Source organism: Aureispira sp. CCB-QB1 (genome assembly GCF_000724545.1).
GTDB lineage: Bacteria > Bacteroidota > Bacteroidia > Chitinophagales > Saprospiraceae > Aureispira.
On record NZ_JHBV01000027.1, the window covers coordinates 115,343 to 173,013 of the forward strand.

A 57,671-nucleotide genomic window follows, 5' to 3' on the forward strand; every position below is an offset into this window, starting at 1 on the left:
TATCGGGTATACAGGAGGACTCGATGGGGCGAATTTGGGTGCAAAATTTTAAGGATCAAATTTTTTATGTAGAAAATGATAGCTTACACTATTTTGAAATACCTTCCAAAATTACAGTTAAAGATTTTTTAGTAGGTACCACAGGCGAAATTTGGGTTACGGATAAGAAACAAGATAGTCTGTACTGTTATAAACAAGATGGTCGATGGAAAAGTTGGCGTGTCTTTGCTGCTGATACTACGCTAGATAATGGATCCAAAGGAATCGTAAGCATAATAGAAGGTGCTAATAATATTATTTACCTTACTTCAAATTATGGTTTGTTTAAATGTGAGGATGATAAGGTGCATTTTATTACCAATAAAAACTTTGCAAGGTCCTATGCCAATAGTCGAAAGATTCTTCCTGTTTATTTATTTAAGGACAATGAAAATTCTTTGTTTTTTCTTCAAAGCGAGAAAGGCAATGCCTACCAAATCAGTCAGTTGATAGGCGAAGATCAAGTCGGAATTGTTTGGAACTCTTTTAGAAGCGATTTTTATGACGCTAGAAACCATACTTTAAGAGTGGACAATGAAAATACAATTTGGCAACTTACTTTAGATGCAGGTTTAGGACCTATTTTTAATTCAAGTGCAACCAGCAAAGCAGATTCTACTTTGTTGCTATTTCCAAATGAAGGTATTTCAGACTTTGTGATAGATCGAGAGGGAAATTACTGGATCAGTAGTTTATCTAGAGGGGTGCATATTATTCCTAGTTTACAAATATATCAGTATACAACTCAAAACTCTATACTTGAATATGATGGTGTTGGAAAAATTGAAAAAAAGGATGATGAAACAATATTTATTGAAACGGGAAAAGAAAAAATAGTATCGCTTAATGTAAAAGAGAATGTCATTGAGAATGAAATTATAATTCCTAAAGGAAGTTGCAATCAACTGCACTGGAGTCGAGGTATGTTGTTGGTCAATGGAAATATCTATCAAGAGATACATGTACCATCTGCCATACCTAGTAAAAAATATGAATTTACGCCTTTGGTTATCGCTATGCGAAATAGCTTTTTCTACAAAAAAAATAACATTGTTAACTTAACAGCAATAGGTAGTGCTATTAGTTCTTTGTCTCCCAATATAGGCTCCCGAAAGCTTGACGAGGACTTATTTTCTTATATCAAGACACAAGAAGTAGCTAATTTCGATGTTATCAAATACAACAAATTATTGACCAAATTATCTAGTTTTTGTGGTATTCCAGATGCTGTAAATAATCGAATTTTGATTGCTAGAGACGATAGCTTGATGTGTTATACTGAAGGTAGTCATCCTTTTGCTATTTTGGATGTAGAGGGAAATGCTATTAGAGGAATTTATATGGAAAGAGATCAGAAGAAAGGCATTATTTGGGTGTGTACGATTAATAGTGGAATTTATGGTTTGAATAAAGACTTAAAAATTCAGTATCATTTTTCTAGTAAAGATAATTTGATTAGTAATAAAATTAAAAAACTAAAAATAGACGGAGAGCATTTATGGTTGTTGTCTAATCAAGGGATTCAACGATTTACTCCTAAAAATGAAGAGAGCCGTATTTATACTGTCGCAGATGGTATTCCTACTCACGATATTCAAGACATAGCTGTTGTGGGAGACCATGTGTGGTTGAGCACAGCCAAAGGTCTAGTCTCTTTTGATAAAAAATTACCAAGTCAAAACCTAGTCCCTCCCTCCATTTATCTTAAGCGAATTGCTATTCATGATAAAGACACTGCTTTAGCGTCTCATTATCATTTGAATTACAAACAAAATAGTTTGACAATTTACTTAGAAGGAATCTCATATAAAAGTAGGGGAAACTTTAAGTATACCTATCGAATGTTAGGGATTGATAGTAGCTGGATTTCTCAACCTAGTACAATCAATGTGATGCGTTTTCCTCAATTAAATCCAGGCAATTATCTCTTCCAAGTAAAGGCAATCAATGAAGATGGAATCGCCAGTAATCGAACAATTGATGTGCAATTTGTGATCGATAAACCGTATTGGCAAATTTGGTGGGTGCAAGGGCTTTTTGGGTTGTCTATTGTCCTTGTAATTGTGGCTATTGTGTTGACTCGTTTTCGAAATAAGCAGCGGGAAGAACAGCAACAAAATAAGATGAATTTGCTTCAAATGCAGGCTTTGCAATCACAAATGAACCCTCATTTTATTTTTAATATTTTAACTGCTGTTCAGAATTTATGGCTTCAGCATAAAAATGAACTCGCAATGGATTTGCAATCTAATTTTGCAAAATTATTGCGTAAGATCTTTCAATATTCAAGCAAGAATGTTATTTCTATGGATCAAATCAAAGATTTCTTAGAAAATTACTTAAACCTTGAACAGATTCGTTTTGAGAATCAAGTGCAAATTGATTTCAAGATAGAAGAGGATTTGTTAGATGGCTATTTTATTCCTCCATTATTAATACAGCCTATAATAGAGAACAGCTTCAAGCATGGTCTATTTCACAAACCGACCGATAAACAGTTAAAAATATCCATTCAAAAAGAAGGAGCCTATGTTTACTGTTGTGTAGAAGACAATGGCATCGGTCGACCAGCAAAGACAGACATGGAAAATGTTAAACGTTCTTCTGGATTAAAAACGACTCAAAAACGCTTGCTTATTCTCCAACAAGATGTCTTGAAGGTTCCTCATCCTTATAATAATTTGAAAATAACAGACTTAAAAACTGTAGATGGCAGTTCTAGAGGAACAAGAGTAGAGTTTTGGATTCCTTTTATTACATCTGATTTATGAGATATTTACTTTGCATACTTATTACTTTTGCAAGCCTCTCTTTATTGGCACAACACCCTTATTTTTGGACGTTAACAACAGAAGATGGTTTGCCTAGTTTAGAAATATATGATTTATATGAAGGTAGTAAGGGGTATATATGGATGGGAACAGATAAAGGATTATGCAAGTATAATGGCAAAACTTTTTCTTATTACAAAAACAAAGACCAAAAAGGAGAGGCTTTATCAGGGATACAAGAAGATAAGAAGGGGAGAATATGGGTGCGTAACTTTAAGGAACAGGTGTTTTATGTCGAAAATGATAGCTTGCATCGTTTAAATAAAATAGACGAACTGCAACTGAATAACTTAGGAGAGTTTATTATTAATCAAGATGCGGTCATTTATATTATGGATAAGAGTAAAAACTTAATCCATAAAATATGGGAATCCGAAAAAGATTGGCAAACTCAAACCTTTGATCTGAAAGACCCTAAATTAGGAGAAGATTTGTTATTACATCATATAGTAGAAGTCAATGGTGTTTTATACGTGCTTACCTTGTCGGGAATGTATTACTTGAGCGGAACAGAGTTAATTTTTATAGATGATAATAATCTACGTAAATACGATTTTTATAAGAGACCAGCGATTGAATATGGAGAATTGATAAAAAGAGATTCGTCTTTAGTTATTTTACAAAGCGAATATAGAACGCTTAAATTCAATGAGCTTGTGTCGAATAAAATAAAAGAGATACAAGGCTGTAAAAATCAAAATTATCTAAAGGACAAGGAGATTATTTCTGCAAGATACCTTGCGGATAGTTCTTGCTGGATGTTGACTAAAAATGCAGGAGTTGTGGAGGTGTTGACTGCTCAAAACAATATGAAAAAAGAAGGAGCAATCCTATTTCCTAATGAAGGAATTTCTGACATTTTGATTGATCGAGAAGGGAATTATTGGGTGAGTAGTTTGGAAAATGGAGTACATATTATCCCAAAGCTAATGGTGTCTCAAACTCCGTCTAAGAAGTGGAATGTGATGGATGGAAAATTGGGCGTTATGGCAGTTAAAGATACTACGCATTTTTTTTTAGCGACAAATGATAAACAAATATTGTTGTTGAATCATCAGCAAGAACTGGAACATACGTATCATATTTCTAGTATTGGATGCAGTAATTTATACTGGAATCAAAAAGAACTATGTGTTTCTGGGAATAGAATTCTTTATTTTTTTCAAGCATCAAGTGCTGATTACCATCGTATCTATCCCAAAATTCCTACCATTAAAAATACTTACATATACAATGAAAATATTCTAATTATTGCAACAGGAACGGCAGGATTGACGATGGTAATGAATACTAGGGATACGGCAAGTTTAGATACTTTTCCCAACAATATATTCCCTTCCATTCCTACCAATCATTATTATAGATCTGGAATTATTAATAATGTATATATCAAAGGTGTCGGAGGAAGACGTTGCAATTGGGTGATTGGAGATGAAGCACATCGCCGATTTATCACGGCATATTTTGACACATTGATGTGTTATCCAGAGCAAGGGGAACAGTTTCCAATTCTAGACCAAGCAGGAAAAAGCATAAAAGGAACATTCTTAGAAAAAGGCAATAATAATTTAATTTGGATTTGTACTGTGGAGGAAGGTATTTATGCAATAGACGAAGATTTACAGGCTGTCTATCATTTTACAACCAAAGATGGATTAATCAATAATATGATTAAGAAATTAAGAGTGGCTAGAGATGGTACATTGTGGTTGTTGGGAAATGAAGGAGTGCAGTCGTTTCATCCAGAAACAAAAGAAAGTCATTGGTATACGCTTCAAGATGGATTGCCAACACATGAGATACGAGATATACTTTTATTAGATGAAAAAGTATGGTTAAGTACTGCCAAAGGCTTGGTGACTTTTGATCAGAATATGCCTAGTAAAAATAGGGTAGAACCATTAATTTATATAAAAGGGGTGGCGATTCATGATAAAGATACTACTGTTCAAGAGCAATATAATTTGACTTATAATCAAGATAACATTACGATTCAAGTGGAAGGATTAGCTTATCGGAGTAGAGGTGCTTTTCAATACAAATATAGAATGTTGGGAATTGATACTTTGTGGCGTTATCAAAATGGTCAAATAAATTTTATGCGTTTTCCGCAGTTACAGCCAGGTGCTTATCAATTTGAAGTTAAAGCAGTTAATGAGGATGGAATAGAGAGTGAAAAAATAGCAAGTATAGTATTTAATATAGCGCCTCCTTACTGGAAAACGTGGTGGTTTTTCTTGTTATTTATTTTTGGAATAGGTTTGATTCTCTTTAGTATTATTTGGAATTATTGGAGTCGACTAAAGTTAGAAAATCAGAATAGCAATTTGAAGATGGAGGCATTGCAGTCTCAAATGAATCCGCATTTTATATTTAATGTGTTGACAGCCGTACAAAATCTATGGATGCAGCACAAGAATGAACTAGCAATGGATTTGCAGTCTAACTTTGCAAAGTTGCTGCGCAAGATTTTTCAATACTCAAGTAAGCGAGCTATTACGATTGAGCAAGTAGAAGAGTTTTTAGAAAACTATTTGAATTTGGAACAAATTCGCTTTGAAAATAAGGTAGATATTGATTTTAGAATAGAGGAGATACTGCTAGAAGATGACTACTATATTCCGCCTCTATTAATACAGCCAGTGATAGAGAATAGCTTCAAGCATGGTTTGTTCCACAAAAAGACGAATCGCCACCTAACTATTGTATTAAAAGAAGCATTTCCATACCTTTATTGTTGTGTAGAAGATAATGGGGTCGGTCGTAAATTGCCTTTAAAGAGAAAGAAAGAAAGACGATCTTCAGGCTTAAGTACTACTCGCGAGCGATTGCTTATTTTGCAACAAAATATTATCAAGAAACCACACCCTCATCATAACTTAAAAATAACTGATTTGAAAAACCCTGATGGTAGCCCCAAAGGAACTAGGGTAGAACTTTGGATTCCTTTTATTACCTCTAAAAACTAAAATTATAAGAGATGCAGAAAATTAGAGCTATTATTATTGAAGATGAACCACAAGCACGAGAAATGCTAACAACACTGTTGGAAGATTATTGTCAAGATGTCCATATTATTGGTACTGCAAGCAATGTACAAGATGGTGTTGCTGCTATCAAAAAATTAGTACCTGATTTGATCTTTTTAGATATAGAAATGCCCAATGAAAAAGGACTGGAATTGTTTAAATATTTTCCGAAAGTAGATTTTGATGTTATTTTTACAACAGCATATGATCAATATGCTATCAATGCTTTGCGCTTGTCGGCTTTAGATTACTTGTTGAAACCCATTGATTTAAAGGATTTGAGAACCGCACTAAACGCTTTTAGAGAAAAGAAACATCAAACCTATATCAATCAAGCACTACGTTACCAATTTGCTGCTGAACAGCAGTCTTCTCAGTCCAAAAGAATTATTTTACCCAATGGAGAGGGCTATATATTTATTGATGTAGAGGATATTATGTACTGCCAAGCAGAAAAAAGTTATACTTCTTTTATAATGAAAGATGGCAACAAACATTGGGTTTCTAAAACAATAAAAGAATACTCTGATTTGTTGGAGGGATTTGGTTTTTTAAGGGTACATCGATCTTCTTTAATTAACCCTAAATTTGTAACAAAATTAATTAAGACACGCCCAAGTTCTGTTATAATGAAAGATGGCGAGAGTATTACTATCTCTAAAAATAGACGAGATGAATTACTAGAAGATTTGTTGAATATTTAAAGCTATATATATAATTTTGCTTATTATTTTGATAATTACTTGGATATGGGGTTAAAGAGGTAAGGCATATTGATAACCAGTTTTAATAACTTGAATGGAGTTTTTCTGATGATCAATATGCTGTACTTTTATTAGATGGATAAGAAGCCAAATAGTTATCTCTTTTCTACAATAGGAATCCGTCGAAAATACTTCTTATTGTCTCTAAAGTAGAGATCAAAATTATTCTCCTCTTTAATATAATCTAATGTTATGTTGTTAAAATTGCGGGTAGAAAGGGTTACCTCTAGCTCTTTCCCATTTAATTTTTCTACTCGCATCAAAGTATATATCAAATCTGTGTTGGATTCAATAGTGAGCCCTGTAGGAGGTTGTTTGTAATAATAAAAAATCTTATCGTTAATCCACTTATAATTGTACCCTGCATTAGGTTTGATAGCTGTTGGTGTTTTTGAAGCACTTTTGGGGACTTTTAGAAACCCAAATTCTCCTTTTTGTACAAAAAATTGGAGGGACAGGGAGTCATTAGAGTTTTTATCCTCCCACAAGCCATACAAACGAGCTGTTTGGCGTTCTTTGTTTAAATCTAAACGACGGTATCGAGCTTTTCTTTGTCCTATGTAGGGTTTGAAATTTGCTTTGTTTTTTACCAAAGAATCCAGTTTACTTTTTTCTATGTCAATATCGGATAAATGGACGAATAGTAAATCTTTAGAAATAGAATCTATTTGAAGAAATGTATAAGTGGGGGGATATAAGGCAGCTTGCATTTTATTTTCAGAAGGAAATTTAGCATAAGCAAGGATATTATCATCCACCCACTGATAATTGTAGAGCTTGTCTCTAGTCAATTCTAGTGGTGCTAATAATTTAGATTGAGGAATTTTTAAAAATGCGAGTAGCTTATTCTCAAAGATGAATTGATAAGAAGTACTATTATTAGAGGCATCATCTTCCCAACGTCCCAAAAGCTCTGTTTGATACGATTGAGTCATACCCGTATTGATATACAAAAAAAATAACCCGAACAAAATGGAAGTTTTCAACATGGTAGTGATTTATATGTATTAAAAATGTGCTTTTTTTTCTTTTAGTAAAAAAGCAACGAACTGCTAAGTAGTTAATATAAGACCAATTTTTTTAACTGCCATTTTCCTGTATGTTTAATTGATAAAAAGTGAGCCGCTTTAGCAAAATAGAGGTAATTTAATGTTCGGTTTATTGAAGTATGCGTATTGAGAATAGTTTTATTCTAAATAAAGAGTTCGTTATGAAAATGCTATTTTATTTTATTTTTTTCTTGTTATCTTTACTCAATAGATGCTAAAAAATTGTTGATTTTTTGCTCACTTTCTTTATGCTTATGAAGTTTTGGTTACTTGATTGTATTATCACAAAAAAGAAATGCATTGATTCAGCAAATAATAAATAGCAGAAGAGTATTCTACAATAGTTCGTTGGAAAACTTTATTAGTTTGATAATCAATAAGTTGTGAATTTGTTATATTTTTAGATAAAGTATTGATTGTCAAATTAATATAGATGTTGTTTTTTATCTTTTTGGTAAAAAAGTAAACAACTAAGCGATAGCGATCTCACGACCGCAGGGAGCTAATCAACGAACTACTAATTCTAATAATACTGATATAGATTTTTTAACAATTAATAAAACTGAAAATTATGTTACGCATATTGTATTTGGTCCTTTTGGCTTACACATTTGCTGCTTGTGGAGGAAATGAATCGTCAACTACAGCAGAAAACCATGAAGGACATGAGCACCACGATCACGATCATGCTGGTCACGATCATGACCACGACCATGCAGGGCATGACCACAACCATGACCACGATCAGCCAGAGGGTGATGGCATCCATTATGGTGCTGAAATTACACCTGAAGGAGGTGTGGCTTTGTCTGAAGTGTTGTCAAAGGTGAAAAATGAAGAAGGAGCTACAGAATTAGATTTGGGAGAAGGAAATACTGTAAAAGCGGTTGCTACAAAAGTAGAGGGGGTCGTATCTGAAGTTTGCAAAAAAGCTGGATGTTGGCTAAAATTGGCGACAGAGGACGGTCAAGAGATTTTTATTACCACCAACCATGAGTTTTTAGTACCTGTTGATATTGTGGGCAAAACAGTGGTGGTTGATGGACAAGCTTACAAGTCTGTAACGACAGTAGATGAGTTGCGTCACTATGCTGAAGACGAAGGTCAATCGGCAGAAGAAATTGCAAAAATTACAGAGCCAATTACAGAATATAAATTGTTGGCAAAAGGCTTGGTAATTAAGTCTTAGGAAATGTTAAAATACTAAGAAGCACTAACATGATGCGTGTTAGTGCTCTGTTTTTTGAGGATGGGAAAGTTAGATTGTAGGCATAGCTTCCAATTGTTTTTTTAGTAAAGTAGGTGCTATTTTTTTCTGTCAAAGAAAGATTCTTGGAATGGTTGGAGGAGGCTTGATAAAAGTAATTTTAGATTTTTTTTAAAATAAATCTGAAAAAATTTGCAACTTTTCAAATTATACGTATATTTGCAACCGCTTTAAGGGAATAACATTCAAGCAAAAGGTAGATTCTGTAGCTCAGTTGGTAGAGCATTTGACTTTTAATCAAAGGGTCCTGGGTTCGAATCCCAGCAGGATCACAACTTACTGAAAATAAATTTTTTGCTTGATATACGCTTAACGCAGGTAGATTCTGTAGCTCAGTTGGTAGAGCATTTGACTTTTAATCAAAGGGTCCTGGGTTCGAATCCCAGCAGGATCACACATTAGCTTCTTTTGAACTTCAAAAGAAGCTTTTTTTATGCCCCAAAAGAAGCAGGTTAGTTCTAAAAAACCGTTAGAAGAATATTAATAATTGGTTAAAAAACTGGGACTTAGAGCATTGTCAGAAGCCAAACTTTACTTCAAATTATTTCTTGTTTGAGGGGCAGTTTAGAAATAAAAACACAAGAGTTATATAACTTCGGTTGTTCTCAAAAACCTTGAAATTCTTTGTTTTAGCGCCTGTTTTTAGGGATAAATAAATATTTTACAGTCTAAACATCAATGAGAGAGGATTTTATTATCTTTAGATTGTTATTTCAGAATAAAACAAACTATCTTTGTCAAACTTGAACAAATCTTGTTGATTTAAGGTATAATACTTGCTCATTCCTAGTTAGTTTTGTATTCTTATTGCAAAACTATCTTTTATATAATTTTCAAACAACCAATAATAATAAAGCCAATATCGATGAAATTACATTCACATATTGTCATGCTTTTGATACTTTGTATGTCAGTTGCTCAGTTATCTGCCCAATCAGCAGATGCACTGATCAATAAGGCAAATAAAAAATACAAAGATTTAGAGTTTCAAGAAGCTATTGAACTCTATGAACAAGCATTAAAAAAAGAAACCAAACCCGCTGCGCTCTTTGCTCTTCCTGACTGTTATCGAAAAGTAGGGAACCACCTCAAAGCTGGGCAATGGTACGCAAAAGCTGCTGAACACCCCGAAGCACCTTCTGAAATTTTCTATTACTATGGATTGTCTTTGATGTCTAATGATAAGTTTGAAGAAGCTGAAGCCCAATTTGCAAAATTTAGAGAAAAAGAAAGTGCTCAGTTAAGAGGGCATAATATGATGATCGCTGTTAAACCAGAGGTACATAAAGATTTGCTAAATGCAGGAGCTTTGTATGATGTAGAAGTAGTGCCAAATTTGAATACTCCTTATGATGATTTTGGGGCTGTTTTTTATGATGATGGTGTTGTCTTCAGTTCGGATCGCGATACTACTAAGGTGACGAGTCACAGAGGTTCTTGGTTGTACAAGCCTTACATTCAATCGTATTACATCGATGCTTTTATGAAAGATAAGGATACCAAAGAGTTTGAATATGGTAAACCAAGGCTTTTTAGCTCAGACGTGAATATGAATTACCATGATGGTCCTGTGCGATTTGATGGTCTTCAACAAACAGCCTACTTTACAGTTTACGGCACCAATGATAAAAAATCAAATCGTAGAGCAAATGTCCTAAACACTCAAATTGCATCTAGCAAACGTGTTGGAGAACAGTGGACCAAACCCAATCAAAAACTAAAACTAAACAGTAGAGAATATTCTGTTGCACATCCAACTGTAACTCCTGATGGAGATAAAATGTTTTTTGCTTCTGATATTCCTGGTGGGTTTGGAGGCTTTGATATTTATGTAAGTTACAACGAAGCGGGAGAGTGGTCTAAGCCTATTAATTTGGGACCAGAGATTAATACAGAAGGAGATGAGGTATATCCATTTTGGGGACTAGATGAAAATCTATACTTCTCTTCAGATGGACAAGCAGGATTGGGAGGCTTCGATATTTACTACTCTAATTCTACTGCTGGTAGATGGGCTCCTGTAACCAATTTGGGAGCGCCATTGAACTCTGAAAAAGATGAAATTTCTTATATCATGGATTCTACAGGAACGTATGGTTACTTTTCATCGAATAGAGTAGCGAAACGAAATATGGATATCTATTATTTTAAGCGGGTTGCCTTGGAGTCTCAAATCTTGGTGTTTGATAAAGCAACAGGTCAAGGGGTAGCTGGTGTTGAAGTAACTAGCGAATGCTTGCCTAAAAACCAAAAATGGGTCACGAATATAGATGGTCGCATTTATGCACCACTACCTTTGGAACGCAATTGTAAATTAATGTTGACTTCAGAGTTGTTTACAGATACGGAAAAAGATGTTTCAACAGTAGGTTATGTTCCTGGTTCAGAATTGTTTATTAATGTTCCGTTGCAATTAAAAGAAGCCGAGTTTATCGTAGAAGGAACGGTAAAAAGTGCTGCTACCAATGAACCAATTATTGATGCTACTGTCACTTTGATTAATGGTTGTGGAGAGGAACAAGTGAATATTCCAGTTTCTCATGAAGGAAAGTACTCTATGAAATTGTCTAAAAATTGTTCCTATGTCTTGAAAGTAGAACGAGAAGGATATTTTACCAATACACAGACATTTTCTACCAAAGGCTTGCGTTTGTCAAAAACATTTACAAAAAATATAGCCATGCCAAAATCTGCTGGTTCTTTTTAAGAATTAAGCTTTACGAATATAAAATGCAAAGTCATCCCGAATTTGTTTCGAGGATGGCTTTTGTATTCAATATAAATTATTGAGTTACACTGATAGAATAGACCGCTTAGACTTTATTGATCCATTTAGATAAAGGTAAAAAATGCAAGTTGTCGAAAGCTTGTCTGCTATTGTTGAAGATTTAAGTTGATGTTGTGATGTGTAATAGATGAGACGCACAAAGGAACTGGCTTAATGTACAGGCAGAAAATTTAGCCAAGTCGATCAATTGTTGTTTTAGATTTATATTACTTCATGAGGAAATTAGAAAGGGGGATTACTATTTTAATCACCAAAGTAGTATAGGTTATTTTTTGTAAAAGAAAACGAAATTCGTATCCTCATAAACACAGAAAATATCATGCAGTAATAGCATAGGCAGCTAAGCCATTTCAAAAAAATACCACGCAATAGCAATTTACTAAATACTCAAACAGTTATAGTTATAATGTTAAAAAAACGTCTCATTTCTCACAATCCTATGATGAATTACCAATCTTTTTTGATTTTCTTTTTTGTCCTTACAAGTATATTTGCTCAAGCACAAAATAATGAATTGGCGCAGGCCAATACCCTTTTTAAAGCATTTCTATTCAAGGAAGCAATTCCTTTGTATGAAACCGCCCTAGAAAAAGACCCTTATTTGGGGGATGCCATGGTGAATTTAGCAAAATGTTATTATTACACTAATAACGCAACGAAAGCAGAGACTTGGTATGCTAGAATATTGCGATATGATGGTTACAAACAATATGCTTTTGATTATGGACAGGTATTAAAAATGAACGGAAAATATGCGGAAGCAAAACGTTGGTTCAATACCTCAACCAAGGATGATCATACGCGTGGTATGCATTATGCAAAATCATGTGATTTTGCCACAGGAACAACTCTATTAAGTAATATATACAAAGTAAAAGCACTACCAAAATTGAATTCAAAAAGCGCGGACTTTGCTCCTACTTTATATGATTCCGACTTGATTTTTAGTTCTTCTCGATCGGTAGCGGTAGAAAAACAAGGGCAAGTAGCTTGGACTAATGATGCATTTAACCAACATTATATGGCAGAAAAAGATGCGCAAGGTTTTATTAGTACAGGAAAAGCCCTGCGTTCTTTTATTGGGAATGATATTAATGATGCCCCAATGAGTTACCTTCCTTCTGTTGACATGGTAGCCATTACATCGAATAACTTCATGGATGGTATTCGTCATATTAATGGAAGTGGATTGATGATGGACATTTATTTGTACAATAGCAAATCAAAAAAAGAATGGGATCATAATAGTGAGCAATTTTTTCCCTTTAATGCTAATGTAGATACCAAAACGCCTTTTTCTACGGGGCATCCTTGCTTGAGAGATAATGGAACAACTCTTTATTTTTGTTCTAATAAGGCAGGTGGTTATGGAGGATATGATATTTACGTCAGTCGTCGCACGGCAACTGGTTGGAGTATGCCAGAGAACTTAGGACATCCGATTAACACACCAGGAAATGAAATGAGTCCTTTTGTAGATGATAATGGTCGTTTGTACTTTTCTTCGGATTGGCATTTGGGTTATGGTGGTATGGATGTATTTACAGCAAATCGCTATGCTTATGGATGGGGAAATGTCGAAAATATGGGGAATCAAGTAAATTCTCCAAGTGATGATATGTACTTTGTTTTTGATACAGAGAGAAAGATAGGATACTTATCTTCTAATCGACCTGGTGGAAGAGGAAATGAAGATATTTATCAAGTAATACAGACACAAGATTTGCCTAGGCGCCAATCATTAGCGCTGAATATTGGGGATAAATTTGTTTTGGATGATCGTTATTTTAGACCAGGAGATGGTACCATTCAAAACACAAGTAGTCAGCAACTTTTTGATATCTTGCAACGGTTGATCGACAATCCAACGGCTGTAATTCAGATTAATGGGTACACAGATGCGGCAGGAACAGCTAGTAATAATTTGACACTTTCAAAAGATCGAGCCAATTCACTCCTGCGATTTTTTACATCTAAAGGAATTGATGCCAAGCGTATTAGAAGTACAGGCTATGGAGAGAGTTTTTTAGTCAATCGTTGTAGTGATGACGTGCCTTGTTCTGCTGAAGAGCGAGCTGCTAACCGACGCATTGAAATTTTTGTTGTAGGTATTGTGGATGTAAATGGCGTTGTTAGTATTTCTTACGATGCAGCACCTGCTCCGAATGCTGAAAAAATTGTTGAAGATGCTGTAACACGTGCCGTAGCAAGCAAAAAGGCAGTATCACGTTCTTCTTCTACTAGCCGTTCTTCTAAGCCTCAACGAAAAGCACACTACGCTATTGGGGATGTTATAGAAGTGGCTAGTGTCTTTTATGAGTTGAGCAAGTCAAAAATTGATGAGCGCAAATCTCCAGGATTAAAGCAATTGTTAGAGATTCTGAAAGAACATGAGCATGTAGTAATTGAGATCGGTGCGCATACGGATGCATCTGGTTCTTCCAAGTACAACCAAGAATTATCAGAAAAGAGAGCCAAAGAAGTGAAAAAGTATCTAGAGAAAAAAGGAATTGCTTCTTCTAGATTGGTTGCCAAAGGATATGGAGAATCAAAATTATTAAATAAGTGCAAAGATGGTGTCAAGTGCTCAGATAGCGAACATGCCCAAAATCGACGAACAGAATTTAAAGTAATTGGTCAAAAAGGGTTTGCAGTGGGCGATATTATTAAAGTAGATAATATCAATTATGAACTCAATAAGGATAAGTTAGATATGAAAGATTCTAGAGGTCTAACAGAAATTATAGAGTTGCTTAAAAATAATAAAATTAGTGTTGAAATTAGATCGCACACCGATTCTAGAGGTTCTTCTAAATACAATCAAGAATTATCAGAAAAGAGAGCTAAGGCAGTTTACAATTATTTGGTAAAAAATGGGATTAGCAAATATCGTTTGAAATATAAAGGATATGGAGAGTCCAAATTGCTAAATAAATGCAAAGATGGAGTACGGTGTTCAGATAGTGACCATGCAAAAAATCGACGGACTGATTTTAAAGTAATCGGTTTGCGTTAGGAATTTTTTATCAAAGTGTGGATAGAGCGTTGAAGGTTTACTCAGGAACCCTCAACGCTTTTTTATTTTTGTACTTTTTCTGGTACTCGAATTTGATCCACGACATTTAAGATTTTTCCAGACTGGTCTAATATCTTAAATTCGACACGTCTATTCAGTTGGCGACCTAAGGTGGTGTCCTCCCCGTTTGGAAGCTGATTTAATGCTATTGGGCTAGATTCGCCAAAAGGTTTTTTTATAATTTTGGTTCTTTTTACACCTCGTTTTGCCAAATATTCTTGTGTCGAAACAGCACGACGCATCGACAATGCATTGTTGTATGTTTTGGTGCCGCGAGCATCTGTGTGTGCTAAAATTTCTACTTGATAGGTTGGATTTTTTTCCATTAATTTGATCAAACGATTCAACTCTATTTTAGCATCTTCTCGAATATATGATTTGTCAAAATCAAAGAAGATACAATGGAATTTTTCAGGAGAGTTGGAAGAGCTAGAAGAAGGATATGGAAATAATATATTTTGATTTGTAGCTCTTTCTATATCATTTGTAGCATTATAAGACGCAGGAGTATTATAGGGGCTTTTACCGTTAGGAGCGAAGCCTAGATTACTCTTATTGTTGTGGCTAGGAGTATTGCTTTCTAAAGGATTGAAGGGACGAATTTTCTTGCCTGTCTTTTGAGGAGGATTATATTGGCAAAGAGCATCACAGTCTTTTTTTAGTTGAACAAAATCGATGATACGAGCATTGATAAATCCTGCAGCTTTGACTTCCTTTTTCTTGGTTTCAGCGGTTTCCAAGGTAGGCACATATATGTAATAACGGTAAATATAATTGACATCTAAGGTTTCGTAAACCTCTTCGATCTCCCCAAAATAACCATTGGGGACAGGTTCTGCAAAAGCGGCAACTTCTACAGCAAAAGGCATTTTACTTTGTGCGTTAATGGTTGCAACAATTAGAAAAAAATAAAAAGTGTAGATAAATCTATACATAGAAGACTTCATTTTAGTGTATTATAAGAAAGGGGCAAAACAAGATAATGAAATCTATTCTATCTATTGCAACTAATGATAAGCTAATTTTTATGAAAGTAATTAAAAATTTGGCGTCTTATACTAGTATTTCGTGAATTAGCTTGCTATGCTCATGAAATTGTAAGTACAATTGCTTCTTTTTCATAAAAAACAAAAAAAAATCTTTCTAGCAACTTCTTTTGATGATCAAAAAAGAAGTTGTTTGAAATTGCATCTTTTTTAACAACTTCAATAAAGCAGTGCTGTGCCTAACCAAATTTTTCTTCGTACAGTTTTTTGAGTGCTAGCATATCATCTCTATGTTCTGCTGCGGTTAAGAAATCCATATCTTTGGAGGCGCTTTGCATTTTTTTCTTAGCCTGTTCGATTGCTTTTTGTAGTTGGTCAGGTCCCATGTATTGTACGACAGGATCCGCAGCAATATTATTAGCAGCATCGTCCGCATCCAAGTAACTCTTTGTTCCGCCAACTACTGTCTGTTGCAAGATTTCTTCTTTAGATTTTTTAATTGTTGTTGGTGTAATACCATGCTTTTCATTGTAAGCAATTTGCAACGAACGCCTACGAGCAGTTTCGTCAATAGTAGCCTTCATAGATCGTGTAATTTTATCAGCATACATAATAACACGACCATTTGAATTACGAGCTGCACGCCCAGCAGTTTGTGTCAATGATTTTTCATTTCTCAAAAAACCTTCTTTGTCAGCATCCAAAATGGCTACTAAAGCAACTTCAGGTAAATCCAGTCCCTCTCTTAATAAGTTAATTCCAATCAAAACATCAAACACCCCCAAACGTAGGTCTCTCAATATTTCAACTCGTTCCAAGGTATCTATTTCGGAGTGAATATAGCGACATTTAATGTTTAACCTAGTCAAATATTTAGAAAGTTCTTCAGAGCTTCGTTTGGTAATAGTCGTTACTAAAACTCGTTGATCTTGCTGAATGCAGTTGTCGATTTCTTCCAACAGGTCATCTATTTGATTAATACTTGGGCGCACATCAATAGGAGGGTCAAGCAGTCCAGTTGGACGAATAATTTGCTCAACAACCGTTCCATCTGTTTGTTGCAATTCATAATCTGAAGGCGTTGCACTAACAAAGAGGATTTGGTTGATTTGATCCTCAAACTCATTGAAACTTAGCGGACGGTTGTCATAGGCAGAAGGCAAACGGAAACCGTGGTCAACCAAGGTCGTTGTTCTTGCTCTATCTCCGCCATACATTGCTCGGAACTGTGGCAAGGTAACATGACTTTCATCAATAATCATGAGATAATCATCAGGAAAATAGTCTAAGAGGCAAAAGGGGCGAGCGCCAGGCTTTCTACCATCAAAAAATCTAGAATAATTTTCAATGCCCGAACAATAGCCTAATTGACGCATCATTTCAAGATCTAGAGTGACCCGTTCTTGAATCCGCTGACTTTCTTCGTATTTGTGTTCGTCGTTAAAATATTCAATTTGCTCATGCAGTTCGTCCTCTATATCTCGAATGATTTCTTTCATCCGATCTTTTTGCGCGACATATAAATTGGCAGGGAAGATAGCAATCGTATCCAGTGTTTCAATGCTCTTGCCTGATTCCAGTTCAATTCGTTCTATCTCTTCTATTTCATCGCCCCAAAAGGTAACTCTAAAACCATCTTCTGTATAAGGAAGGTTGATGTCAACAGAATCTCCACGAACTCTAAACGTTCCTCTAGTAAATTCTATTTCTGTTCTGGAATAGAGACTATCTACCAGCATATACAAAAACTTATTACGACTTAAAACTTGTCCAGTTTGTAGGCGAATAACACTATCTTTATAATCCTCTGGATTGCCCAAACCATAAATACAGGAAACCGAAGCAACGACGATAATATCACGACGTCCAGACAGCAGTTGAGCACTCGTTCTTAGGCGAAGTTTGTCAATTTCTTCGTTAATAGCTAAATCTTTCTCTATGTAAGTATTGGTTGCAACAACATAAGCCTCTGGTTGATAATAATCATAATAAGAGACAAAATACTCGACCGCATTGTTTGGGAAAAATTGTTTGAATTCCCCATACAATTGAGCCGTTAGTGTTTTGTTGTGAGACAAGATAATGGTAGGGCGTTGCGTTTGCTGAATTACATTCGCCATGGTAAATGTCTTACCAGAGCCCGTAACCCCTAAAAGGCATTGTGCTTTTTCATTGGCGTTGATTCCTTTTACGATTTGGTCAATAGCTTGAGGTTGGTCACCAGTAGGTTTAAATGGAGAATGCAGTTCAAATTTCATAAGAATTTTTTACGTAAAAATAAAAAATGCCTTCCAAACTAGAAAGGCATTTTTTAAAATATTTTATTGAGATTATTAACAATCGCCGTCAACTAGTTTTTTGTAAGTTTTTTAGAATGATCTCTTACAGATAACTTCTAGGGCTATTGAATTAATATTCTTACTCAGCACTTTTAGCAGCAACAGCAGTTGCTTTAGCTGAAGGAGTTACACTAGCACTAGTTGCAGTCGTTGTTTTTGACTTCGTACAAGTTTTTCCAGCTTTAGACTTGCAACAAGATTTTTTAGTTGTTGCAGATGTTCCGCTTACAGCAGTTGCTTTTGCTCCAGCAGCAGCAGATTTAGAACAAGCTTTTCCGCCAGCTTTAGATTTGCAACAAGCTTTTGTTGTAGTGGCAGTACTAACAGTAGCAGCAGTTGCTGATTTAGATTTTGTACAAGCAGTTTTAGATTTTGTACAAGTTTTTGTCGCAGTTGTATTAGCTGCAGCCTTTGCCGCAGATTTAGGGCAACCTTGTGCATAAGAAGTTCCTACAGCAACAAACGAGAACATTACAAGCAATAATAGATTTTTCATAATAATAGTCATATTTAAGTTTGAATAGTTTTTTTCGATATTATACTTACACAATTTAAGGCTTTTCCAAAATTAAACCAATTTTTAAAAAAACTTAACAAAACAATAAGAGATAAGTAAATGTAGTTGGAATTTAACAATTTGTTTTTGAAAAAGTTTTGAATATCAATTATCTAAGCTAAATAAAGGAGCTTTTATTAAATAAAAAAAACTACTATTTGTAACTGCTCATCTATTTTAAATGACCAATTACAGACAAATTACCTTCAACCATATCGTCGATATTGACGTTAATTTCGGTTCCAAGTGGTAAAAATAAGTCGACTCTAGAACCCAGTTTTATGAACCCCATGTCTTCGCCTTGCTTAACTTGGTCACCAGCTTTTAGGTAGTTGACAATACGACGAGCTAAGAAACCAGCAATTTGGCGCATAACCAAACGCTGTCCATTGGGTAATTCATAGGCAATGGTGGTGCGTTCATTTTCTGTTGATGCCTTGGGATTCCACGCCATTAGAAACTTACCAGGATGGTATTTGCTATATTTTATCAAACCACTAATTGGATTTCTGTTGACATGAACATTTAATGGAGACATAAAAATAGATACTTGAATGCATTTTTCGTGCAAGAATTCGTCTTCTGTAGTTTCTTCAATTACGACAATTTTACCATCAGCAGGAGCGTAGATGACATTATTATCTAGCTTTGCAATTTTGCGAACAGGATTTCTGAAAAATTGCAAAATGAAGATAATTAAATCAATAGCAACAACAGTTAATACTATTTGTAGCCAAAATAAAGAACTGGGTAGCAATAACCAAGACGCTGCTATGATCCCTATTGCAACTAACCCAACTAGTGTAATGGAAGCCTTACCTTCCTTATGAAAACGAAGCATAAATTTTATTTTAAAAAGTCTAGATAGTTTTTGTTTGAGTTCTCTGAAAAAAGAACATTAAGATAATTATAATTAGTAGTTCGTTGATTTTTTACCAAAAAGATAAAAAAGTACATTTATATTAGTTAGCTGCGCTGCTACTTCGTGGTTTCAACGAACTATTGGATAATCAATTAGAGGCGCAAATATACAGTTTATTTTTTAGGACAAGCAGCAAAGTAAAATTATTCCTTTGGGGGTTTGTAATTGGTCAAGAATTTTTGAGGCTCATTTTCTTTTAAAATGGTTTGCATAATTTCTTGATCTAATTCTCTAGCAGATAAATTAGGTTTTGCACTTTTTAGCCGACCTCTAAGTTGGCGTTCATAGGATAAAATCATACGATAGCCCAACCAAGAACCACTGTTACCTGGAAGATCAAATTGAGGCTTAAATGGACCTTTGGTAACATATTTGTTGATTTTTTTTGTTTCGCTAGAGTACATTAATTCTTCGCTTGTAATATGCTCATACAAGGTGTATTCTCCTCTTTTACAATGACTCATTTGGCGACTAGAGAATCCAAATAATAAACTATCTTCGACAGTTGGTAAAAACAAATCGGTCAAATACATTACTTTGCCATTGTACAACATCAAATCAATTAAATGGTTGCCTTTGGGCTTTGTTATTTGAGCCACTAAGTTTTGCGCAATAGCATCTGCCGCTTTGGGAACTAAATGTTCTTTGGTACAGGTGCGTTGATCATAAGCAGGTATTTTTAGGAAGGTATACGGAGGATAACCTTTTCCTAAAGCCATATCTAATGGAAGTCCAACAAAACCTTCCTCAACAATTGCCAAACGATCACCATGATATTCTGACAAATAAGTAAATGCCTTGGTTAGTGGCGCATTATCAGGAAAATAGTATTGATAATAAGTTGCTAATTGATTAAGTTGTTCTTGAATTTGGGGCATTTTGCCAAATACTTGCTGAACCGTGTCATAAGTATATCGAGCATCTGGATAACTGAGATAACCTAAGACCTGTTTGCGAGCAGTAGAAGAGTCTCTTACTCCCAAGACAGAACTTAAGTAGCCACCTGTAAATTCAGGATATTTGTCTTCTAGTTCCTTCAATGCTACTTCTAGATTTGCAGTATCCAAATTAAAGAATGCTTGTTCAAAACGAATCAGCTCAACAGAGGCGTTGATGCCTTTGGTTTCAGGGATATATCTTGTTTCTACAATTGTTGATTCACAAGAAATTAAAAGGACACTTCCTAAAAGGAACCAAAAAAAAGCGTTAATTATTTTGGGTGTTTGCATATTGTTTATGATTTTGCTTAATATTTTAGAATTCATAGAATAGATAAAACTTGAAATGTCTACAATTTATAAACTAGGCAATAGTCTATTTAACTGGTGATACCACGATGAGGAGTTATCAATATAAATTTTAGTTGTTTTTTCGAAAATAAGATGCTTTTATTTTATGTCGTTGATTATTAGTTAAATGTCGTTTGAAATAGTTGTGATTTATAACAACTGATGTTTAGTTTTCTATGAATGATTGAAAACAAGATGATTATTGATTTGTTTTACCAACATGGGTCGGTGAATCAATATTAAACTAAGTGAACATACAAATACAATCTCATTAAAAAACCAGTGGAATTATTTCAAAGTTATTTGTTCCTATTTAACTTTTTTAATTTTACTATAAAAGAAATTCTATGTTAAAAAAAATTGCCTTTCTAACGATATTTTTAGCGCAAGTAGTATATGCGCAAGCTCAAGGAATTAAATTTGGGGTGCATGTTGACCCATTTATTTCATTTCTAGATAGTGATTACTCAAAAATCAAGAGCAGTGGTGTGAATGGAGGTACAGCATTGGGGGTAGAAATGGAATATGGTTTTGATGCCACTGGAAATTATGCTCTAACATTTGGAGTTGACTTTAGTTTGAACAATGGTGGTTCTTTGTTGTATGAATATGGTGGCATTCTATTACCCAATTCTCAATTTGATAACAAAAGCTCGTTTAGAAACTATGTTGGTGAACAGCCCAGTACTTCTTCGGGAATAGATATGCAGGCGTTTACTAAAATCAATCATAGAGTCAATTACATCGAAATTCCAATTGGATTAAAATTAAGAACCAATGAATTAGGTGGTAGTTACATGCGTGCTTTTTTTCATATTCCTTTGATTAAGGTAATGATTCCTGTTACTGCTGGAGCAAAAATCTTTTCTCCCGATGCAAGTGCAGCAGGATTTTATGACGATAATGATTCTACCAAATACGGTGTTCCTCAAAGTACAGAGTCTATTACAGAGCGTAATGTATGGAAAGATGTTACACCAATTCAAATTAGTGTAGGAGCAGGTGCTGGAGTAGAGTTTACTCCAAATGCAGACGGAGGTTTACGTTTGTATGCGGGAATCTATTATCATTCAGGATTAATTGATGTTACAGGTGGATTTTCTGGAAAGACAACCTATTCTTCAGCGAATAACGTTAATAACTTACCTGTTGATAGACAAGATAGAAATCCTCGAAATGCCATGCACAATATTGCACTGCGTATAGGGGTTATTTTCTAGAATGCGTATAGACATAACATCTATAACAAGGGCAGTTTTTTTGGAAAACTGCCCTTGTTTTTTATCACTTGTTTGGAGTGTCCTTTGATTTAATATCTTAAGATAAGATCTTGATCTAAATCGGATTCTGTCATAAAGACAAATGGTTTCTCTTCGAGTAGTTGACTGACTTCTGGCTGGTCTCCTAAGACGATATGCGTTGTATTAGAGGTTAGCTCGGTTGTAAATTTAATGCCTTGCCTTTCTAATTTTGTAATCCGATTGCGGGTTGCAAAAGAGACAAAACCCAAGATAGCAATAGAGGCATTGGACGGGATTTGACCTTTAAAAACGGCTCCTTTCCAATTTAAAATTTTCTCTTTGGCACGTTGTTGTATCAGCTTATTATGATTGGACAAGGCTTCAAATAAATCTATGATACTTAATTGTTGCAACGCAGTATCTTTATTCATCCACAAGGCTAAAAAAATATTTTGTTCTTTTTGAGAAGCATGAATTTTTTCATGGTTGACCAATTCTTCTATCTCTTTCAATAGCTCATGTTCGGCATAAGTATAGTTGCTTAAAGTATCTTTAGGATTTGTAATAGTTAAATAATTTAGTCTGCCCAATTGTTTAATTTGTTGTAATAATGGAGAAACATTAAATTGGTTGTTTTGGGCATACAAGCGTTGAAGTCGCTGCAAAGTAGTAAAACTAGGAGGAAGCTCTGCTAAATTATTTTCCGCAATATTTAATACTTCCAAAAATCGAAAATGGTCCCAAAAATCGGGCAAGGTTTTTAAGTCGTTTCCCCAAATTTTTAAAATCTGCACTTGTTTTTCTTGTAGTATGATCTCAGGAATACTCTTTAAGTTGAGCCCTCCCAAGTTAAGTAGAAAACGCCCTGTATGTTCCCTGCTTTTGAGTAAGGGTAACATTTCTTTTTGGATATCAGGGGAACCATACTTAAATAAAAAACGTATGATAAAATCTTGATTTGGGGTAGGAAACTGTGCATAAATGCGTTGACATAGTAGCTGGAAGTCTAAGTTGAGTAAAGTGGCATGAGCTTCGATTGGAGCGTCTAAATACAAAACATGTTCGTTGAATTCTGGAAAATCAGAGAATTGTTTTGTCCAGTATGTTTTGAATAAACGAATTACTTTTTTTGCCAACTGATTTTCATCTGCCCAGATGAGTCGATTATAAATCCAATAAATGTCGTCCACCAATTCATTGGTCATTCCTCTACCGTTGATCAACTCAAATGCTAATAAAACATTATTCAAGTCAGCGTGCTGCGCCAACATATGAATTTTAGATATTTCATCAGAAGTATATAGCATTTGGCAGAATGAAAATTTAAATCAACAAAAATAGAGTAAGAGTATATCTTATAACAAAAATTGTCTTTTTTTGTTCCTTAATACAAAACTTCTAAAGAGATAAATTTATAAGTAGTGCCCCACTCGTCCCTATTAAGTAAGTGTCCCAAAGAACCTGTACCATAAAAATAGTTCTTTTTAGTTTGAGGGTTTCTGCACAATTACTTAATACCACCTTTAAATTTAAGTATGTTACTAGTTAGCTATGCTGCTACTGCCTGGTCGTTGAAAAAGTAATATGAATAAGTTTTTTCATCTTTTTTTGTGAAAAAAAAATAACTAAGCGATCGCACTCTCACGACTATAGGGAGTAACAAAGCACTCAAGAAGTTACTATTATTTCTAAATAGCACAAAATACAATAAAAATATAACCTGTTGGTTATTAGTTTGATGGAGTCTTTTGGTGAACCGTTGAATTAAGAAAATGCCCGTTTAATGAAAAATATAGGAGCAATACGGCTATTATTAATAGCTAATTTTATTTCTGGAATAGCGCAAGGAATTAGTATGATTTCTATTCCTGCTTATTTTGCTAGAACGAATCAATCCAATTGGTTTAACATAGCTTATGCAGTTATAACCTGTGTGAGTTTATTTTGGTCGCTTTATGGGGGGACACTCATTGACAAATATAATCGCAAGAACATATTTCTAGCCTTAAATATTTTTAATGGACTTGCTATAGGGAGTATTGCTTATTTGGAGGGAATGAATTTAGGGTATACCAATTATTGGGCGGCAGCTGTATTTGCCCTTACTTTTTGGAATTATAATTTGCATTATCCCTGTTTTTACGCATTTATGCAAGAGATTACAGAGAAAGAGAATTATAATAAAATAGCCTCCTATATAGAAGTACAGAGTCAGTTAGCCTCAGCATTGGCGGGTGCAGGTGCTGCGTTGTTGTTGGGAGGAGGAATAACAACTAGTTTTTTGGTTTTGAAAATAGAACCTTGGAGTTTAGCACAAATATTTGCATTAGATGCCTGTACTTATTTTGTGGCTTTATTTATCATCTATATTATTCGATTTGTTCCTATCGCTGAGCGAAAAGAAGAAGTCGGAAGTGTGGGTGAGCGTCTAAAAGTAGGGTATCAACACCTAAAAGATCGTCCATATATTTTTCTTTTTGGAGTTGTAACGCATGCTGTATTTGTGGTTGTGTTATTGCATGTCTTTAATTTGGCACCCTTGTATGTTGCACAACATTTAGAAGCACCATCGCAAGTGTTTGCTATTTCAGAAGTTTTTTATGCCACAGGGGCGATTATAGCTGGCTTGGCGATTCACAAAATATTTGGAGGAACTACCTTTGTGAAAGCTATTATAATTATGATGGCGGTAACTGTATTGGAGTTGATTGGGCTTATTTCTAGTGCAGAAGTATGGGTATTTTATGCGGTATCTTTGTTGTTGGGAATTACCAATGCGGGGATTCGAGTAATTCGAGTTTCCTATCTTTTTCAAGTCTTACCCAACCAAGTAATGGGGCGTGCCAATAGTATCTTTTTCTTAACCAATGTAATGGCTAGAATTATTTTTCTAACGCTCTTTAGTTTAGCCTTTTTCCACCAATCAGGAAATGTAATTTATGCTTTTTTAATCCTAAGTATTTTTATCTTTGTATGCCTATTAATTTTGATGTTCTTTTATACTAAAATTGCATTAAATAAAGAACCTAATGAAGCCTAATGGGGTTATATTAGAAAATAAAGATAAAGATGAGAACAAAAATTCGATTGGCGATAGATTGTAGTATTCAAGTACTTTTAATCAGTATTTTATTGCTTCAAATAACATCGACTCCTGCACAAACAATTCAACATTTAGGAGTATTTGCTTTTTTAATTTCAATTTGGCAGATATTTCATGCAGTGTACGTTGTTCAAAAGCATCAAGATTGGTATAGAGGGTTGTATTTGAAAAAAATAAAACGAGTAATTTTAATCGCCAGTATTGTATTAGGTGTGGCAGCTACAATTGCTATCGCAACCTTTGGTTTATTTTTGCCCTATGTACTTAAGGGGTTACAGTTGTTAGGTTTAGGATTGAGTTTGATCGTAGCGCTGTTAGCGTTTCAATATTTTGGTCGGTCTCTCTTAAATCTATACTCTTATTATAATCGACCACGTTCTTTTTGGGATTTGTGATTCATATGTCAAAAGGACTATTAAAAAATGGACATTTCCAGTATTGGGAATGTCCATTTTAGCTAGTAAATGTATGGTGAACCTATTTAGTTTGTTCTTTTTTAGGTTTGCTATCTGTTTTCTTTTTTCTTTCTGGTGCACTTTCAGGAGTATCTTCTTCTGTAGGAGGGGGAGCAATTTCATTCGCTTTGATTTCCGCCTTATTGCTGACACTTTTTGCCTTGGCAATACGTTTCTCTGCGACAACGATCCGCAATTCTGCAATCTGAATTCTTAGCTCGGCTGCTTTTATCTTTGCTTCTGCTCTAGCCCTAGCTCGTGCTTCCGCTTCTGCTTTTGCCAAGGCATCCTCTTCAGGATCGATAGGTTCAGGTTTGGGCTCTTCTGTGCCTTTTTTAGGGCGTTTGCCTTTTGCCCTATCTTTTGCCTCCTTCGCCAAGCGAGCAGCTTCTTCTGCTTTTTCTTTGGCTTCTCTTGCCAAGCGTTCTGCCTCTTTAGCACGGGCTTCGGCAGCCAATTTTTTAGATAAAGCGTCTGCCACTTTGGCTTTTGCAAATGCTTCTGCCTCAGCTGCCGCAGCAGCGGTTTCTTTTGCACGAGCCTCTGCCTCTTTGGCGCGGGCTTCGGCTTCTTTGGCTTTAGCTTCTGCCTGTTTGGCTTCAGGTGTTCCTGTTGCAGCCTTTGCTTTTTCGGCAGCTTCTTTAGCACGGGCTTCGGCTTCTTTGGCGTCTGCTTCGGCTTCTTTGGCAACAGCCGCAGCCTCCTTTGCTTTGGCTTCTGCTTCTTTTGCTCTAGCTTGCGCTTCAGCGGCAGCAACAGCAGCATCTTTAGCTTTGGCTTCTGCCTCTTTGGCTTTAATTGCGGCACGTTTGGCTTGTTCTTCTGCGCGTTTAGCTTCGGAAGCAGCTCTTAATGCACGATCTGCTTCTGAAATATAAATGGTTGCGTAATCAGGTCCCAACCTCCTTAATTTCATGCGATTGCGTTTTTTGTTGCCAATTGGATTTCGGGTAAGTTCCAATTGTCTTAATGAAAATAAAGGATGGCGGACATTTTTTTCTTTATAAAAACAAGGTGGTAAGGTAGCCAACTGATTGTCTTTTAAAAAGAGATAAGTGATGTTTTCCAGTTCACCAAGTTCATTGGGAATTTCTGTCAATAAATTATGATCTAAACTAAGTATAATTAGACTCTTTAACTGTCCAATACTTGTTGGTAATTCTGAAATTTTATTGTGGGATAAAAAGAGGCGTTTTAAGCTTTTGAGTTTGCCTAAAGAGTCTGGTAATTCTGCAATCCTATTGTTGTTGGCAGACAATGTCTGTAAATTAGACAAACCAGAAACGCAGGAATCAGGAATACTTGTTAATTGATTCTCATGGATAAACAAAACTTCTAGATTTTTTAAATCGGAAAGAGCTGTCGGAAACTCTTTGATTTGATTATTTTGCAGATAGCAAACTTGCAATTTTGTTAAGGCACGCATACTATTGGGAACTGCTGTTAGTTTATTGTTGTCCAAGTTTAATAGCTCTAATTTTGTCAGCAAGCCAATTGATTCGGGAATGTTGCTCAAGTTGTTGTCTTCTAAATGAAGTGCTTCTAGTTGATTTAGCAAACCAATACTCTTGGGGAGTGTCTTTATGACATTTTTTTCAAGGTGCAAGTGTTGTAAATTAACTAATTGGATGATTTCTTTAGGTACAACCGTTAAGTTATTAGAGGCTAAATTGAGAGTTCTAAGATTTTGATTTAAGCCAATACTTGTTGGAAGTGCCGAAAATTTATTACCTGCTAAATGACAGACTCTTAATTCAGTTAACAATCCAATATCTTTAGGTAAAACAGCAATGGAGTTATTGTCTAGGTACAACTCCTGTAAACTAGAAAATTGACAGATGCCATCCGTGATTTCTGTTAATTGATTATCACTCAACATGATTAATCGAAGCGCTTTTAGTTGATCAAAACTATTGGGCAATACCTGAATTTTATTACTATCAGCTCTAAAAATTTCTAAATCTTTCCAGTCTCCAATGTTCGTGGGAAGGTTGGCAATAGCATTATTATTAGCAATAAATGTTTTTAAGGCGACCAATTGATTCATGTCTTTGGGTAATGCCTTTAGTTGGTTTTTTTGAAGATAACACTCCTCTAAATAGCGCAAAGAACTAATACTAGGAGGCAAGTTAGTGAGTTGATTGTTGTTTAAATGAAGTTTTCGAAGATTGGGAATTCTATCAAAAACATCGGGCAATGTTTCTAAATCATTGTAAGCTAAGTCTAAATGGATAAGCTTAGGTAGTTTCATTAGGCTATCTAAGTTGTAGTAAACTTTACTCTTTTTTATGGTTTTTATTTTTTGTTCCCACCGTGCAATAATCTTTTCTCGTCCCATTACTCTACGACTACTACTACGCAAGGTGTTGATACTGTCTTGAAGCAGTAAAATTTCTTGGTCAATATCCTGTAGTCGTTCATTGATACCTCTCAATTTGAGTTTGTAAACTTCATTGGGTTTTTCCAAGGCTAACCGCAAAGAAGTGAAAACGTATTTTCTATCTAAAGCTGTTTTTAGTTCTAAGGAATCGAAAACTTGTGCCGAGACAAGTTGAGAGAAAAAAAACAAAAAGGGAATCAACAAAATAAATTTCATAACAATAGTTTTTCGATATATACTACATACTAGCCCGCCAATTATTCTTTATTACTCAAAGGACTGTATCAACTAGAACATTCTATTGGGTTCTCAGTAGGTTGCTAGTGCACGTGAATTGGATTTGTTTTTAACAAACGATTACAATTAATACTTAGAACTGTGTTGCTACTTTGTGGTAGCTCGCCACGGTCATGAAAATGCAAGCCTAGTTTTTCATTTTTTGCAAAAAAACAAAAAAGTACTTTTGCATCCGTTTGATTATCAATTTTTTAATGATATAAGTAATGGAATGCATTTTCTTGATAATCAAATGGATGTGATTTTCTCATGAAGTAATGATAATCTAAAATATCAAAAAAAAATGTGCTAGAATAATAAATAGCTATAAATAAAAAAAATCTAACTCGGGGAGGAGTTAGATTAAATTACAACAGTCCATTTAGGATAGACGGGGATTCTAAGATTATACTTTGGTTATATTTTTTCGTATTCAGTTTCTTCTACAGTCCAGACATAAGTGTCTTGTTTTTGTGGCGTTTGTTGCATTTTGTCAACAGCACCTAAATTGCGTTTGCCATACCAACTTCCATTTCCTCTACAACCTTTGCGCTTTTTGTATGGGCTACTGCCACAAGATGATAATAAGAATATAGTACAAACAACGGTTAAAACTAAACTTACTTTTTTCATAAAGGGGTATGGTTTGATTAAGTAAAGGAGACCATTCATTTTTTGAAAAGAGACAAAATGAAATGTTAAAGTTTTAAGGTAATTTGTTTCTTAATGGGAGAGATTTTGAAAGTATTACCGCTAGAGTAAATTTTTTGTTAAAAAAAATCAAAAAAAATGATTTAAGGGCAAGATTGTTTAAAGAGCAAGATCTAATTTTATTAACTATTGTTAGACTAATACTATTTACTGCGTGAGCGCTTTGCTTTTAGTTAGCTGCGCTGCTACTGCGTGGTTTTAACGGAGTAATGTTAGACACGAACACATCTAAAAATCAGATAGGAATGTTGAATCTTGTTCAACATTCCTATCAAGTTATTTAAGGTACTAATCGAGTTGCTTTAGCTATTTAGACTTGTTGGGCAAACTGTCTGCACCAATTCTTTTAATTTTTCTAGTTCTTTTTCTGGATGAGGCCACCAAGCCTTTGACCAAACTCGGAAGATTTTTAGACCTTGTTGCTCCAAAATACGCTGACGATGCAAGTCATAAGCATAAGCTTGCGGAGTATTGTGCCAAGGAGCACCGTCGCATTCAATAGCGATGCAAGGTTCTTGGTTGGCATTGAGAATAACAAAATCAACATGATAGCCACCCATTTGATAATCTGAAATCAATTGATCTTCATCAATAATATCTGTCAAATAGTTGTACAATTCATCTTCAAAAGGCGTTTCAGTAGGGTCGTCATGAATGGCTAAGCCTTCTTCATCACAGGCATCTTTTAATAGATCAAGTATGGTTGCCTTTGCTTCTTCATCCCCTTCTTCGATAGCATGTGCATAATCCAAATAAGCGTAAAGAATAGCTTTGCCACGATTGCCCTTTTCCAATATTTCGCTGGTGTATTTTGTAAAATACTCTTTGGGAATTGACGAAAAGACGCAAAGTTGTTGCTTGGCTCTAGTGATGATTACATTTAACAAACGATAACCTCTTTTACTATTTAGAAGCCCAAAAGATTGTTTGAACTCTCCTTCTAGGTTTAAACCAAAGGTTGTTGATATAATAATAATATCACGTTCATCTCCTTGGACGTTTTCTAAGTTCTTAACAAACCAGTTGTCATTGGCGCCAATTCTATTCATTTTTTGACGGAACAGGCTATCTTGAATGGTTTGTTCATGGATCAAGTCTTTGATTAGATTGCGTTGTTGCATGTTGAATGTTGCAATACCCAAACTAGGATAGCTACCATCTTCATTCGCTGGATAATCGTTTTTTAGGAAGTCAATGATTCGAGTAGCTTCCACCAAATTAGTTCCATTATTACTATAGACACCTTCTAAATGAAAAAATCTTAAAGGCTTATAATTGTTTTGAGCAGGTAAGGCAATTAATCTAGAACCATAGAAGGCCGCATTTGAGAAATTGATCAAATCTGGATGATACGATCTATAATGAAAATCTAGATAAGAGGTGTGTACTCTATTGGGATTTAGATTGTTGCCAAATTCTAGCAATGACTCACTTTCTGCCAAATAAAGCGGATTAGACTTGTCAAAATGATCTGTTTTTGTATTGGTCTCGCTCAAAAAATCGTTAGAATCCACCGAAATATCGCTCGAAAAATAATTGGAAGGAGGCATCTGGTGTTTGTCGCCAGAAATCACCTTAATGCGCCCACGAATAAGAGACGGATAGGTATCTTCCAAACGCAGTTGACTAGCTTCGTCAAACAAAACAACATCAAATAAATTGGGTTTTAAGGGCATAATAGAGCTAGCTACTATTGGATTGACAAGAACAACAGGAAAAATATTTGTAAATAAATCAAACTCCTCATGCAAGATATTTCTCAATGAGTTCTTGCGAGAATATTTGCTGTTTTTACGATGGTTAAAGAGCCATTTAATATTACTTTCTCGATTGAATTTTTTGATACTTTGATGCTGTATGGCTTCCCATGTTTTTAGAATTTTTCGCTTTTGCAAACGTTGTAATTCAGCCTGAATAGCGGTAATTTTTTCTAATGTTTTGTTATTTGTATTAAAATCACCTAAACGAGAACTTTCTAAGTCTATTAATAAGTAGAGATAGTTGTATTTGAACACTGCGTCCCAATGCTCAGGAGTGCTGGCATTTCGCAACGTACTTAGGCAGTCTTGGATTAAGTCAGCAGTCGATTCAAAGAAAATACGCCATTCAAAATACTCTTTGAATACCGATTTGTGTTGAATGCACTTGTCTAATTGTTCTGTGATATAAAGCACATCTTCCATTCTAGGAACTGTTTGCTTTTCTTCTTCAAAAAGCTCATTTTCAACTTTTTGGAAATTAGATTTTTTGAGAATTTTATTGATTTTTAAGCAAATAGGCGGTGCTTTTTGCCAAAAATTATTGATAACTTTTGCTTTGCTAGAGAACAATTTCATCGCTTTGGTAGAGCTGGATTGTTTGAGTGTATCCATGGTGTCAACTTCTGGAATAGTTTGTACAACTGTTTGAAGTTGCATCAATTGCTCTTGAAGCTCCGTTAGCGTTTTGATATGGTTGTAAATCTTTTGATAGAAAAGACTCAAACGCCTAACTTTCATAGAAAAACCATTCGGGCGAATAATAGACGTGTGTTCTAAATGTTGATTTAATTTTAATAACAACCGATAACGCTCTTCCCAAAACTGAAGGGCGTGTTCTACGGTTTGTACCATCGCTCGGAAGAATTTAAAATCAAAAGTAGTTTTGAATGTACTTGAAAATTCTTTCAACTCTACAGGTGCATTGGCAACAGATAGTTTATCAATACCAACATCTAGCAAAAATTGTTTTTCTTGCTTGATTTTATCAAACATTAGCCGTTCGTTTTTAATAGAATAAGTCATTCCATCAAAAAAACGAGCCGCTAAACCATCAAAAACATAAGCATTGGCATCTACCTCTCCAAACAAGTCACTTCCTTGCTCAATATAGCGGCTGATGTAGTCAAACTCCCTTTCTGATAGTTCTAACTCTAAATTCTCAAATAGAATATCGTCAATAGGAGCTGCTCGTTTGTAGCGCAAATAGTCGGTAATAATTTCCTTTAAGTTAAAATCTCTAAATGTATTTTTTAGTAGATTTCTATGTTTATGGTTAAACTCTAAGATAAGCTTGTTATAGCGTTTGAGTTTAGAACTATAGTTTTTTTCGTTAAAACGTTGGTGCTTTAGCTTGACAACATCTGTGATCTGGCGAACCGTACTAACAATCTTCTTGCGATCTCGGTCAACATCATCAATAATTGCCACTAGTTTTTCTAAACCTAACTTTTGAAGGTTGCTAAAGATGACATTAAGTGCTGTTTTCTTTTCACAAACCACCAATATCTTGCCTTGGTTTTCGAGTGTATTGGTAATAATAGCCGTCAAACTTTGACTTTTTCCTGTGCCAGGAGGTCCTTGAATGACTTTGAATTCTCGTTCGTCTAATGTTCGGATAATTTCTTCTTGACTAGGGTCAGAATCAACAGAAGTGTTGTTGGATAGGCGAGGCGTTTTTAATCCCAAATCATTGAAGCCCATTTGGTCAAAATTGGCAATCAATTGATCGGTATCTTTGATGATACTCTGTTTTTGAGTTCGAAACATACCCAAAATACCAGCCCAATGAATTTGAGGCATTTCGGAAGCTGTTGACTCAATACTTGCCTTATCCAAAACAGGATTAATTTGGATGTCCAAGTTGTTGATTTCATAACTAAATTTGCTTAACAGGGTATGTAAAACCTCTTGTAATTGTTCTACCGAAATTAAATTGTTTTCTGGAAAATGAATGGGCGTTTCATCTATATTAATCCCTTCTTCTGTATTAATATAAGAGAGCAAAACATCGTTGACGTAAATAGGAGAGTCAGCACTTTTGGAAATAATCCATTGATTTTTGGTGGCATTGGAGCGGTGTATGTCTAAACTCCAAATTAACAAAGGTGCTTTGATAATTTTATTAGGATCGGTTGTGCTTTGTTTGATTAACAATGGGTATCCCAAGCCAAAAGTACGGATGCCATGCTCCAAGAAATTATCTTCGTTTTGATTGTAAATAGCATTTAAGCGCTTTGCCAAATCATCGTACAGTTTCTTATGCTCTCCAGAAAGCGAAGAAAAAGGAACGTCGTCAAAGCTAATTTTATATTGAAACTTGGGTTTGGATAATAGGTTTCGCAGCAAAAAATCTTCGGAAGTATGCCCTGTTGAGGTTTCAAATAGAGTCTCTGTTCCATGGTTTCCGTCAATTAAGTCCAATGAAGTTAAGTCTAAACGCGTAATGTATCGCCCTGGAAGTGCGTTAAGATGTATCGTATGTAAATTCCCAGTTTTTAATTTATTATTGAGATAAGTAACAAATTGCTTATTCATGAAGTCAACGTTGGATATGTATGTTAAAAAACAGCTACTGTGTATTGGTTATACTTCATGATGTTTTATGAGAAAACAAGCTTTGTTTTTTATGAAAATCAAAAAAGCATCTCTATACCACCACGAAGTAATGATTAATTGAACGGTTTGTTCTTTGAATGTGCTTTTTTTCTTTTTGCTAAAAAAGTAAAAAAGCAACAAACTATTAAACTATGTAAGGTACAAAAAAGAGCTATAAAACATAACTTGAAGGTCGTAAAAAAATAGGTTCAAATTTAGTATGTTGTTTGGTGTGATGGTACTGATTTTTCAACGATCTATTTTGTGTAGATTGACTGGATAGCTTGGAATCCCTTAAAAAAAAGAAGAGAATAATGATAGAAAGGGGCTGTCTCTGATTTTTATATCTACCTGCTTGTTTATAATATAAAAAAGCCCGAATTCAACTCAACCTCATAAGTCAAATTCGAGCATACAAATAGCCGAAACTACTTGCATTAAGCATCCATTAGGTTAGTTTGTAAGCGCAGCAGCCCACCTAAAAATTGTATTGGTTTGATAGGTGTTTGTTGGCAAACAAAAACAAGCTATTCTATCAAGTACTTAGTGTACGTACAATCTTGTAAGCAGATTGCTGTCAGTGGTAATACTCTTTAACTTTTTATATTATTTTATTATATTAGAAATTAGCGGTTAGTTGTGCTGTTTTAATACGGCTTTAATGACTATACAACTAACTATTGAAAAATGAAATTTAGAGTTTCAAATCTCTTGAGACTTCTATTTTTATAATACGCAAAAAACAAAAGGTTACAGGTAGAGCAAAAAAAATTGTATTTTGCACAGTCCTATTCTTTAGTAGTCTACTCATTGTTTAGTACAAATACAATACAGATGCCTACTAATCTTTTAAGCGAGTCTTTAATATATTCGCTTTGTCTTGTCTTGACAACAAGGTATTGTTTTGAATAGATTGTACCAAGTTAACATATTAGACAGAGAGAGAAAAAATAGGTCCAACGTAAAAACGATTTAATTGATAGGGCATCTAGTGATAAATAGTAGTTAGCTTTGTTATTCCCTGCGATTGCGAGCTCTCATAGCTCGGTTCACTGCTGCTGCGTAGCTGGTAAAGCTGCACAGTAACGCAGATAACTATTGTGACAAAAAAAATTATATAATCAAACAGTAGTTGGCTATTGAAGCGGATTACTAATTAAGTAGATATAAAAAATGAAAAGAATACTTCCTATTGTATGGATTCTTATAGGTGGTTTATTACTGTCGTTTATTGGGGTAAAAAATCATCCTAGTCAAGGGCATAGAATGGTGATTGTCAAGCATAGACCGAGCTTAAAACTAGAATACTATTCTCCCATAGGAGACTCTAAGAAATTACTAGAAGAATTGAGCCCAGAAGAGCAGAAAGAAGAACTATTGTATCGAGAATTTGTTAAACGTCCAGAGTCGCACACAATTGACAATATTGCCTTGGTCTTTTTTCAACTTGGAATTTATTTAATTGTACTCAATTTGTTGAAGTTGATCTTTTTTAGAAGAAAGTATCGGTTCAAAATGGGACGGTTTATTTCCTTGAATGTCATTGGTGTTGCCATTGCAATGGGAGTCTATCAAATTTACTGGACGAAAGACATGGCTTTGTGGGTGGCTGTATTGGGGCAAGTCATTTTAAATATGGTACTAATTTTCCCACGACTGCGCAAAAATGCTTAAAAACAAATTTTAAATCAAGCCAAATGAAAAAGACCAACAAACTGATTCATGAAACGAGTCCTTACTTACAACAGCATGCATACAATCCAGTAGATTGGCACCCTTGGGGAGAAGAAGCACTGGCAAAGGCAAAAGCAGAAGACAAACCAATTTTAGTAAGTATAGGTTATTCTACTTGTCATTGGTGTCATGTTATGGAGCGGGAGTCTTTTGAAAATGAGGCTGTTGCTGATTTTATGAACGAGCATTTTATTAATATAAAAGTAGACAGAGAAGAACGTCCAGATGTTGATGCAATTTATATGGAGGCTGTTCAGTTGGTGCAGAATGGACAAGGAGGTTGGCCCTTAAACTGTTTTTTGTTACCAGACGGGCGCCCCTTTTTTGGTGGAACTTATTTTCCACCTCAACCCGCTTATCAAAGAGCCTCTTGGATACAAGTACTACAAAACTTATCCAAAGCTTATAAAGAAAGAAGGGAAGATGTTGAAGCACAAGCCAGTCAAATTGTAGGATATATTCAAAAAGCCCAAACACAGTTTTCTAATAAAATTGATATTCCAAAAGGCGAGCAAGTGTTTGATCGTAAGTTTGTTAAGGATGTTTTTCAGCGCTTGGCTCAGAATTTTGATGAAGAAAATGGTGGTTTTGGAAGTGCGCCAAAGTTTCCAGGAACCATGCCCTTGCAGTTTTGTTTGAATTACTATTTGGCAGAAGGAGAAAAAAAGGCTTTAGAACAGGTCTTACTTTCCTTAGATAAAATGTCCAATGGTGGTATCTACGATCATTTGGGAGGTGGCTTTGCTAGATATACAGTTGATGCTGCGTGGCTAGTGCCGCACTTTGAGAAAATGTTATATGATAATGCGCTCTTAGTTGGGTTATTGGCAGAAACCTATAAATTAACGACTCGTCCCCTGTACAAACAGCGTATAGAGGAAACGTTGACTTGGGTAGAGCGAGAAATGTCGTCTGAAGAAGGGGGATTTTTTGCTGCTTTGGATGCAGATTCAGAGGGCGTTGAAGGTAAGTTTTATGTATGGGACAAAGCAGAAATTGATGCTGTTTTAGGAGAAGATAGCAAGTTGTTCTGTGCCTTTTATGACGTTTCTGAAGAAGGAAATTGGGAAGAAAAGAATATCTTAAATATACCGACAGATAAAACAGATTTTTTGAAAGCGCATGCGATAAACGATACGGATTTTGATTTATTCTTGAAAAACTGTCGAAACAAATTGCTAGCAGCTCGTGCGAGTAGAGTTCGTCCAGGTCTAGATGACAAAATTCTGTTGGATTGGAATATGATGATGGTAACGGCATATTGCAAAGCTTATCAAGCGCTGAGAATCGAACAATACAAAGAGCGGGCATTAAAAGCCTTGAATTTTGCGCTTCGTGCCTTCCAAATAGAAGAAGATAGTTTGCATCTGTATCATAGTTATAAAGATGGGAAAGCCAAGCATCATGCTTTTTTAGATGATTATGCTTTTTTAATCGAGGCACTCATAGAAGTACACCTTATTACGCAAGAAATTCATTATATCAACTTAGCAAAAGAGTATTTGGATTTTGTCAACAACGAATTCTTAGATCATCAGCAGCATTTGTATTTCTTTACTTCAGCTAAGCAGCAAGATATTATTTTACATAAAAAAATAACTTATGATGGGGCAACTCCTTCTGGAAATGCTACAATGTTACACAATTTGCAACGTTTAGGCGTACTATTAGATGCAACAGCATACAGGGAACAAGCTGTAAAAATGGCACTGACGATCAAAGAGCAAATAAGAGAGTATCCTTCTTCTTTTGGACAATGGGCAAATGCTTTGTTTTTGGAAGTATATCCTCTTAAAACGGTTGCTGTGATGGGGACAAAATATGCTGCAACCATTCAAGATTTGTTAGCTAAGTCATTTTTGAATACCTTTATTTCAACAGAAGCAACAAAAGCAGTAAGAGGTTTAACGATTCCCAAAGTTACAGGAGAGACCAGTATTGTGGTTTGTAAAGATTATACTTGTAGCCTACCTGTAAATACTGTGGACGCTGCTTTAGAATTGTTGTCGGAATAATTAAGGAAAAGCACTCGATAAAGATTAAGAGATGAAAATAGCGGTTAATACTAGGTTCTTGATGCCCAATAAACTGGAAGGAATTGGATGGTTTACACATGAGACATTGAAACGTTGGGTAGAATGGCATCCAGAGCATGAGTTTATTTTTATTTTTGATCGTCCCTTTTCAGAAGAATTTATTTTTGCAGATAATGTGGTTGGGGTACAAGCTTTTCCTCCTGCACGTCATCCTATCTTGTTTTATTGTTGGTACGAATGGGCAATTCCTAGTATCTTAAAGCGTTATCAGGCGGATGTATTTGTGTCTCCCGATGGCTTTATGTCTTTGAGAACCAAAGTGCCAACCTTAATGGTTTTGCATGATATTGCGTGGAAACATTTTAAGAAACACGTGTATTATACCGCCATGAAGTATTATAGCTATTACGTTCCTAAGTTTGTACAAGCAGCCAATCAGATGGCAACTGTTTCAGAATTCTCAAAACAAGATATTGTAAGAGCATTTAATGTTGACCCTGCTAAAATAGATGTTGTTTATAATGGCAGTCATCATAATTACCAACCATTATCAGAAGCAGAACAAGAACAGATACGAATGCAATATAGCAATGGAAAACCTTATTTTTTATACGTCGGTTCGATTCATCCACGCAAGAATGTACCTAATCTACTTCGTGCTTTTGAGGCGTTCAAAAAACAAACGAATGCTCCCATTCAGTTACTTTTTGCAGGGCGTATTATGTGGCAAGGAGGACCTGTGGGCGAATTGTTAGCAACCTTAAGTAGCCAACAAGATATTGTGTTTTTGGACTACGTTCCGAATGAATTATTGCCCAAAATTGTAGCTTCTGCCTTTGCATTGACTTATGTTTCACTCTTTGAAGGTTTTGGAATACCGATTTTGGAAGCTATGTATTGTGATGTGCCTAGTATAACTTCTAATTGTTCGTCTATGCCAGAGGTGGCAGGGAAGGCAGGTTTGTTGGCAGATCCGAATTCTGTTGAAAGTATTTGTGAGCAAATGCTTGTTTTGTGGAAAACTCCTGGTTTGCGTCAAAAACTAGTCGAAGAGGGAAGAATACAACGCCAACATTTTTCTTGGGACTTAACCGCCAAACGTTTGTGGGATAGTTTGGAAAAAGTGCTGCCCAAAACATTAGAATAAAGCATAGAGTTTAGGTCCCAAGATAAGCGCTCCCACCAAAGCTGCCCCTATCGCAGACAAAAGCACTGCGCCCGCAGCAATGTCTTTGGACTTTCCTATCAACTCATCGTGTTCAGGTGAAATCTTGTCGGCTAGATATTCTAAGGCAGAATTCATGGCTTCCATAGCCGTTACGAGCGCAATACAGAGTATTATTAAAGCCCATTCTATCAATGTAATTTGAAGAAAAAAAGCTATTGGAATAACTAGGACGGTCGCTAGTAAATGCACTTGTGCATTAGGGTGATTGGAGAACAAATCTTTTAAGCCTTTTATAGCCCATTTGAAACTAGCAATTCGTTGTTGTATAAACTTTATCATAATACTTAGATTGTGCTTTCAAACTTAGCAAAAATCTTTATAAGGAACGAATATATTGTTATTCTGTAACGTGTTTTTATGCCTTACGCAATCATTTTGGGAGACTTGGAGAGATTGGTATGTCTGTTGTTTTTTATTATCTAATATTTTGGTTTGATAGTTGTCTAATTGACTGATAGTACTTACAACATAATGGTTTGACGCAGCTCGTAGAGCAGTAATGCCGTTGTTTTCAGAGAAATAGGCAAACTAAAAAGCTATGAACAAAACTTGTCCATAGCTTTTTAGTTTTTAGTATTACATATTAATAGCAATGCATCCTTTTTTCTTCGTTCTTTTGCGTTTCTTGAGTAATTTTTTTTGTTTCCTTTTAGTTGCGGTTGTTTCTGGAAACGTAATTAAATGTTTATTGGCTACAGGTGGTTTGTAATTTACAGGAATGTGCACCTTAACCTTTTTGGAAGGAGTTGGGCTAGTTAGAGGCGCTGCTTTTTTGGTTAAATTGTTTGTAATATTCGTTTTGGATCGCCCCTCACACATTTGACTGTATGTAGGGATGCTCAAAAATAAAAGCAATACGCTTATTAAAACAAGTATAGGTGTAGATTTTAATGTCATATGATTGGATTTTTATTAAGAAATAACAACAAGATTGTTTGTTGATGTATATAAATTGATTTACTAAAATCTCAGCCATCAGTATTTAGTAAATGGTGTAGTTGGAGGTGTCTTTGGTTTATTTTTTATGATAATGTGTTGTAAGACTTAAACTTATCTATAATATAAAACGCAGAGGAAGGATAAAAAGTTAGGTGATTATTCACTTTTTTATGTTAAAAAGTGCTTAAATTTTTTGAAGAGATGGCTAAAAAAAAAGTTCCTAGCAGGGTCGCTAGGAACTAATTTGGGCAAAAGTGGGTAAACTCAATCACTTTTTCGGAATTGCATTAGGAGAATGCGCATCACAATAGATACCAACAATAATTTTTAGTTTTTTTACTTAATACATTACTCCGTTGAAAAATCGTATTAGTTTGATTATCAGCAAGGTGTATTTCTACTAACCTTTGTGCTAAAAGACTGATAATCAAACTAATGCAAGATGCTTTTTTACGTTTTTCGTAGGAAAACTAAAAAATCAACGGAGTATTATTAATATATAACTACTATTGATGAATACAAAATCATCACAGATTAAGCCATAGGCTATCGTACAATCAATTTCCCAGAATTGAGCAATAAGCCATTTGCTTCTAAGCGATAAAAATAGATTCCTTGTTGTAGGTTTCTCCGCTCTAAGATAATCTGTGAATCATTTTGACTATGTTTCTTTACAATACTTCTGCCCATTGCATCAAATACCTCTAGGGTAATTGTTTGATATTCTGTTTCACTTTCGATTTTTAAGGTTGTATACTGTTCAAAGGGATTAGGGTAAACATGGACTTTTACTTGAGGTACTAAAACCTTATCAATATTCGTAAATACAATAAAGTCTTGACCAATAGTATGGAATGTTTGATTGGTAATAACCGCAGGATTTTGATCAAAAAAGATAGCAGCTTGATTATAGATCACTGTTCCAATTGGGTTATTGGGTTTTTGTCGAATTCTAAAGTCTACAAAACCATGTGAAGCTGCAAAATTTGTTGAGCTATCTGGTAGCATGATATTATTAAAACGAAATTCAACGACATTGTTCTTCAATAAGCGCCAAGTATAAGTATGACTAGATACACTAGGCAAGATACTCGTTGGATCTAAATGAGGCGATAATGTGTCCAAAATAACGACATTGGTCGCAAAGTAAGTCCCTGTATTTTGGAAGCGAATTCTATATTCAAGCTCTATATTATCTTCAATATAGTGTGGAGCACTATAGCCTACTGGAAAAGCTTGTTTGTCATTAGGGTCCCACGAACCAACATTGGGCTGACAGTCAATTGAATAATAAGGAGAACCATCGTTTAGTGTAAAAATGTTAACAAAACCAGTACTAATAGGATTGGGGTTAGGAGCACTAGTTGTTGAGCAACCTTCTACCGTTGCTGACGCTTGAACATTCCAAGGGTGCCCTTGCACTTGAGGTATTTGCAATCTAAAGGTTGCTCCTGTCGCCTCAAAATTTTCCCAAGGTGTAGCGCCTCCAGATGGTAAGGTAATGCCTGGGCTGCTGTGAAAAATAATATCGTCTTCTATAACCCAATAACTTTGAGGAGCAACCATGTTTTGATTGCCCGTATTTCTAACACGAAACGCAACAGAGTCGTTTGCGCAACGAGCTTCTACCTCCAAATTAGGTCCCATCCATGGCAAACAAGAACTATCGGGATAAATATTGGCAGAAGCACAGTGTGTCCTTGCTCTATTACTGGTATCGCAAGCAGGATCTAGAATGCCATAAATTCTGAAATTATTGCAAGTATTAACTGGTACATTTCCAATGTTAAATGTATAGGTAAAACCTATTTGACTTGCGATGGGAATCTGAGTACTATCAATAACAAACAAAGAATCTAAAGTAACCTCTATATACACATTAGAAGCGTCTATTGTCCCGTGGTTGCAATATTCTACGGTGTAATAATTGCTCGCACAATGCACCAAAACAGGAGCCGCTATATCGACATACATGTAAGGACATAGAGTTGTTGGTTGCATTGGGAAATTAATAATGGCAGAACTATTATAGGTGCCTAGATTGGCGGTAACATTGGTGTTACAAGATGACCAATAAGGGTGTATGGGCATCACATTGACTGTATAAATACCCGTATCTACAGCCGCAGAGTAGGTTCCATTTGGATTGGGTGTGACATAAGTAGTAAAATTACCCTTGCTAATGGCAACCATAACATCAGTGTAGGCTGATTCAAGCGGAGAGACAAAGCAGTTGTTATTGGAGTCGATGGCAATACGACCTGTGATTTGTGCACAATTATTGGGGGGCAATATCGAAAAACTAAAACTCTGAAAATTAGCAATAGGGCATGCATTATCTGAAAAAGCAATAGAAAATACATTGTTTTGAACCGCAGGAATAATAACATCTAATAAAGCATTGTTTTGGTTTCCTGCAATAGGATAGCTCAAGTTAATTGTTGCGTTAGGATAAACTTGAAATATACTTGAATAATTATTAGAAATACTTAGAGAGTCTATCGTGTCAGCATCAGATAAGCTTAACTGAAAGTGCAAGTCTTCTCCTGGGCAAGCATCAAAGACCGTAGAGGTTCCCTGAGATTGTACAATGCCATTTCTAACCCTAGCAACATTGTCTAAGGACAAACTATTGTTATTACATGACATAACAACGACTTGCATGGTACGCCTTGTATGACCAATTAAAATACCAGCTCTGTATTCCTCTACAAAGATATCCATGACAACAACTTGATTCGTAGTAGGAATAAAGTTTAGCTGCCCACTTTGTGTATTAAAATTCACTCCTGAAAGTGTGTTTAATGGATTGGTAGGCGTAAACCCTGGATTGTAACCAATAGGGGTATTGGCTGCGGTTAGTGGAGCAACTAAAGAGTAAACAACAGAATCTCCATCTGGGTCAATAATAGAATTAGAGACGGACTGAGCCAAACTATCACAAACAACAAAGATAGGAATATTGGCAAAAGAGGGAGAGCTATTACACGTGATACTACCATCTAGTAAGGTTGTTTCTATGTATAAGCTTTGAGTAGAAGGGTTCGCTAGGTTGGTAATAGTTGTATTTCGACAGCAACTAGTGTAGCTAATGGTCCAAGTACATCCTGCAGGGGCAGCAGAGAGATCCAAAACCCCTGTATAAGTATTTTCTTCATAGCCTGGCACAAAACCTCCATTACAAGTGCTTTGTCCTGCAAATGCAGAACAAGCAACGGGAACCTCACTAACAGATGCCAAGCTTAAGGTTATCGTTTGCGAAAAACCATTACAGGTTCCACTACCAGCAACATCGATATTTAGATTAGGTGCTAAAGCGATACCACTACAGTCTCGGTACATTCGAAGGGTAATTTGATAACGATTGTTACCCATACAGGTATAACTTAGATCGGCAGCGGCAGCATGAGATGCTTGTATTTCAGAGCCTAAAAACAGGATGATGAAGAAAGAAAAGTATATTTTGAGGTAGTTCATATGTATATAATTTTGGAGGAAATATTTGAGCAGCTATTAGCCAGTACTCAAAGAAACATTAATGCGGTTCTTTCCACGGTACTAAGTTCTAAAATTCCACTTGTGAAATCAAAGACATTAAATTCAATTTATAGATAGTTTTTTGTAAATTGTGATGAATAACTTATTGCTAAATAGTAGTTTTTAGTTTTTTTTATAGACTGATTATGTATAAAAGTAAATTAATAGAAATCTTTTCTGCGCTGTCCAAAACAGAACAAAATCGCCTGAAAAAATTTGTCCACTCTCCTTATCACAATACTCATGAAGAAGTACATCGTTTGTTGGATTATTTAATGGATAATAAGAGTTATCGAATAGAGGATGCTTTTAAGCGTGTCTTTCCCAAAATGCCCTATCGCCCTCAAAAAATACGGAATACAATGTCCTATTTGCAGAAACTAATTGATAAGTTTTTGGTATATGAGGCATTAGAGACCAAAGAAGCTGTACGAAATAAAATGTTGCTTTCTGTTTACAGAACGAAAAAATTAGAGAAATGCTTTAAGTCTACTCTAAAATACAGCGAATCATTGTTAAATAAAAGTCAATATAAAGATGCCGCGTATTATTACCTTGATTACGAACTGCAACAAGAACAATTCTTATTTGCCGAAGAAAAAAAACGTTTGGAAGCCAAAAATGTACAGGAAGTATTAAATAGTTTTGATATATTTTATATGGCCAACAAGCTCAAATATTGTGTAACGGCACTGACCCATCAGAATATCTTTCGAACAAAATATGAGTTGAGAATTGTAGAACCCATTTTAGAGCAAATAGAAAAAGAAGGTTGGTTGAAATATCCTTTTATTGCTGTATATTATCATAGTTATAAGGCAATGACAGATTTTGATAATATAGAAGCCTTCTTTCAACTCAAAGCTACTTTTTTGGAGCATAGCCATCTGTTTAGAACAGGTGAACTAAAGGATTTATATATTACTGCGATTAGTTTTTGCATCAAACATCTAAACCTAGGTAGAGAAGAGTTTACGGTTGAAATTTTTGACTTGTACAAATCTGGACTCATTAATGGGGTGTTGGTCGAGGATGGCAAGTTATCAAGGTTTACCTATAAAAATATTGTTACTATTGGTTTGAAATGTGGCAATTTTGATTGGGTACGTCAATTTATCAGCGACTATGCACCTTATCTTAATGTAACTCATAGAGAAAGTTATACCAATTATAATTTGGCAAAACTCCATTATATGACAGGAGATTATAAGCAATCAATGAAAATGTTCTTGACACTAGGAAACACGGATAGAGAGTTGATTATGGGAACCAAAGTCTCGCTTCTGAAGATTTACTACGAACAAGGGGAATACGATGCTTTGGAATCTTTGTTAGAGAGCTTTAGAGCATATATAAAGCGGAATAGAGAGCTAAGCGATTATCAAAAACAAAGCTATTTAAACTTGATTCGGTACTTGCAAAAAGTACAAAATCATAACTTTTATGACAAAAAAGTACAACAGAAGTTATTAGAAGAGGTGAGAAATGAGCCGCAGTTGCCCGAACGTCAATGGATTATTAGCCAAATAAAATAATAGCTTAATTCTAATTGAGGTCTTGCAAAGTTGAAGGACAAAAAAAAGCAACATGCTTTAGCATGTTGCTCTCTAAGATTTATGAGAAGTTTAAAACTTCTTATTTTTTGTCTTTGTTGATAACAATAGTCTTAGTTTTGCTAGCACCAGTCTCATCTTCGATAACGAACTTGTAAGTACCGTCTTCCAAAGATTGAACGTTTAGAGCATTGTAGTTGTTACCATCTTCTACTTGAAGAACACGGTGAGCTGCAGTTTTGTAGCCTTCCTCATCAAATAGTTTCATAGTCAATTTTCTTTGCTCTTCAGACTTTAGAGAGAAAACGAATACGTCATCGTTTACTTCATCTTCAGCAATCATCTCGATGTCTAAAACTTTTGCTACTTTTTCAGCAGCCATTAAAGACGTGTAAATAGTAGCAACGATTTGTTGATCATCACCATCATCCATCATTAATACAACAGCAACCATTTTATCTTCTTGTGCTGGTGCAAACGCAAAAGTAGATCCCATTGTTACTACCATTGCTAACATTAACGTTAAAAACTTCATAGCTAATTAGTTTTGTTGTTAAAAAAAAATTGAATTCAAATTCTTTATCTTTGTTAAAACAATAAAAAAATCAAAATAGTTTCTTATTGTTAGAACTTTCTTTTTTGCTCATAATGAATCATTTGCTATATCAAATATAAGGCTTTTATTCTTCAAAGCAAGTTTTTTAACAAAAAAAAAGAAGTTTTTGTTTAAAAAGCTATGAAAATAGATTCATAAGTCCATTTGTTGACAATAAAAAAAACGTTAAAAACAGATAGTCAGAATCTTATTCTATTTGAATGATTTTATTTGAAATATTAATTTTTTATAACTTTGGTTGTTTTGTTAAAATAAACCCAATATTTTTATGTACAAAAAAATACAAGAAGCAGTTGCCTACCTTCAATCAAAATCACAAAAATTTGAGCCTCAAATAGGTGTTATTTTAGGAACAGGATTGGGAGCATTTCGTCAAGAAATAGAAGTAGTGGTCGAAATTTCGTATAATGAAATTCCTTACTTTGCGGAATCTACTGTAGAAAGTCATGCAGGGAAATTAATCTTTGGTTATTTTCAAGGGATTCCTATCGTAGCAATGGCTGGTCGTTTTCATTATTACGAAGGATACAGCATGGAGGAAGTTACGTTTCCTGTTCGTGTATTGAAGTACTTAAATATCGAACGATTAATTATATCCAATGCGGCAGGAGGAGTACAAGCGCATCTTTATCCAGGAGACATTGTCTTTATCAAAGATCATATCAATTTGCATGCTCAAAACCCACTAAGAGGAAAAAATGATGCTCGATTGGGCGTTCGATTTCCAGATATGTTAAAGACCTATGATGTTGCCTTAAATCAAAAGGCAATTGCTATTGCTCAAAAGAATAATATTCGAGCGTTTGAAGGAGTTTATGTGGGAACCCAAGGTCCTAACCTAGAAACGCCAGCAGAATATAACTTCTTTAATATTATAGGTGGTGATGTAGTTGGAATGTCTACTATTCCTGAAGTATTAGTTGCTAAGCACATGGAATTACCCGTATTTGTTGTTTCTGTGGTTTCTAATCGTTGTTTTCCAATTGACGAAATTACGGAAACAACAGTAGAAGAAGTTATCGAAGTGGTGCAACAAACAGAATCTAAATTGACCTTGATTCTTAAAGAGCTTTTAGCAGAACTTTAGCCTTTTGAAATTATATGACTAGAATCGTTCCTAAAATTAGAATAGGGAGGAAAGAGGTTAGGCTTTGTGTTGGAGATATAATTTTAAGTGGTATGCTCTAAAATGCAGCAATCCTTTTTGGGGAAGCAGCACTTCTTTTTGAATATCTATGATTTAATTGTATTTTTGCAACTCTATTGCCTTTCTCTGAAAAAAGAATAGATGCTATTGCTTGTTTGATGATTCATACATCGATATTTTTACGCAAGTTACGAGAACTATTATGGTTACACCATACTGTGCCTAAAGAATCAGAGATTTTTTACAATGGTCCACTAAATAAAGTGCATTAACTTGATAATTAGTAGGATGATTTGTTTGTAACGAACTTTTTAGAAGTAATCATCAGACTAATATAGGGTGTTTGTTTATTTGAAAAATATAAATTAGCGGACGACTATTTTTATAAACATTAACAATAATGATTGATAAGTTAAGAGCCTTAAAAGATAAGTTCCAATTACTCGAAGAACAACTTTCTGATCCAGAAGTGACTTCAGATATGAATCGCTTTATGAAAATTAATAAAGAGTATAAGGATTTAAAACCTTTGGTAGAGGCACACGATTCATATAAAGCAATGCTAGATGGTATTGCCGAATGCAAAGAAATCATAGCAGAAGGGGGAGATCCTGATTTTGTCGAAATGGCTAAGGAAGACTTAAAAGAATGGGAAGACAAAAAAGGTCCCTTCGAGGAGGAGTTGAAAATGATGTTAATTCCTAAGGATCCAGAGGATGAGAAAAACGTTACCATCGAGATTCGCGCCGGGGCAGGAGGTGATGAAGCTGCTATCTTTGCGGGAGATATGTTGCGTGTTTATGAACGTTTTATTGATAAACAAGGATGGAAAAGAGAATACATTGCTTCTAATGAAAGTGAATCGGGGGGCTTTAGTAAAGTTATTTTAGAGGTAACTGGAGATAATGTATATGGAATGTTGAAGTATGAATCTGGAACACACCGAGTGCAACGAATTCCCAAAACAGAGTCACAAGGACGTGTGCATACATCAGCTGTGACTGTTGCTGTTATGCCAATTTTTGAAATGGAAGATGTAGAAATTAACAAAGCTGATCTGTCTTGGGATACCTTTCGCGCAAGTGGTGCAGGAGGACAGCACGTTAACAAAACTGAATCGGCAGTACGTGTAACACACAAACCAAGCGGTGTTGTTGTTGAGTGTCAAGATGGGCGTTCTCAATTAAAAAATAGAGAAATTGCCCTTCAAAAACTATATGCAAAATTATATGAGTTGCAGCAACAAGAACATGAAGATAGTATCTCTGCTTTGAGAAATACGCTGATTGTTTCGGGAGATCGTTCCTCTAAAATTCGCACGTATAATTATTCTCAAAATAGAGTAACAGATCATCGAATTAACTTTACTAAATACAACCTAAGTGAAGTAATGGATGGTGCTTTGGATGAATTTATAGAAGCCATCCAAGTAACTTACAACATGGAAAAATTAAAAGCATCGGAAGAGGTATAGTCACTTGTTTTAGTAGTTAGTTAGGCTGCTACTTCGTGGTTTTTACAAACTATTGTTCTTTTGAAGATGTAATAAACAAAAAGGCTCTTAGTCTCCTGTTTAACAGGGTTCTGGGAGCCTTTTTTTTATTTTAAAATAAACACAATGGCTTTATTGTTATTGTTTCACATTCTTATTTTTCTAAAATTTGTCCTTAGTAATTGATTAAAAAGTAGCCGACAAATTAGGTTTAATTATTCGCATGCTGTGATTATTGGGAGCTACTTTTAGAAACAAAAAATACAAAAATATGAAGTCATTATTAAGTATACTATTACTGTTAATTAGTGCAACAAGTATTCAAGCTCAATTATGGGCAACCGAAATTACCCCCTATATTATACCGTTACCACCACCCAATTCAGAATCCGAATTAAAAGGATATGACATTCAAGAAACCAATGATGGAAACTATGTGTTTGCGGGCAACCACAGGTTTGGTGTTTCTTCGAATTATACTTATACACCTATGTTGGTTAAAATTGATGCTACCACTGGAAATGTTCTATGGCAACAAGCATATGAGCAATTTAATGGAGGGTATATGCAAGAAGTCTCTGTCATAGAAAAACCTAATGGCAATTTGTTGATGGCAGGTCTTAATTATAATGAAATATTTTTAGTAGAAACAGATGCAGCAGGCGATACGGTTCAAACAACAACTTATCTATCTGCGTGTGCTTTGGTGAACAATGTAGATTGTAATTTACACACGGTTCGTTTGCGTTCTACGACCGATGGAAATTATATTATTGGCGTTGGGGCAACTGGTGGCTTAATTGGCATCCCTAATCCAATTAATGAGTTGTTTAAAATAAGCCCTAATCACACGATTATTTGGCGAAAGAACTACGATAGATGTTACTTGCTAGACTTTCAGCCAACTAGTGATGGAGGGTATGTTTTTTCAGGAGGTTCTGCGTCGAACCAAGCTATTTTGTTTAAAGTAGATGCTAATGGTGATAGCCTTTGGCAGCAGCCTTATACCAATATACCAGTGTATGATTTGCATAGTGTCAAAGAAACTCCTGACGGAGGATTTGTGGTTGTAGGTTATATTTCGGGTTTTGCAGGAAACAATCCTTATGTTTACAAATTAGATGCGACAGGAACAACAGAGGCATGGAGTTTAATATTAGGACCAGAACAAGGAAAAGCACATCATGTTACAGTTGATCCTACTGGAAATTGTGTGGTTACAGGAACAAAACAAGTAAGTCATGGAGGAATGTTGGGTGTCATGTTGCCAGCAGCTTTTGCCAGCAAAATAAGCCCAAGCGGTACGGTATTACAAGATCAAATTTTTGATGATTTAATTGATAATAGTAGTCGAGCAATACGTTACACAAGCGATGGTAATTTTGTAATAGCAGGGAGTCATGGAAACTCTATGGGAGATCAAGACTTAGGGTATGTTGTTAAAACAGGATATACACTAAACACAATCAATGTTGCAGGAAACAATAATCAAGTCAGTGTTTTTCCCAATCCCTTTGAGCAGCAAACAACAATAAAAGTAGCAAAAGGAAACAATCAAATAATGGAATTAGAGGTATACGATGCTTTGGGGCGTTCTGTTAAGGTTGATTACTCTACAAATAACAATCAAATAGTTCTTTCAAGAGGAAGTTTGACAGCAGGTGTTTATTGGTTTAGCTTGAGAGGAGATGGTCAGCTGATTGAAACAGGCAAATTAATGATTCAATAGTTCTATTCGGAGGTTGTTGTAACAACCTCTTGATAGGTGATCATTCAAAAATAAAAATGATGTATCGATTAATTATAGTATTGGTAGGAATGCTTTTATTAATGCAATATTCTTGCCGAGTAGATAAAAATGACATTCCTTCACCCAGAATGCTTGTGCCAATATTGCCTACCGTTCCTTTTGAGTATGCTAACATTAATTATCCAAGTCATATACAACAGGCAATTAGTAGCTTAGACAATACACCTACTTCTAACCCCATTACAAATCATGGGGCGACTTTAGGGCGAGTATTATTTTATGATAAGGCATTATCTGAAAACAATCAAATTTCTTGTTCTAGTTGCCACAAAGCATCGGAAGGTTTTGCAGATGCTCGTGCTAAAAGTGAGGGTTTTTTAAATGGCGTAACTAGACGAAATTCGATGTCTATCTTAAATATACGTTTTTATAAACGTGGGAAAATGTTTTGGGATGAGCGAGCTAACACATTAGAGGAACAAGTTTTATTGCCCATTCAAGATCATATAGAAATGGGAATGGATTTAGATTCACTAGTAAATCGTTTAGAGCAAACCACTTATTACACTCAATTATTTGAAAAGGCATTTGGGTCTAGTGTTATTACAACAGAGCGGATTGCAAAAAGCTTAGCGCAGTTTATACGGACACTGGTTACTTATGAATCAAAATTTGATAAAGTAATAGAAGGAAGTGCTACTTTTTCGGCACAAGAGCAACAAGGACAGACGATTTATAATACCTTTGGCTCGCAACAAGGTTGTGTAAGTTGTCATGGAGGAGATCTTATAGATCAAGCCTCTTACAACCTACAGATAGGACAAATACCTAGTTTTGTCAATGATGAAGATAGAAATGATTTGGGAATTTATGAGGCAACTCAAATGCCTTCAGATTCCTTTAGGTTCAAAGTGTCAAGTTTAAGGAATATAGAACAAACTGCCCCTTATATGCATGATGGAAGTGTTGATAATTTGACAGATCTTTTTCATAGTAGTCATCATAACTTTGGTATGACTGCCGCTGAAGTAGATGCTTTGGTTGCATTTTTGAAAACCTTGACAGATCATGAGATTATAAAAAAGGAGAAATTTTTAGATCCGTTTGTTGAACAATAACTCAATCATGTTGATAAAAGAAAACATCCATTGGGCAGTTCTCTATTCGTCCAATGGATGTTTTTATTCATTACTCCGCTTAAAAATCGTATTAGTTTACTTCTTGAGCCTACGGGGTCGTAGAAAAACTAAAAAACTAAGCTTGCCGAGTAGGCTTGTGCTAGTAGCACAAAAGCCCAAGTTCATGACCAGAGGGAACTAGCCTTGCGATCTCATGAGCGTAGCGAATAATAATCAACGGAGTATCATTTATTAAGACAGTTAAATTAATGTTTTATAATAGCTTTGGTGCCTTGACTTGTTCTACCTGTAATTTTTAAAAAGTAATAGCCTTTAGGGATGGTGTTGCTGCTAATGACAAGTCGTTGATTGCCTGTAGATAGGTAGTGCGTTTCTTCATAAGCTACCTGACCAGTTGCAGCGATTACCTGTACCTTATAATCTCCTTCTTTTGCAAAGAAAGAAACTTCTAATTGCTTAGAGAAAGGATTGGGATGGGTTTGTAATGTTATTGCTGCAAAATTTAAGTCAGATGTACTTAAAGCAGGGTCTACGATTACTACAACTGTATCAGAAGCACAGCCTCGAATGGCTTGGGCAACAACCCATGCCGTATCCATTGTTGCTCCAGCAGTAACTTCACCCGTTTGGGAGTCAACCATAAGGCTAGAATTATTATTAGTAATAAACCAATTTAATGTATCCATCGAACTATTGGGAAGATAAGTTCCTGATAAAATAATACTAGCATTAGGGGCTATCTTCACTGTGTCCTGCATAATGTCTACAAAGCTTGCCGAGTTAGGGAGGGCAACTCTATAGCAGTCCATTGCTGCTGCTGTATTAGAAACAGCAAAACAAATTTCCGTATTATTACCAGCGCAATTTCCAAATAAACTGGCAAAAGAATTGATTTGTTGAATGGTGCCAATGAATCCTGTTAAAGAAATAGAACTATTGTTGGTGCCTGCAAAAATACCCATTAAAATAATAACATCATTAAGGTCTGTCACATCTGCGCCACTATAAATACCATAGGATGCCAAAGAATCGCACAAACCAACAAAGAATTGCCCTGCTGCATCGCAACAGCTAGTACCAGGAACATAATCTCCATTGATTAGCGAATCGACAACCGTTTGGAGTTGGACTAAATCATAGGAAAAGGGCACTAAACAGAGTTCGTTACAAGTGCTCATTCCAAAATCAGCAGGAACGACACGACCATCTAGCGTCGATGCTAGAAGTACAGGACCTAGCTCGTCTGCTGCTAAACTATCTTTTTGAATAAGAATGAATTCTGTATTGGGTAGACCACTAGGTACTGTTGTGTAAACAGGTGCTGCCGTGGTATCTGTAACAAGCATATTGACCGTGGTGCCGCTTAAAAATCCAGGACTGTTAGGAGGGCATTGAGCTTGTAAACTGATGCCATAAATGGTAAATAGAATTAGAAAACAAAGTATTTTGTTAAAGTACATAAGTAATTATTTTTAGTTAGAGATAAATACAAATGGTCTGTTGTAGCTAAAACTCAAGCCATAATCTATGTGTTGAGTAACAGACTGAGAACTAAACAAAATACGCTTTTTTTACAAAAAAATTAAGGTTCTTTGAAAAATCATCGTTTTCAGGAATCGTTGCAAGAAAATACAGCAAGGAATTTATGACTATGAAAACAAAAAAATATGAGTTCCCATTTATGAGAACTCATATAATTGTCTTTTAAAGCAACGAAATGTTACAGTATGATACTCGCAGGCTAATGTGTTTATTCAACTGTAATTTTAAATGTTTGTTGTTGATCTTGTTGACGTAAATGCACAAAGTAAGTACCTGTAGCCAAATCCGATACATTTAATGTTTTGATAGAATTGGCATCTAGCATACTGCGTTCCGTATAAACAACTTTGCCTAAAACATCTACAATACTAATATCGGTCATTCCTGCTGTATGGTTACTCTTGATGGAAAAAACACCATTATTAGGATTGGGAAATACCTCATAACTATTTTGAGCAGTAGTTGTCTGGATGCCAGAGCAAAGTGCGATGGTTAAATTGGCACTAGCTGTTGTAGGGCAAGAACCATTGCTGATATAATTTAATAAATAAGAACCAACAGAGGAAGTGTTGATATTAATTTCCCCCGTCAAGGCGCTAACAAAGGTAACACCAGAAGGAGAAGCCGAATAAAAACCACTAGTAGTTCCCGAAACACTTAAAATAGGATTGGGACCAGTTCCTTGGCAAAAGGTAGTATCCGTGAAAGGGAAAAAGGCTACATCCTCTGCTAAAATATTAAACGTCATTGTGTCTGTACTAGGGCAAACGCCGTTTGTTGTATGAGTGACGACATAGCTACCAACAGAAGATGAGCTAGGAGTTATAATTCCAGAACTAGAGTTGATTGATAAGCCATTGCTAGAACTCCAAGTCCCACCAGACATGTTCGCAGTTGGTGATACTGTCAATGCAGAGTTTTGACAAGCAAAGGTAGCTGGATAAGTAAATTGAGCATCATCCGCTGCATTAATTGTTACTGTAGCAGTAGAAGTGCCTCCAGTACCATCATCATAAGACACTGTATAGGTTTGCGCTGTAGAAGCACTTAGGTCAATTGTACCTGTAGAGCTGTTAATAGTTAAACCTGTTGGTGTTGCTGAAAAGGTTCCTCCTGTGGTACCTGTGATGGTTGGTGTAGGATCTATGCCATCAATGCAGTAATTGCTTTGAGAGTAGCTAATGGTAGTGGGAACAATTTCTGTCAAATTGACTAAAACAGAACTAGTTGTCTGATCACCAGAGGTGCCGCCATTGCCATTGACAACAAGACCAGTGCTATAAATAGCTACAGTACCAAAACCCGAAGCAGGAGCCGTCCAATTCACTATAAAGTTGCCGCTGCTGCTAGTACCAGAGTGCTCGATATAAGACCGATTATTATGAGAGGTTATTTGTGTGTTACTAGTGGTTGCACTACCCATTGTTCCTGCCTGAACATTACCTGCTGCGCTCGAAACAGCAACAGCTTGTATTCCATATCCATTAGGACTACCCATTCCTGCCGAGACATTAAATTCTAGGGTATAACTTTGCCCAGGCGTATAACTAGTGACCGTATTTTGACTAGCATCTTTTACGGTAATAGATACTGTTGGAGAAAAAGAGCCTCCGCTATGGCATTGAGAACAGGTTGCCCCTCCTAAAGGAGACCCTGTTCGATCTCCTAAATTGTTGGCAGCAGCTCCCCCCGAGCGACTTTGTAAAACAATTAAAGCAAAAGCAGAACACAACAAGACGTAAATAAATTTGAGTTTCATAAGAGGAAAAATTGAAGTTAAGTAATTAATATATAAGGACTTATTTTGTAATATACATCACAAAAGTTAATTCAGCAAATGATTGATGGGTGCAAGGTGTTAATTGTGTAATAAATGTTGCTTTTTGTGGGTTTTTACTGAATTAATATTTGATAAAACTGTTTTTTGGGGAAATAAAATATTTATAGATAAAAAGTGGCAAGGAATAGTGAAATGTTAAAAAGATTAAAAATGAGTTACTATGCTAAGTAAATATCAATACAGCTTGTAACTCATCGTTAAATAACTGTATCTTTACAAGGTAAAAAAAGAAAGTATGAGATTGATTTTTATCATAATAATAAGCAACTTCCTATTCAAAGGAAGATTGTTAGCGCAATCTGAAGGCAAACAATGGCTTCATTTTGAGCGAGGACAAGCCTCTATTTCATTATCACAGCTGGATAGCATCAAAAGCTTGGCTAAAGCAGCTATGGCTAAATCCAATGGTCGGATAGTCGTGCGCACGTATGCCAATGACGCATTGGAAGGAGACCTCAATGCACGTCTTTCTGGTCGTCGAGCTTATTTGGTGCAACAATGTTTAGAACGAGCAGGAATGCCCCTAGGGCATTTGCAGATAGAAAATAAAGTGTATCCTTCCAATACGACAGATTGCCCGACTTGTGCAGAAATAACAGTAACAACAGATAGTAATTTTTTCTCTCAAAATATTTATCAAGATCACGTAGCGGATTTTTTGTTGGAAGAAAGTGGTGTCATTGCTCAAACATTTTGGGTGGAGCCTTTTAAAAATGTTTTGGTCACAACCAAAGATGGCGTGTTGGTGCAAATTCCTGCGGGGACATTGGCTACGAGTGATAGTGGTATGGTTAAATTAGAAGTACGCTACCTAAAAAATAGTTGGGAAATGTTGCTGCACTCATTGGTCAATCGATCGATTCAGCAAGAGTTTTTGGAAATCAATAGAGCGGTACACCTAAGCGCTGCTCAATATGGAAAACCATTAAAGATACGAAATGGAAAAAATATTACAGTAGTTGTGCCTAGTGACAGATATACAGAACAGGCGACAGTGTATACTAGGAATGCAACTTCATGGAAATTGCACCCCCAATCCGAACAGTTAAGAGTCGGAAGTTTTTATATCGGTACAGAGTATTGGTGCAATAAGCTCGATAAAGATGGTTTGGCCTTACCAAATTTTGAAACACCTCCTGTTAAACCTAAGCCAATTCCTTATCAAACGGCAACCGTAGAACTAGACAAGGCTCTAAAAGATATTCAAATTCGGTTAGATTATTTGGAGGAGCAAAAGGTGGATGCAAAAGGGAAAACCAAAGCTTTAAATGCACAACAGAGAAGAAATGAACACACGCTCAAAAATAGAAAAAATCGCTTGCTAATTGCTAAGGAAAAAGTCAAGATTCAAACTCGTGAGAAAAACGAAGCAATGGAAGCAGATTATTACAAAATGTTGGCGGTATATAATAAAGCTCGTAATAATATGCAACAATCGTATATTAGCGATTTGGAAAAAGCAGGGATTACGCAGCGTGCCAATCAAAATCGTTGTGCAGAATTGAAAGCCAATGAACACCAACTGAAAGCGGATTATGGACAGGCGCTTTATGAACAGATTGTGGCTCATTTGAGGAATCAAACAGTAAAGCATGAATTGGGGTATTGGACTCAAACAAACCAATTAGGCTGGTTGAGCGTCGGGTGTAAAGCACAACGGGCAACTGTAGACGCTGTTCCCTTTCGAGTGACAAGTCCTACTTCTGCCTACAAAGTAACGGCTTTTTTAATTCTTGAAGATACACAGGATATTGTACTTGGCGAGACTTTAGATGCAACTGATATTGTATTTTGGGAGGTACCAGATGGAAAAGCTGCTAAATTGTTAGCCGTAACTCAAGAGGGAGATAATTTTTTGATTGCTTTTCATCATTTAACAACAAGTGGCAACCCAATTGAACTTAATTTTAAGAATATAAGTTTATCTGAGGTATTGGGAACTCTGAAATAATTGGTTCAATTGCTTGAAAGTGCTGTAGGAATTTGTCTAGCTTTCTGTTTTTAGAGTGTATTTCTTTGAGTTGGTCGAATTCTTAGATGTTGCATATATAATTTAGTATATATTCAAAGTGAAATAAGAAAGCAGACTTAGTTTCCATTATATTTTGTATTGGATTTTGAGTTCTTATTTATCAACAATCATATAGACCAAGTATTCTTACTATGACAATAGCAGAAAATATAACCATAGCATTTAATGCAATTAGAGCCAATTTACTTCGAGCGGTATTAACGTTATTAATTATTGCTTTTGGAATTATGGCTTTGGTGGGGATTTTGACTTCTATTGATGCCATCAAGAACTCTTTGACTGATAATTTGGCAAGCATGGGAACCAATACGTTTAATGTCATACGAAAAGGGACAGGTCTAGGAGGAGGACGAAGAGGACGCCGTTCTAATATTGGAGATAAAATTAGTTACAAACAAGCTGCCTCATTTAAAGAAAAATACCAATACCCTGCTGCTGTGTCTATCTCTGCTTTAGGTTCTTTGAGTGCTGTTGTTAAGCATGAGGGAACAGAAACAGATCCAAATACTACAATATATGGAGCGGATGAAAACTACTTGGATGTTGCTGGTTACAAATTGGCAGCGGGGCGAAATATAACCGCTTTGGAGTCGGAGGCAGGGCGAAATATTGTCATTTTAGGGGCATCTATTGCCGAAAAACTCTTTGAAAATTATACTAATGTTAATATTTTAGGCAAAACAATTTCTATTCGAAACATACGCTTTACGGTTATTGGTGTGATGGAAGAGAAAGGGTCAAGTATGACTTTCAGTGGAGACAAAATGGTTATTGTTCCTTTGCAAACACTCCGTAAGTACTTTGGTTCTCAAACCAGTTCTTATAATTTATCAGTAATGGTAACGGATGCCTTAAACATTGATCCCGCTATGGCTGAAGCCGAAGGGGTTTTTCGACGTGTTCGAAAAATTAAAATAGGAGAGGAGTCCGATTTTGAACTAGAAAAAAGCGATGGCTTGATTTCCTTAATCGTTGAAAACACAGCAACTTTGCAGATGGCGGCTATTTTTATTGGTCTTATCACCTTATTAGGAGCGGCGATAGGATTGATGAATATTATGCTGGTTTCTGTCACCGAGCGAACTAGAGAAATAGGGATTTGTAAATCTCTTGGAGCAACTCGACGCACCATTTTAGTGCAATTTTTAGTAGAGGCGATTGTGATCTGTCAAATTGGTGGCTTTGTAGGCATCGTATTTGGTATTATAGCAGGCAATGGGGTAACTTATATGGTAGGAGGAGCTTTTGTTGTTCCTTGGGCTTGGATTGCACTCGGCTTTTCTCTCTGTTTTATTGTTGGAATTGTTTCGGGATTGTATCCAGCTGTAAAAGCCTCTAAATTAGACCCTATCGAAGCGTTGCGTTATGAGTAATTACTTGGTGTTGGTCATAATGTTTCAGTAAATTGTTCGTCTATAACTAGTTGTAATAATTATTATGACAACCAATTGGCGTATCGTTTACTTCTATGATAATAAGGCTAAAACGTCCTGTTTATCTAAGGTAAACCAAACAAAACGTTAAAAAAGGAAGCATAAGGATTAAAATAAAAGAAAAAACACAACATTATAAAATGTAAGTGCGTACATATATATGTAATATACTGTTTTAACTTTTTGCTAAACATTAA

General features: G+C 35.4%; 35 protein-coding genes and 2 tRNA genes (1 of these 37 cut by a window edge). 21 read left to right on the forward strand and 16 right to left on the reverse strand.

The features are described 5' to 3' along the window. The 3 genes in view from CG11_RS13385 to CG11_RS13395 are tightly spaced (at most 11 nt apart) and all read left to right on the forward strand, a layout consistent with a single transcriptional unit that may run on beyond the window. Window positions 1-2,810, forward strand: partial view of a histidine kinase gene (locus CG11_RS13385; RefSeq protein WP_197043846.1) — the 3' portion only. Its footprint begins 190 nt before the window's first position; only the last 2,810 of its 3,000 coding nucleotides appear in the window; its start codon lies off the left edge, out of view; the stop codon is at window positions 2,808-2,810. Then, entirely contained in the window at window positions 2,807-5,839 is a 3,033-nt protein-coding gene (locus CG11_RS13390; RefSeq protein WP_052596970.1) for a sensor histidine kinase, read from the forward strand. Before CG11_RS13385 ends, CG11_RS13390 begins: the two co-directional genes overlap by 4 nt. Window positions 5,840-5,850: 11 nt before the next feature. Further along, the gene (locus tag CG11_RS13395; RefSeq protein ID WP_052596972.1) at window positions 5,851-6,603 is read left to right on the forward strand and encodes a LytTR family DNA-binding domain-containing protein; all 753 of its coding nucleotides are present in this window, start codon (window positions 5,851-5,853) and stop codon (window positions 6,601-6,603) included. Window positions 6,604-6,758: 155 nt separating this feature from the next. Here the strand turns inward: CG11_RS13395 and CG11_RS13400 are convergent, their stop codons facing one another. Further along, window positions 6,759-7,652, reverse strand: a complete 894-nt coding sequence (locus CG11_RS13400; RefSeq protein WP_052596973.1) for a hypothetical protein — start codon at window positions 7,650-7,652, stop codon at window positions 6,759-6,761. 631 nt (window positions 7,653-8,283) lie between these two features. On the opposite strand from CG11_RS13400, the gene CG11_RS13405 reads away from it, so the two are divergent. The 5 genes from CG11_RS13405 to CG11_RS13425 all read left to right on the forward strand — a co-directional run bounded on the left by CG11_RS13405 (window position 8,284) and on the right by CG11_RS13425 (window position 14,783). Next, window positions 8,284-8,901: a DUF4920 domain-containing protein gene (locus CG11_RS13405; protein WP_052596975.1), complete on the forward strand. Its 618-nt coding sequence runs from the start codon at window positions 8,284-8,286 to the stop codon at window positions 8,899-8,901. A gap of 277 nt (window positions 8,902-9,178) precedes the next feature. Continuing rightward, window positions 9,179-9,251, forward strand: a tRNA-Lys gene (locus tag CG11_RS13410). Between the two features lie 49 nt (window positions 9,252-9,300). Beyond that, window positions 9,301-9,373: transfer RNA gene (locus CG11_RS13415), tRNA-Lys, on the forward strand. Window positions 9,374-9,844: 471 nt separating this feature from the next. Further along, complete coding sequence (locus CG11_RS13420) at window positions 9,845-11,686, forward strand: carboxypeptidase regulatory-like domain-containing protein (protein WP_052596977.1); 1,842 nt, start codon at window positions 9,845-9,847, stop codon at window positions 11,684-11,686. 487 nt (window positions 11,687-12,173) lie between these two features. Then, complete coding sequence (locus CG11_RS13425; protein WP_052596979.1) at window positions 12,174-14,783, forward strand: OmpA family protein; 2,610 nt, start codon at window positions 12,174-12,176, stop codon at window positions 14,781-14,783. Between the two features lie 62 nt (window positions 14,784-14,845). On the opposite strand, the gene CG11_RS13430 is transcribed toward CG11_RS13425, so the two are convergent. From CG11_RS13430 to CG11_RS13450, 5 genes are all read right to left on the reverse strand, one after another. Then, window positions 14,846-15,778, reverse strand: coding sequence for an OmpA family protein (locus CG11_RS13430; RefSeq protein WP_052596980.1), 933 nt, complete (start codon window positions 15,776-15,778; stop codon window positions 14,846-14,848). A 290-nt stretch (window positions 15,779-16,068) separates the two neighbouring features. Next, window positions 16,069-18,087, reverse strand: coding sequence for an excinuclease ABC subunit UvrB (gene uvrB / locus CG11_RS13435; protein WP_052596982.1), 2,019 nt, complete (start codon window positions 18,085-18,087; stop codon window positions 16,069-16,071). 160 nt (window positions 18,088-18,247) lie between these two features. After that, a complete protein-coding gene (locus CG11_RS13440) occupies window positions 18,248-18,664 on the reverse strand; it encodes a hypothetical protein (RefSeq protein ID WP_156039769.1) in 417 nt (138 codons plus the stop codon). Window positions 18,665-18,896: 232 nt separating this feature from the next. Then, window positions 18,897-19,565 carry a phosphatidylserine decarboxylase family protein gene (locus CG11_RS13445; protein ID WP_052596986.1) on the reverse strand — a complete coding sequence of 223 codons (669 nt, stop codon included), beginning with the start codon at window positions 19,563-19,565 and terminating at the stop codon, window positions 18,897-18,899. 224 nt (window positions 19,566-19,789) lie between these two features. Further along, on the reverse strand, window positions 19,790-20,875 hold the full coding sequence (locus CG11_RS13450; RefSeq protein WP_156039770.1) for a hypothetical protein: 1,086 nt from the start codon (window positions 20,873-20,875) through the stop codon (window positions 19,790-19,792). 407 nt (window positions 20,876-21,282) lie between these two features. On the opposite strand from CG11_RS13450, the gene CG11_RS13455 reads away from it, so the two are divergent. Further along, complete coding sequence (locus CG11_RS13455; protein WP_052596991.1) at window positions 21,283-22,155, forward strand: outer membrane beta-barrel protein; 873 nt, start codon at window positions 21,283-21,285, stop codon at window positions 22,153-22,155. Between the two features lie 89 nt (window positions 22,156-22,244). Here CG11_RS13455 and CG11_RS13460 read toward each other — a convergent pair whose 3' ends face one another. Then, window positions 22,245-23,483, reverse strand: a complete 1,239-nt coding sequence (locus CG11_RS13460) for a leucine-rich repeat domain-containing protein (RefSeq protein WP_052596993.1) — start codon at window positions 23,481-23,483, stop codon at window positions 22,245-22,247. Between the two features lie 476 nt (window positions 23,484-23,959). Here CG11_RS13460 and CG11_RS13465 point away from each other — a divergent pair, with 476 nt between their 5' ends. Together CG11_RS13465 and CG11_RS13470 are read left to right on the forward strand one after the other, a co-directional pair. Next, window positions 23,960-25,216 carry an MFS transporter gene (locus CG11_RS13465; RefSeq protein WP_052596995.1) on the forward strand — a complete coding sequence of 419 codons (1,257 nt, stop codon included), beginning with the start codon at window positions 23,960-23,962 and terminating at the stop codon, window positions 25,214-25,216. A gap of 29 nt (window positions 25,217-25,245) precedes the next feature. Continuing rightward, window positions 25,246-25,674 carry a hypothetical protein gene (locus CG11_RS13470; protein ID WP_052596996.1) on the forward strand — a complete coding sequence of 143 codons (429 nt, stop codon included), beginning with the start codon at window positions 25,246-25,248 and terminating at the stop codon, window positions 25,672-25,674. A gap of 82 nt (window positions 25,675-25,756) precedes the next feature. On the opposite strand, the gene CG11_RS13475 is transcribed toward CG11_RS13470, so the two are convergent. From CG11_RS13475 to CG11_RS13485, 3 genes are all read right to left on the reverse strand, one after another. Beyond that, entirely contained in the window at window positions 25,757-28,330 is a 2,574-nt protein-coding gene (locus CG11_RS13475) for a leucine-rich repeat domain-containing protein (protein WP_052596999.1), read from the reverse strand. A 477-nt stretch (window positions 28,331-28,807) separates the two neighbouring features. Beyond that, entirely contained in the window at window positions 28,808-29,023 is a 216-nt protein-coding gene (locus CG11_RS13480; protein WP_052597001.1) for a hypothetical protein, read from the reverse strand. 380 nt (window positions 29,024-29,403) lie between these two features. Beyond that, a complete protein-coding gene (locus CG11_RS13485) occupies window positions 29,404-33,396 on the reverse strand; it encodes an AAA domain-containing protein (RefSeq protein WP_052597003.1) in 3,993 nt (1,330 codons plus the stop codon). A gap of 1,233 nt (window positions 33,397-34,629) precedes the next feature. Here CG11_RS13485 and CG11_RS13490 point away from each other — a divergent pair. Genes CG11_RS13490 through CG11_RS13500 form a run of 3 tightly spaced genes read left to right on the forward strand, consistent with a single transcriptional unit; the run spans window position 34,630 to window position 38,373 of the window. Continuing rightward, entirely contained in the window at window positions 34,630-35,130 is a 501-nt protein-coding gene (locus CG11_RS13490; protein ID WP_052597004.1) for a hypothetical protein, read from the forward strand. A 23-nt stretch (window positions 35,131-35,153) separates the two neighbouring features. Continuing rightward, window positions 35,154-37,205, forward strand: a complete 2,052-nt coding sequence (locus CG11_RS13495; protein WP_052597006.1) for a thioredoxin domain-containing protein — start codon at window positions 35,154-35,156, stop codon at window positions 37,203-37,205. Window positions 37,206-37,236: 31 nt separating this feature from the next. Then, the gene (locus CG11_RS13500) at window positions 37,237-38,373 is read left to right on the forward strand and encodes a glycosyltransferase family 1 protein (protein WP_052597008.1); all 1,137 of its coding nucleotides are present in this window, start codon (window positions 37,237-37,239) and stop codon (window positions 38,371-38,373) included. Here CG11_RS13500 and CG11_RS13505 read toward each other — a convergent pair. From CG11_RS13505 to CG11_RS13515, 3 genes are all read right to left on the reverse strand, one after another. Then, window positions 38,365-38,733 (reverse strand): diacylglycerol kinase, encoded by a 369-nt coding sequence (locus CG11_RS13505; protein ID WP_052597010.1) that lies wholly within the window; start codon window positions 38,731-38,733, stop codon window positions 38,365-38,367. The genes CG11_RS13500 and CG11_RS13505 overlap by 9 nt on opposite strands. A gap of 297 nt (window positions 38,734-39,030) precedes the next feature. Next, window positions 39,031-39,351 carry a hypothetical protein gene (locus CG11_RS13510; RefSeq protein ID WP_052597012.1) on the reverse strand — a complete coding sequence of 107 codons (321 nt, stop codon included), beginning with the start codon at window positions 39,349-39,351 and terminating at the stop codon, window positions 39,031-39,033. Window positions 39,352-39,939: 588 nt separating this feature from the next. After that, a complete protein-coding gene (locus CG11_RS13515; protein ID WP_052597014.1) occupies window positions 39,940-42,870 on the reverse strand; it encodes a T9SS type A sorting domain-containing protein in 2,931 nt (976 codons plus the stop codon). A 206-nt stretch (window positions 42,871-43,076) separates the two neighbouring features. On the opposite strand from CG11_RS13515, the gene CG11_RS13520 reads away from it, so the two are divergent. Further along, window positions 43,077-44,465 (forward strand): hypothetical protein, encoded by a 1,389-nt coding sequence (locus CG11_RS13520; protein ID WP_052597016.1) that lies wholly within the window; start codon window positions 43,077-43,079, stop codon window positions 44,463-44,465. A 100-nt stretch (window positions 44,466-44,565) separates the two neighbouring features. Here the strand turns inward: CG11_RS13520 and CG11_RS13525 are convergent, their stop codons facing one another. Next, a complete protein-coding gene (locus CG11_RS13525) occupies window positions 44,566-45,018 on the reverse strand; it encodes a hypothetical protein (protein WP_052597018.1) in 453 nt (150 codons plus the stop codon). Between the two features lie 349 nt (window positions 45,019-45,367). Here CG11_RS13525 and CG11_RS13530 point away from each other — a divergent pair, with 349 nt between their 5' ends. From CG11_RS13530 to CG11_RS13545, 4 genes are all read left to right on the forward strand, one after another. After that, window positions 45,368-46,186, forward strand: coding sequence for a purine-nucleoside phosphorylase (locus tag CG11_RS13530; RefSeq protein WP_156039771.1), 819 nt, complete (start codon window positions 45,368-45,370; stop codon window positions 46,184-46,186). Window positions 46,187-46,646: 460 nt separating this feature from the next. Next, window positions 46,647-47,720 (forward strand): peptide chain release factor 1, encoded by a 1,074-nt coding sequence (gene prfA, locus CG11_RS13535; protein ID WP_052597022.1) that lies wholly within the window; start codon window positions 46,647-46,649, stop codon window positions 47,718-47,720. Window positions 47,721-48,009: 289 nt separating this feature from the next. Next, complete coding sequence (locus tag CG11_RS13540; RefSeq protein WP_052597024.1) at window positions 48,010-49,467, forward strand: T9SS type A sorting domain-containing protein; 1,458 nt, start codon at window positions 48,010-48,012, stop codon at window positions 49,465-49,467. A gap of 56 nt (window positions 49,468-49,523) precedes the next feature. Further along, window positions 49,524-50,606, forward strand: a complete 1,083-nt coding sequence (locus CG11_RS13545; protein ID WP_081909551.1) for a cytochrome-c peroxidase — start codon at window positions 49,524-49,526, stop codon at window positions 50,604-50,606. Window positions 50,607-50,872: 266 nt separating this feature from the next. Here the strand turns inward: CG11_RS13545 and CG11_RS13550 are convergent, their stop codons facing one another. Together CG11_RS13550 and CG11_RS13555 are read right to left on the reverse strand one after the other, a co-directional pair. Continuing rightward, window positions 50,873-52,087 (reverse strand): T9SS type A sorting domain-containing protein, encoded by a 1,215-nt coding sequence (locus tag CG11_RS13550; RefSeq protein ID WP_052597028.1) that lies wholly within the window; start codon window positions 52,085-52,087, stop codon window positions 50,873-50,875. A gap of 290 nt (window positions 52,088-52,377) precedes the next feature. Next, on the reverse strand, window positions 52,378-53,928 hold the full coding sequence (locus CG11_RS13555) for a choice-of-anchor V domain-containing protein (protein ID WP_052597031.1): 1,551 nt from the start codon (window positions 53,926-53,928) through the stop codon (window positions 52,378-52,380). A gap of 316 nt (window positions 53,929-54,244) precedes the next feature. Between CG11_RS13555 and CG11_RS13560 the strand changes: the two genes are divergently transcribed. After that, window positions 54,245-55,960 (forward strand): hypothetical protein, encoded by a 1,716-nt coding sequence (locus tag CG11_RS13560; RefSeq protein ID WP_052597033.1) that lies wholly within the window; start codon window positions 54,245-54,247, stop codon window positions 55,958-55,960. 212 nt (window positions 55,961-56,172) lie between these two features. Beyond that, window positions 56,173-57,414 (forward strand): ABC transporter permease, encoded by a 1,242-nt coding sequence (locus CG11_RS13565; protein WP_052597035.1) that lies wholly within the window; start codon window positions 56,173-56,175, stop codon window positions 57,412-57,414. Window positions 57,415-57,671 lie beyond the last annotated feature (257 nt).

What these genes read in the sequence shown, in the direction of transcription:
- CG11_RS13420 (WP_052596977.1), top strand. Translation starts at nt 9,845, where the DNA reads ATGAAATTACATTCACATATTGTCATGCTTTTGATACTTTGTATGTCA.
- CG11_RS13530 (WP_156039771.1), top strand. Translation starts at nt 45,368, where the DNA reads ATGTACAAAAAAATACAAGAAGCAGTTGCCTACCTTCAATCAAAATCA.
- CG11_RS13545 (WP_081909551.1), top strand. Translation starts at nt 49,524, where the DNA reads ATGATGTATCGATTAATTATAGTATTGGTAGGAATGCTTTTATTAATG.
- CG11_RS13470 (WP_052596996.1), top strand. Translation starts at nt 25,246, where the DNA reads ATGAGAACAAAAATTCGATTGGCGATAGATTGTAGTATTCAAGTACTT.
- CG11_RS13485 (WP_052597003.1), bottom strand. Translation starts at nt 33,396, where the DNA reads ATGAATAAGCAATTTGTTACTTATCTCAATAATAAATTAAAAACTGGG.
- CG11_RS13540 (WP_052597024.1), top strand. Translation starts at nt 48,010, where the DNA reads ATGAAGTCATTATTAAGTATACTATTACTGTTAATTAGTGCAACAAGT.
- CG11_RS13450 (WP_156039770.1), bottom strand. Translation starts at nt 20,875, where the DNA reads ATGCAAACACCCAAAATAATTAACGCTTTTTTTTGGTTCCTTTTAGGA.
- CG11_RS13445 (WP_052596986.1), bottom strand. Translation starts at nt 19,565, where the DNA reads ATGCTTCGTTTTCATAAGGAAGGTAAGGCTTCCATTACACTAGTTGGG.
- CG11_RS13390 (WP_052596970.1), top strand. Translation starts at nt 2,807, where the DNA reads ATGAGATATTTACTTTGCATACTTATTACTTTTGCAAGCCTCTCTTTA.
- CG11_RS13510 (WP_052597012.1), bottom strand. Translation starts at nt 39,351, where the DNA reads ATGACATTAAAATCTACACCTATACTTGTTTTAATAAGCGTATTGCTT.
- CG11_RS13460 (WP_052596993.1), bottom strand. Translation starts at nt 23,483, where the DNA reads ATGCTATATACTTCTGATGAAATATCTAAAATTCATATGTTGGCGCAG.
- CG11_RS13405 (WP_052596975.1), top strand. Translation starts at nt 8,284, where the DNA reads ATGTTACGCATATTGTATTTGGTCCTTTTGGCTTACACATTTGCTGCT.
- CG11_RS13555 (WP_052597031.1), bottom strand. Translation starts at nt 53,928, where the DNA reads ATGAAACTCAAATTTATTTACGTCTTGTTGTGTTCTGCTTTTGCTTTA.
- CG11_RS13430 (WP_052596980.1), bottom strand. Translation starts at nt 15,778, where the DNA reads ATGTATAGATTTATCTACACTTTTTATTTTTTTCTAATTGTTGCAACC.
- CG11_RS13500 (WP_052597008.1), top strand. Translation starts at nt 37,237, where the DNA reads ATGAAAATAGCGGTTAATACTAGGTTCTTGATGCCCAATAAACTGGAA.
- CG11_RS13480 (WP_052597001.1), bottom strand. Translation starts at nt 29,023, where the DNA reads ATGAAAAAAGTAAGTTTAGTTTTAACCGTTGTTTGTACTATATTCTTA.
- CG11_RS13455 (WP_052596991.1), top strand. Translation starts at nt 21,283, where the DNA reads ATGTTAAAAAAAATTGCCTTTCTAACGATATTTTTAGCGCAAGTAGTA.
- uvrB (WP_052596982.1), bottom strand. Translation starts at nt 18,087, where the DNA reads ATGAAATTTGAACTGCATTCTCCATTTAAACCTACTGGTGACCAACCT.
- CG11_RS13525 (WP_052597018.1), bottom strand. Translation starts at nt 45,018, where the DNA reads ATGAAGTTTTTAACGTTAATGTTAGCAATGGTAGTAACAATGGGATCT.
- CG11_RS13495 (WP_052597006.1), top strand. Translation starts at nt 35,154, where the DNA reads ATGAAAAAGACCAACAAACTGATTCATGAAACGAGTCCTTACTTACAA.
- CG11_RS13465 (WP_052596995.1), top strand. Translation starts at nt 23,960, where the DNA reads ATGAAAAATATAGGAGCAATACGGCTATTATTAATAGCTAATTTTATT.
- CG11_RS13400 (WP_052596973.1), bottom strand. Translation starts at nt 7,652, where the DNA reads ATGTTGAAAACTTCCATTTTGTTCGGGTTATTTTTTTTGTATATCAAT.
- CG11_RS13505 (WP_052597010.1), bottom strand. Translation starts at nt 38,733, where the DNA reads ATGATAAAGTTTATACAACAACGAATTGCTAGTTTCAAATGGGCTATA.
- CG11_RS13565 (WP_052597035.1), top strand. Translation starts at nt 56,173, where the DNA reads ATGACAATAGCAGAAAATATAACCATAGCATTTAATGCAATTAGAGCC.
- prfA (WP_052597022.1), top strand. Translation starts at nt 46,647, where the DNA reads ATGATTGATAAGTTAAGAGCCTTAAAAGATAAGTTCCAATTACTCGAA.
- CG11_RS13440 (WP_156039769.1), bottom strand. Translation starts at nt 18,664, where the DNA reads ATGAAAAATCTATTATTGCTTGTAATGTTCTCGTTTGTTGCTGTAGGA.
- CG11_RS13560 (WP_052597033.1), top strand. Translation starts at nt 54,245, where the DNA reads ATGAGATTGATTTTTATCATAATAATAAGCAACTTCCTATTCAAAGGA.
- CG11_RS13515 (WP_052597014.1), bottom strand. Translation starts at nt 42,870, where the DNA reads ATGAACTACCTCAAAATATACTTTTCTTTCTTCATCATCCTGTTTTTA.
- CG11_RS13425 (WP_052596979.1), top strand. Translation starts at nt 12,174, where the DNA reads ATGTTAAAAAAACGTCTCATTTCTCACAATCCTATGATGAATTACCAA.
- CG11_RS13550 (WP_052597028.1), bottom strand. Translation starts at nt 52,087, where the DNA reads ATGTACTTTAACAAAATACTTTGTTTTCTAATTCTATTTACCATTTAT.
- CG11_RS13395 (WP_052596972.1), top strand. Translation starts at nt 5,851, where the DNA reads ATGCAGAAAATTAGAGCTATTATTATTGAAGATGAACCACAAGCACGA.
- CG11_RS13490 (WP_052597004.1), top strand. Translation starts at nt 34,630, where the DNA reads ATGAAAAGAATACTTCCTATTGTATGGATTCTTATAGGTGGTTTATTA.
- CG11_RS13475 (WP_052596999.1), bottom strand. Translation starts at nt 28,330, where the DNA reads ATGAAATTTATTTTGTTGATTCCCTTTTTGTTTTTTTTCTCTCAACTT.
- CG11_RS13520 (WP_052597016.1), top strand. Translation starts at nt 43,077, where the DNA reads ATGTATAAAAGTAAATTAATAGAAATCTTTTCTGCGCTGTCCAAAACA.